The sequence below is a fragment of the Phaeovulum sp. W22_SRMD_FR3 genome, assembly GCF_052113705.1.
Classification (GTDB): Bacteria; Pseudomonadota; Alphaproteobacteria; order Rhodobacterales; family Rhodobacteraceae; genus JBGQOG01.
The window spans coordinates 331,630-372,120 of the sequence record NZ_JBGQOG010000004.1; the positions used below are offsets into that span (position 1 = coordinate 331,630).

The following is a 40,491-nucleotide window of genomic DNA, read 5'->3' on the forward strand; positions in this document are numbered from 1 at the left end:
TCAATGGCGGCAATCTCGTCATCCGACCAGCCGAAATGATGGGCGAGTTCATGCACATAGACATGCGCCACCAGCGCCTCGAGCGCGATATCGCCCCGGTCCGCCCATTCATCGAGGATCGGCCGGCGAAAGAGCCGGATCGTGTCGGGCGCCGTCGGCATGTCCATCACCGACTTTTCCGGCAGCGGGATGCCTTCATAGACGCCGGTCAGCTCGAACGGGTCCTCGATCTGCATCTCGGCGAGCAGGGCGGGCTCGGCGAAATCCTCGACGATCAGCGCCACGCTGGCCGCCGCCGGCGCAAAGGCCGCGGGCAGGGCCGCGCGGGCCGCCAGCGCCATCTCGGTCATATCGTCCAGTGTGGGGGCACAAACCCCGTTCCATTCCGGCATTGCATGGCCCTCCTGCAGCCCCAGATATGGACAAAAGCCCCGCCTTGTGAAAGAGCGAAGGCAACAGGAGAACCCCGATGACCACCATCACCCGTTTCGCCCCTTCGCCCACCGGTTACATCCATGTGGGCAACCTGCGCACCGCGCTGTTCAACTATCTGATCGCCCGCAAATCCGGCGGCCAGTTCATCCTGCGTCTGGACGACACCGACCGTGAGCGCTCCAAGCAGGAATATGTCGATGCGCTGATGCAGGATCTGGAATGGCTGGGCCTGACCTGGGACAAGGTCGAGCGGCAATCGCTGCGGCTGGAGCGCTATGCCGAACAGGCAGAAGTGCTGAAAGCCGCGGGCCGGTTCTATGAATGCTTTGAGACGCCGACCGAGCTCGACCTCAAGCGCAAGAAACAGCTGAACATGGGCAAGCCGCCGGTCTATGACCGCTCGAGCCTGCATCTGAGCGAAGAGGAGCGCGCCAAAATGCGCGCCGAGGGCCGCGATGGCTATTGGCGGTTCCAGCTGAACCAGACCCGCATCGAATGGCCCGACGGCATTCTGGGCGACATCTCGATTGATGCGGGCTCGGTCTCGGACCCGGTGCTGATCCGGGCCGATGGGCAGGTGCTTTATACCTTCGCCTCTTCGGTGGATGATGTGGATATGGGCGTGACCCATATCGTGCGCGGCGCGGACCATGTCACCAACACCGCGACGCAGATCCAGATCATGGAAGCCATGGGTGGCACGCCGCCGCGCTTTGCCCACCACAGCCTGCTGACCGGGCCGGGCGGCGAGGAGCTGTCGAAACGTCTGGGCACCCTGTCGCTGCGCGATTTGCGCGCCCGCGGGATTGCACCCGAGGCTTTGCTGAGCCTGATGGCGCGGCTGGGGTCGAGCCAGCCGGTGGAACTGCGGATGACGCTGGATGAGATCGCCGAGGGCTTTGACATCAGCCAGTTTGGCGCCGCGCCCACGAAATTCGACGCCGAGGATCTGGTGCCGCTGACGCGCGAGCGCAACCAGCAGCTGCCTTTCACGGCGGTGGAAAGCCGGATCCATGCTCTCGGCGTGCCCGCGGCCATGGCCGAGAAATTCTGGCATGTCGCCTCGAAGAACATCGACACGCTGGAGGATCTGAAGCATTGGGCCGAGCTGGTGCTCGACGGTGCCGAGCCGGTGATCGATGCGGAAGATGCGGAATTTGTGCAGACCGCCTTGTCGCTTCTGCCCGAGGCGCCGTTCACCGAGACGAGCTGGTCGGAATGGACGGCTGTGGTGAAGGCGGAAACTGGGCGCAAGGGCAAGGGGCTGTTCATGCCGCTGCGCAAGGCGCTGACGGGCCAGGCACATGGGCCGGACATGGGCGATCTGATGCCCTTGTTGCAAAAGGTCCGCGCCAAGGGCTGAGGCTTGGGCCGGGTTCCGCCCGGTCGCGGACGGAGGGGCGGGGCGCTGCCCCGTGCCCCGGGATATTTTGAACGAAGCAAGGGGTGGGGCGTGGGCTCTGCCCCTTTGCTGTTACAGGCCCCAGATATGGGCTTCGGCGATCTCGACCGAATTGCCCGCCGGGTCGCGCAGATAGAGCGAGCGGCCGCCGCCGGGCCAGTGGTGTTCATGTTCGAGGGGGATGTGGGCTTGGGTGAGGGCGTCGCGCCAGGCGTCAAGCTCGGCGGCGGTTTCGGCGCGAAAGCAGATATGGCCGGGGCCCCGCGCGCCATGCGCCGGGATGTCGCCCTGTTGCGCCGGGTCTGAGGCGGGGCCGGGGGCGAAGATCAGCAGCATCTGGCTGCCGCAGCGCAGGAAGTTGAAGCGGCCGGACAGGGCGCGGATCTCGGTCAGGCCGAAATGCCGGGTGTAAAAGGTGGCGCAGGCCTGTGGATCCTCGGCGTAGAGGACGGTTTCGAGAATGGCGGTGGGGTGCATGGGGCCTCTCCTTTTGCGCCAGCTTAGGCGGGCGGGCGCGCCTTGTCATCCGGGTGGGGCTTCGCGCTTTGCCCGCCGATGCGGCAGGCGCGGGTGGTTTTGACGCGGGCGTTTGTCGTATTTGTCACGAAAGCGTCGATTCTGATTTTGCTCTCTTGTCAGACCCCCGGCGGCCGGGCTATCGGTGAGGGGTCAGAATCGGGAGAAGCTGGGTTTTCGGATCCAGTGCCGAAGGAGCAACCGCCCCGGTAAACTCTCAGGCAAAAGGACCGTTCTGACAGAAGGACTCTGGAGAGTGATGCCGTGGCATCCGCCGAAGGGATAACGATCTCAGGCGCCCCATCGCGGGTAGGGACAGAGGGGGCATCGGGGAGGACGGGCGCAGCCTGTCCGGGAAACGATGCCGGACGTCCGGCAGATCAGAGGAGGGCGGCAATGGCCGACCTGTTGCGGACGGGTCTTTACGACCTGCATCTGTCCTTGGGTGCCAAGATGGTGCCCTTTGCCGGCTATGAAATGCCGGTGCAATATCCGATGGGCGTGCTGAAAGAGCATCTGCACACCCGCACGGCCGCCGGGCTGTTTGACGTGAGCCATATGGGGCAGGTGATCCTGCGCGCGCCCTCGGGGCTGGCCGCCGATGCCGCGCGGGCGCTGGAGGCGCTGGTGCCGGTCGATCTGATCGGGCTGGCGGCGGGGCGGCAGCGCTATGCGCTGTTCACCAATGCCACGGGCGGTATTCTCGACGATCTGATGGTGGCCAATCGCGGCGATCACCTCTTCCTCGTGGTCAACGCCGCCTGCAAGGGCACGGATGTGGCGCATCTGCGCGCGCATCTGGGCATCGAGGTGACCGAGATCACCGACCGCGCGCTCTTGGCGCTGCAAGGGCCGGGGGCCGAGGCGGCGCTGGCGGCGCTGGTGCCCGGTGTCGCAGCGATGCGCTTCATGGATCAGGCCATTTTCGACTGGCAGGGGGCGGAGCTCTGGATCTCGCGCTCGGGCTATACCGGCGAGGATGGCTTCGAGATTTCGGTGCCCGAGGCGCGGGCGACCGGGTTGGCAGAGGCGCTCTTGGCCCAGGACGGCGTGGCGCCGATTGGTCTGGGCGCGCGGGACAGTTTGCGGCTGGAGGCAGGGCTGTGCCTTTATGGCCATGACATCGACACCACCACCAGTCCGGTGGAGGCGGCGCTGGTCTGGGCGATGCAAAAGGCACGCCGCGCCGGGGGCGACCGCGAAGGCGGCTTTCCGGGCGCCGAAGTGATCTTGCGGCAATTGGCCGAGGGCGTTGCGCGCCGCCGCGTCGGGCTATTGCCCGAGGGGCGGGCGCCGATGCGCGAAGGCGTTGAGATTTATGCGGCGCCCGAAGGCGGCGCGCCGATTGGCGTGATCACCTCGGGCGGTTTTGGCCCCTCGGTCGGCGCGCCGGTTGCGATGGGCTATCTGCCCGCCGATCTGCCGGATGGCAGCCTTGTTTACGGCGATGTGCGCGGCAAACGTCTGCCCGTGCGCCTCGCCCCGATGCCGTTTCACCCCACAACCTACAAGCGCTGAGGAGCGTTCCGATGAAATATACCGAAGAGCATGAATGGCTGCGCGTTGAGGGTGACCTCGTGGTGGTTGGCATCACCGAACATGCCAGCGAAGCGCTGGGCGATGTGGTGTTTGTCGAACTGCCGGAAGTGGAGACGCAGGTCGCCAAGGGCGATGAGATCGTGGTGATCGAAAGCGTCAAGGCCGCCTCCGACATCCTGGCGCCGCTGGACGGTGAGATTGTCGAAGTGAATGACGCTTTGGCCGATAATCCGGCTTTGGTGAACGAAGATCCGTTGGGTGCGGGCTGGTTCTTCAAGATGAAGGTGACCGATATGTCCGAGCTGGACGGCCTTCTGGACGAAGACGCCTATCAAGACCTGATCGGGTGAGCGCCCGCCGGGTTGCCCCGCCCGCGCGGCGCGACCCGGCCCCTGTTCATTCAGCCTGCACGGATGCCCCGCCTTTGGCAGGGGCCTGAAAACTGATGTCTGACGGGCCTTTGACGGGCCCTGTGGAACCCCTCTTGGCACGCCAATCCGGAACCCTGACCATGAGCTATGCGCCCACCGCCTATGACACCTATGATTTCGCCAACCGCCGCCATATCGGCCCCAGCCCCTCGGAAATGGCCGAGATGCTCAAGGCCGTGGGCGTCGAGAGCCTCGATCAGCTGATCGCCGAGACGGTGCCCGCCGCGATCCGGCAGGCGACGCCGCTCAGCTGGGCGCCGCTGACCGAGCATGCGCTGATTGCGAAAATGCGCGAGGTGGCGGCGAAGAACCGGGTGATGACCAGCCTGATCGGTCAGGGCTATTACGGCACGGTCACCCCGCCCGCCATCCAGCGGAATATTCTGGAAAATCCGGCCTGGTACACCGCCTATACCCCCTATCAGCCCGAGATTGCGCAGGGGCGGCTGGAGGCTTTGCTGAACTTCCAGACCATGGTCAGCGATCTGACCGGCCTGCCGGTGGCCAATGCGAGCCTTCTGGATGAGGCGACGGCGGCGGCCGAAGCGATGGCCATGGCCGAGCGGGTGGCAAAATCCAAGGCGCGCGCCTTCTTTGTCGATGAGAACTGCCATCCGCAGACGATTGCGGTGATCCGCACCCGGGCTTTGCCCTTGGGGATTGAGGTCGTGGTGGGGGCGCCCGCAGCGCTGGTGGCCGAAGAGGTCTTTGGCGCGATCTTCCAATATCCCGGCACCTATGGCGATGTGGTCGATTTCACCGATCAGATTGCGGCTTTGCATGCGGCAAAGGCCGTCGCGGTGGTGGCGACCGATCTGCTGGCGCTCTGCCTTTTGAAAGAGCCGGGCGCGATGGGGGCGGATATCGCCGTGGGGTCGGCGCAGCGCTTTGGCGTGCCGATGGGCTATGGCGGCCCGCATGCGGCCTTCATGTCTTGCCGCGACGAGTTCAAACGCTCGATGCCGGGCCGGATTGTCGGCGTGTCGATCGATGCGCGGGGCGGCCGCGCCTACCGGTTGTCTCTGCAAACGCGCGAGCAGCATATCCGCCGCGAAAAGGCCACCTCCAACGTCTGCACAGCGCAGGCGCTTCTGGCGGTGATGGCCTCGTTCTATGCGGTGTTCCACGGGCCGGTGGGCCTGCGGGCCATTGCCGAGCGGGTGCATTTCAACGCGGTGCGTCTGGCCCGGGCGCTGGCTGAAGCGGGGGCGAAAGTGGCCCCGGCGGCCTTCTTTGACACGATCACCGTGGAGGTGGGCGTCGGCCAGCAGGGCATCATGGCCGCCGCGCGCCATCGTGGCATCAACTTCCGCAAGGTGGGCCGCGACCGGGTGGGCATCTCAGTCGATGAGCTGACGGATGATGCGGTGATCGCCCGCGTGCTCGACGCCTTCGGGATCGAGGCCCCGGAAGCGCCGGTCCCGGCGCTGGGGTTCCCCGACGCGCTTCTGCGGCAGTCGGCCTATCTGACGCATCCGGTCTTTCACATGAACCGGGCGGAATCCGAGATGATGCGCTATATGCGCCGCCTGTCGGACCGCGATCTGGCGCTGGACCGGGCGATGATCCCGCTTGGCTCCTGCACGATGAAGCTGAACGCCGCCGCCGAGATGATGCCGATCACCTGGCCGGAATTTGGCTCGCTGCATCCTTTCGCGCCGCATAATCAGGCCGAGGGCTATCATGAGGCGATCCGCGATCTGACCGAAAAGCTCTGTGAAATCACCGGCTATGACGCGTTTTCGCTGCAGCCCAACTCGGGCGCGCAGGGGGAATATGCGGGGCTCTTGACCATCTCGGCCTATCACCGTGCGCGTGGCGATCATCAGCGCAATGTCTGTCTGATCCCGGTCTCGGCGCATGGCACCAACCCGGCCTCGGCGCAGATGGCGGGGATGAAGGTTGTGGTGGTGAAATCCACCGCCAACGGTGATGTCGATCTGGAGGATTTCCGCGAAAAGGCGGCGGCGGCGGGCGATACGTTGGCGGCCTGCATGATCACCTATCCCTCGACCCATGGCGTGTTTGAAGAGACGGTGCGCGAAGTCTGCGACATCACCCATGAATTTGGCGGCCAGGTCTATATGGACGGCGCCAATATGAACGCGATGGTCGGGCTGGTGAAGCCGGGGCGGATCGGTTCGGATGTGTCGCACCTCAACCTGCACAAGACCTTTGCCATCCCGCATGGCGGCGGCGGCCCGGGCATGGGGCCGATCGGAGTGAAAGAGCATCTGGCGCCCTATCTGCCGGGGCATCCGGAAACGGGTGGCGCGGAAGGGCCGGTGAGTGCGGCACCCTATGGCTCGGCCTCGATCCTGCTGATTTCCTGGGCTTATTGCCTGATGATGGGCGGGGCCGGGCTGACGCAGGCGACGAAGGTGGCGATTTTGAACGCCAACTACATCGCCGCGCGGCTGAAGGGGGCCTATCCGGTCCTGTTCATGGGTAATCGCGGCCGGGTGGCGCATGAATGCATCCTCGACACCCGGCCCTTTGCCGAAGCCGGGATTTCGGTGGATGATATCGCCAAGCGTTTGATCGACAACGGTTTCCACGCGCCGACCATGTCCTGGCCGGTGGCGGGGACGCTGATGGTCGAGCCGACCGAAAGCGAAACCAAGGCCGAGATCGACCGCTTTATCACCGCACTGCTCGCGATCCGCGAGGAGATTGCAGCGGTGGAGCGTGGCGAGATTGCCGCCGATCAAAGCCCGCTGCATTTCGCGCCGCATACGGTTGAGGATCTGGTGGCCGACTGGGACCGCGCCTACAGCCGTGAGGCGGGCTGCTTCCCGCCGGGCGCTTTCCGCGTCGACAAATACTGGCCGCCGGTCGGCCGCGTCGACAACGTCTACGGCGACCGGACGCTGGTCTGCACCTGCCCGCCGATTGAGAGCTATATGTAAGCTCAGCCGGGATCGCCGGTGGCGGCCTGCGCCTCCGGCGGGGATATTTGCGATCAGGCAAAGCGGAATTGCTGAGAAAAGGGCCGGGGCGGGGTTGTGATCCCGCCTCGGCCTCTCAATATATTCCGCAGATGGAATGTGAGGTGGGCGATGGCCTATGATGTGAAACTGATCTGTCTGTCCTGCGGTCAGGCGAACCGGGTGCCCGAGGACAGGCTGACGGCGGGGCCGAAATGTGGCAGCTGCGGCGCGGGGCTGGTGACGGGCAAGGTGGCCGAGATTGATGGCGGTGTGCTGAGCAAGGCCGCCGCCGCGGATGAACTGCCGCTTTTGGTGGATTTCTGGGCCCCCTGGTGCGGGCCTTGTCGGCAGATGGCCCCGGAATTTGTCAAGGCGGCGGGGATGTTGGCGCCCAAGGTGCGGCTGGCCAAGATTGACACCCAGGCGCATGGTTCGGTTTCGGGCCGCTACCGGATTCAGGGGATCCCGGCGTTTATTCTGTTCCATAAGGGGCGCGAAGTGGCGCGGCTGGCGGGGATGCGCCCGGCGGCGGATCTGGTCCGTTTCGTGCAGTCCAAGACCGCGGGCGGGCGTTGAGGAGAGCCTGCGCGAAATCCGGAGGCGGTGGCGTGGTGCGCTTGACAAGGCTTGATTCTTGCGCCAGAAACTGCCTCGGTCTGGGGCAGTAGCTCAGTTGGGAGAGCGCGTCGTTCGCAATGACGAGGTCAGGGGTTCGATCCCCCTCTGCTCCACCAGATCTTCCAGTTGAGACTGTGAATGCAAGAGAAAGCTCAGCCTCAAACTGAAGCTGTTTCTCCAATACTTCCCCCCTTTTGATTTCGGAACCTGCCGGAACGGCCCGCTATGGGGCGCGCTGCCAGAGCTGCGGCATCGAAAAGAGATTGTGTGCGCGCCTTGGCAGTCAAGATCCGGCGGCCCACCCGCCGGGCCGGAACCCTGCTGGCACAAAAGCCGATTTACCCCCAGCTTTTCGCGAAAGCGGCCGAGTTGTCCCCGAGAAACTGCTTTACAGCCTCCGGCTTTGGTACCACCATATGTTGTATGCTAAGCTGTGGATAACCCCGGCTCATGTGGATAGATCAAGCCCTTGGGGATAACTTGGGGTGCGGCAGGAGAGACGGCATGGCCTTGTCCGAGGACTTCCTTCACGGCGACGACCTTCACCCGATCGATCTGGTCGAGGTTCTGGCCGAGCATCATGAATGGGATTTCGACCGTGTCACCGAAGACCAGATCGCCATGGCGGTCGAGGGGCAGTGGCGCAATTACTCGATCACGCTGGCCTGGTCGGCGCAGGATGAAACGCTGCGGCTGATCTCCACCTTCGAGATGGATCCGCCGGCGGACCGGATGCCTGCGCTGCATGATCTTTTGAACCGGGTGAACGATCAGGTCTGGACCGGCGCTTTCAGCTATTGGGCCGAACATCGGATGATGGTCTGGCGCTATGGCCTGTTGCTCTCGGGCGGCATGGTGGCGGGGCCGGAGCAGATCGACCAGATGATCAGCCAGGCGGTGGCCACGGCCGAACGCTTCTATCCGGCCTTCCAACTCGCCTGTTGGGGCAATGATTCTCCGGCAGATGCGTTGAAGGTCGCCATTGCAGAGGCCTACGGTCGCGCATAACCTCTGCCCCGACAAAGCGAGGGCAGAGCATGGATTTTCAAGATATTTCGGCGCGCGGACTGGTTCTTCTGGGCTGTGGCAAGATGGGATCGGCGATGCTGGCGGGCTGGCTGGCGCGCGGGCTGGCGCCCTCTTCGGTCTATGTCCTGGACCCGCGTCCCTCCGACTGGCTGCTGGCGCAGGGGGTTGCGGTGAACGCCGCTTTGCCGTCGGCGCCTGCCGTGGTGCTGATCGCGGTCAAGCCGCAGATGATGGGCGATGCGCTGCCGCAACTGGCCGCGATGGGCGGCGGCGGGACGCTGTTTGTGACCGTGGCGGCGGGCACGACGATTGCCAGTTATGAGGCGGTTCTGGGCGCGACGACGCCGCTGATCCGCGCCATGCCGAACACACCGGCGGCGATTGGCCGTGGCATCACGGCAATCACCGGCAACGCGGCGGCCTCGGCGGCCCATCTCGACATGGCCGAGGGGCTGTTGTCAGCGGTGGGGCAGGTGGTGCGGCTGGAGGGAGAGCATCAGATGGACGCGGTCACGGCCGTCTCCGGCTCGGGCCCGGCCTATGTTTTCCACCTGATCGAAGCGCTGGCGGCGGCGGGCGAGGCGGAGGGCTTGTCGCCCGAGCTCGCACTGCATCTGGCACGGGCGACCGTGGCGGGCGCGGGTGCGCTGGCCGAGGAAAGCGATGAGGCGCCGGGGCAACTCCGGGTCAATGTCACCTCGCCGGGCGGCACCACGGCGGCGGCGCTGGCGGTGCTGATGGAGCCGGAAACCGGCTTTCCCGGCCTCTTGCAGCGGGCGGTGAAGGCCGCGGCCGATCGCGGGCGGGAACTCGGGAAATGATTGATTTCGATGACTTTCTGAAGGTCGATATTCGTGTGGGCCGTATCCTGCGCGCTGAACCCTTTCCGGAGGCGAAAAAGCCCGCCTATAAGCTTTGGATCGATTTCGGGCCGGAGATTGGCGAAAAGAAATCCTCGGCGCAGATCACCTTGCATTACACGCCCGAGACTTTGGTGGGGAGGCAGGTGATGGCGGTGGTGAACTTCCCGCCGCGCCAGATCGGCCCGGTGAAATCCGAGGTGCTGGTGCTGGGTGTGCCGGATGAGAACGGCGCGATTGTGCTGTTGCAGCCGGGGCAGGATGTGCCGCTGGGCGGCCGGATGCACTGAAAGGGCGCGCGATGAGGGTTTTTGTCACCCGGCAGATGACGGCACGGGTCGAGGCCGCCTTGGCGTCGGCGTTCGACTGTACCTTTCGCCGCGATCCTGCGGGGCTGACCCCGGCCGAAGCCGCGGCAGCGCTGGCGGATTATGACGCGGTGCTGCCGACGCTGGGGGATGCCTTCACCGCCGAGGCCTTTGCCGGGCCGGTACGGGCGCGGCTATTGGCGAATTTCGGGGTTGGCTACAATCATATCGACGTGGCGGCGGCGCGGGCGGCGGGGGTGGCGGTCTCCAACACCCCGGCGCCCGAGCTGACCGATGCCACCGCCGATCTGGCGATGACGCTTCTCCTGATGACAGCGCGGCGTGCGGGCGCGGGCGAGCGGTTGCTGCGCGCCGGGCAATGGACCGGCTGGCAGCCGACGCAGCTTTTGGGCGCGCATGTCAGCGGCAAGACCGTCTCGATCATCGGCATGGGGCGGATTGGCCGCGCGGTTGCCCGGCGCTGCCATCATGGCTTTGGCATGCGGGTGCAGTTCTTCAACCGCTCGCCGCTGGCCGATCCCGGCCTGCCCGCCGTGCAGATCGCCGATCTGCGGGCGGCGATGCAGGCGGATTTCGTGGTGATCGCCGTGCCGGGGGGCGCCGGGACCCGCAATCTGATTGATGCGGCGGCGCTGGCCGCGATGCCCGCTCATGGCTGTCTGATCAACATTGCCCGGGGCGATGTGGTGGACGAGGCGGCGCTGATCGCCGCGCTGGAGGCGGGATCCATCGCCGGGGCGGGGCTCGACGTCTATGCCCGCGAACCGGAGGTGCCCGCCGCGCTGATCGCACAGGAGCGGGCGACGCTCTTGCCGCATCTGGGCACGGCGGCGGAAGAAGTGCGCGATGCGATGGGGATGATGGCCTTTGACAACCTCCTCGCGCTGGCCGCCGGGCGGGATCTGCCCAATCCGGTTTAGGCGGCCCGCCGCCAGACCGGGAACTTCTGCGGGAACCCCGCTGTGCCGGTTGGCGTTCTCCCTGCGAAGCAACAATGCAGGAGATAAGCCATGAACTGGGATATCATCGAAGGCAAATGGACGCAGCTCAAAGGCTCCGTGAAGGAGAATTGGGGCGACCTGACCGACAATGACCTGACCGAGGTCGCGGGCAAACGCGACAAACTCGCGGGCAAGCTGCAAGAGCGCTACGGCTGGGCCAAAGACAAGGCCGAGCAGGAAGTCGACAACTACTTCAAAGACAAAGTCTGAGATTTCAGACCCCGTCTGCCCGGACGGAAAGGCGCCCTTCGGGGCGCCTTTTTCCGCTGCTGCGGCACCCGGGGCGCCTTAGTCGTTCCGCTCGCCCATCGCCAGACGCCAATGGCGGCGGCAGAGCGAGACATAGGTTTCATTGCCACCGATCTGCACCTGATCGCCCTCGGCCATCACCCGGCCCGCCGCGTCCTTGCGGATCACCATCGTCGCCTTCTTCCCGCAGTGGCAGATGGTGCGCACCTCGCGCATTTCATCGGCCAGCGCCAGCAGCGCCGCCGAGCCGGGGAAGAGATGCCCCTGAAAATCCACCCGCAGCCCGTAGCACATCACCGGCACATGCAGGTCATCCACCGCCCGCGCCAGCTGCCAGACCTGTGCGCGGCTGAGGAATTGCGCCTCATCCACGAAAACGCAGGCCAGCGTGTCCATCTCCAGCCGCCGACGGATCATCTGGAACAGATCGGTCTCGGTGCCGAACGTGTCGGCATCGGCGCCAATGCCAATGCGACTGGCGATCCGGCCGGGGCCCGCACGCTCGTCAAAGCGCGCGGTCAGCAGGTAGGTCTGCATGCCGCCTTCGGCATAGTTATAGGCAGCCTGCAAGAGATTGGTGCTCTTGCCGGCGTTCATCGTGGAATAGTGGAAATAGAGCTTGGCCATGGCGGCGGGAATACAGGCGCGCGCCGCGCAGAGCAAGATGGGCACGGGTCCCTGACGCCGCGATCCGATGCGGGCCATGGAAAAAGGGCGGCCCCGCAGGACCGCCCCTTTATCATTCTGCAGCCTGCATTACGCGGCGCGTTCGCCCTTCGGGCGGCGCGAGGCGCGCTTCGGCGGACGCGCACCGCCATCGGCTTTGGCTGCGTGCGGTTTGCCCTGGCGCTGACCCTGCGGCTTGCCCTGCGGTTTGCCGCCGCCAAAGCTCTTGCCGCCGCCATTGCCGCCACCCGGACGACGCCCGGCCGGCTTGCTCATGCCGCTGCCGGCACCTTCCGCATGCGGCTGACCGCCCACGACCGGGATCGGCTTTTTCATCATCTTTTCGATCGAGCGCAGATCGGCCATTTCCAGCGGTGCACAGAAGGCCACGGCCTTGCCATCACGGCCCGCACGCGCGGTACGGCCGATGCGGTGGACGTAGTTTTCCGGCACGTTCGGCAGATCGTAGTTATAGACATGCGCCACCTGCGGAATGTCGAGGCCACGGGCCGCGACATCGGTCGCCACCAGCACCTGGATCTCACTGGCGCGGAAAGCCGCCAGCGTACGCTCGCGCTGACCCTGGCTCTTGTTGCCGTGGATCGCGCCGACCGAGAAGCCCCAGCCGTCGAGCAGTTTCGCCAGCTTTTCCGACCCGTGTTTGGTGCGGTTGAAGATAATCGCCAGCTCGCCCGGATGCTTGCCCAGATATTCGGCAAGCAGGGTGGCCTTTTCGCCTTGGGTGGTAAAGTGGACGGCCTGCTCGATTTTCTCGGCGGCCTGCCCCGGAGGGGCGACCTGCACGCGGACCGGCTCTTTCAGATAGCTGTCGGCGAGTTCCGACATCAGCTTCGGCATCGTGGCCGAGAACAAAAGCGTCTGACGGTTCTCCGGCAGCATCCGCGCGATTTTGCGCAAGGCGTGGATAAAGCCGATGTCCAGCATCTGGTCGGCCTCATCCAGCACCAGATAGGTGGTCTCGGACAGGGTCAGCGCGCGACGGTCAAGCAGGTCGAGCAGACGGCCGGGGGTGGCGATCAGCACGTCAACGCCGCGCGCCAGACGTTCGGATTGCACGTTGATCGAGGCACCGCCCACCACGCGGAACACGCGGATCGGCGAACCTTGGGCGAAAGCGGTGATGTTGTCGGCGATTTGCGTCGCCAGTTCGCGGGTCGGCGCCAGGATCAGCGCGCGCACGGTTTTCGGCGCCGGGCGTTTGCCAAAGGCGATGAGACGGGTCAGCATCGGCAGGCCGAAAGCGGCGGTTTTGCCGGTGCCGGTCTGGGCGAGGCCCAAGAGGTCGCGGCCTTCCACGATATGCGGAATGGCCTGGGCCTGAATCGGGGTGGGTTTGGTCAGACCCAGCGCGGCCAGATTGCCGAGCACGAGGGGCGAGAGGCCCAGATTGTCGAAATTTTCCAAAAGACGTCTTTCATGAAGCCCATCAACGGGCATATGGCCCAGCAAGGGGCCGAAAAGGATCATAGCCCCGGACCGCGCAGGGGCGGCCAGAGCAGTCGGGCGGGGCGCAGATCACTGATCTGCTGGACCCCCGCGTGACATGGGAACCTGATTGGCCGGGTCTGGCGGGAGGGTCAGACCCCTTCAGGGGCCCCACCTTCTGGCGCAGCTGCTCACGCGGCAGCGGACGTCGGCTGCAGTCGATATGAGGGAGGGGGCGCGAAATGTCAAGGCTGCTGCTTCTTTCGCGCCCCAAGGACCGGCCGACTGGGGGGAAGGCCAATCCCTGTCCATTTTGCGGCCCCGGCAGGCGGAGTCGCTGGTCGTTTGCATGGATGCCCAAAATTCAGGCACATTTTATGAGCCGCCCGGCATCTGCACGCCGGTCGGTGAGCCGCCAAGCGGCAAAACGCGTATGGCACATGCGACCTGCGATCCCGCCGGGGAGGGGAGGATCACAGAATCGTCAAAAGCGCCCAATTTTCTAAGTATCTGCGGGGAAAATCGTTATCACTTCTACTGCTTGTGACGGTAGTCGATTCTCAAAGTGACTGCAACCTTAACGTGTACTCTTGCGGCGGCATACATGAAGAGTTACGAAATACTTTTGGGAAAATGATAGTTTGCGTTGATTTTACTTACTTTTAACCAGCATACTTGGCGTACTGCTCTTGCGGGGCGGACCATTTGCGAGCGATGTCGGGGAAAAGTATGGATAAAAAGCTGGGGAGTGTTGCGAAGCTGCGTGAATTGTTGCTGGGCATGGAGAACGAGTTGGGCTTGGGTGAACTGACCCGCAACGAGTTGGACCTGCTCTATGCGATTGAACGTTTGGCGCAGGTGGCGGTTCCGGTGCGGTCTGAAGATATGCGCCAGCACCCGCTTGTCAGCCATATGACGCAGCCCACCTTTCACCGGACCCTGCGGGGTCTGTTGGAGCGTGGATTGTTGATGCGGGCAGCGGATGCCAAAACCGGGCGTTACATGCTCGCGCAAGCGGTCAGTCACGCCAGCTGAGGTCTCCCGCAGTCCGTCGTAATCCCCCGCAACGGGTGATACGCCCGGCCAGAGTGACCCGTTGGTGCCTTTGGCTGAGCAGCGGAATGGGAGTGTAGGATTTGGGTGTGAATCCCGACCTTATGCGGCATATGAAACGCGCGGCGTTTTGGTCTCTGTGCCATTTGGGCGTGACCTTCGCGGTGCGCGATCTGCTGGGTCTCTTGCACCTGAATTTGGCGTCGGAGATGACGCCGTATTTCTTGTTTGTGCAGCCGGCAACGGGCGTCCGGGTGCTGGTGGCCTGGCTCTATGGCTGGTCGTCAGTGCTCTATCTGCTGCCTGCAATGTGTGTCCTGTTGGGATTTGGCTATGTCACGGACATGGTGGCCCTGAAGGAGCCGCTGGTGTTGCTGGGCGTCATGGTCAGCGCGCCTTTGGCATTCTCTATTCTGAAATTCACCCTGGGAGGCGTCAGCCAGCCCTCAGCGATGCTGGCGCATTGGCGTCCGTTGCTGCTGGTGGGATTTCTGGCCGGGATGATCAAGGGCAGCGCCATCATGCTGGCGCTCCATGATGTGATCCCGCCATCGCGTCACCTGTTCAGCCTGTTGCAGATCACCGTCGGCTCGCTCTCAGGGACGATTGTGGTGCTGGTGCTGGTGATGTTTTTCTTCCGCTGGCAGCGGTTCTACCAGCAATGGCGCCGCGGATCGGTGGCGGGCGATCACCGCCGCTAGGGGTGGGTTGCCTGTGGCCGGACGGGGCGCGCAGGGGCGGCGGGGCGCGGTCTCAGCCGCGGTCGGCGCTGTCCATCCAGATGGTGACCGGCCCGTCATTCACCAGCGAGACGGCCATATCGGCCCCGAATTCGCCATTCTCAACCGCGATCCCTTCGCGGCGCAGTGCCGCGCTGAAATGCTGATAGAGCGCCTCACCCAGCGCCGGGGCGGCCGCGGTGGAAAAGCCCGGACGGTTCCCGCGCGAGGTGTCTGCCGCCAGCGTGAACTGGCTGACCACCAAGGCCGAGCCGCCGATGTCGCGGACCGAGAGGTTCATCTTGCCCGCGTCATCCTTGAAAATCCGCAACTTGGCGATGCGGGCAGCGAGCTTTTCCGCCTCGGCCTCGCTGTCGCCCGCCATGGCGCAGATCAGGATCAAAAGGCCCGGCCCGGTCTGGCCGATCAGCTGGCCCGCCACCTCGACGCGGGCCGACGTGACCCTTTGAAGCAGCGCCCGCATCAGAGTTCGTGTTCCCAGGGCGGGTTGGCGCCGGGGCGGCTGACGGTGACAGCCGCCGCCGCCGTGCCCAGCTCCAGTGCCGCGCGCATCATCTCGGCATCCGCATGGGCCACGCCGTCTTTCGTCAGCATCCCCGCGCGGTCAAAGGCGGCCAGGACACCGGCGTTGAACGTGTCGCCCGCACCGACCGTATCGGCGACGGTGACCTTTTTCGACGGCACGAAGACGGTGTGATTGGTCGAGAAGCCATGCGCACCGGTGGCGCCTTCGGTCACGAAAACCAGCTTCGGCCCCTGTGCCAGCAGGCTCTGGGCGCCATGCGCGATGTCGCCCGCGCCGGTCAGCCAGGCCAGATCCTCGTCCGAGACCTTCACGATATCGGCCACGGCCATCATCCGGGCCAGACGGGCGCGATAGGCGGCCTCGTCGCGGATAAAGCCGGGGCGGATGTTGGGGTCGATCATGGTGACGCGGGCCGGTGCCTCGCGCAGCATCAGGGCTTCATAGGCGCCGCCGCAGGGATCGACGGGCAGCGAAATGCCGCCAAAGAACATCGCGCGGACCGAGGCGGGAATTTCCGGCAGATCGGCGGGGGTCAGGAGACGACCGGCGGTGTTTTCGTCGTAAAAGGCGTAGCTCGCATGGCCATTGGTCAGTTTGACAAAGGCCAGCGTCGTCGGGCGGTCACTGCGATGGGCAAGGGCGCTGTCGACTTTGCTCTCGCTCAGCGCGGTTTCCAGCATCTGGCCAAAGAGGTCGGAGGAAAGGCCGGTGAAAAACCCGGCAGGCGCCCCGAGGCGGCCGAGTGCAATCGCGGTGTTGAACACCGCGCCCCCCGGATAGGGGGCAAAGGCAGGCTCCCCCGCGGCGCTTTCGCGCGGCAGCATGTCAATCAGGGCTTCCCCACAGCTCAGGATCATCGCACCACTCCCCGGAATCGGCGTCACTCTGCCGCCTGTTATCGCTAACGGCGCTATAGCGCAGCCGCATGACTTTCTCAATGCCAAGCCGGGGCTTTTGCGGCAAGGGCGGATGCCTCCGGCGGGGATATTTTCAATCAGGCAAAGGGGAGGGCGGCCTGCGCCTGCCCCGGGTCAGCGCAGGCGGGTGAAGAAGTCCCTGAGCAGGGTTTCGGCCTCGGCGGCATGGATGCCGTCATAGATCTCGGGGGCGTGGTGGCATTGCGGATGGGTGAAGATGCGGGGGCCTTGCGCCACGCCGCCGGATTTCGGATCGGCAGCGCCGTAATAGAGGCGGGCGATGCGGGCATTCGACAGGGCGGCCGCACACATCGGGCAGGGCTCCAGGGTGACGTAGAGGCTGTGGCCGGGCAGGCGTTCGGAGCCTGCGGCGGCGCAGGCGGCGCGCAGGGCGAGGATTTCGGCATGGGCTGTGGGGTCGTTCAGCTCGCGGGTGCGGTTGCCGGCGCGGGCGACGACATGGCCTTGCGCGTCGGTGATCACGGCACCCACCGGCACTTCGCCGCGGGCGGCGGCGGCGCGCGCCTCTTCCAAGGCTAGGTGCATCTGGCTGCGAAACGGGATCATCCTGCGGTTTTGCCGTGATCTGCGGCGCTTGTGCAAGATGCTTTCCCTTTGGCTCGTGTTAGCATAGAGAGGCGGCTTGCGCGAAAATGCGCCCCTTTGCCATCCGTGAGGAATCGCAACATGACGACCGAAAAATCCCCGAACAGCTCTACTGGTGGCGAACGCATCGCCAAGGTGATGGCCCGCGCAGGCATCGCCTCGCGCCGCGATGCCGAGAAGATGATCCTTCTGGGTCGCGTCTCGGTCAATGGCAAGACCATCGACAGCCCGGCGCTGGATGTGATGCCGCATGACAAGGTTGTGCTGGACGGCAAGCCGATCGACGCGCCGCAAGAGACGCGTTTGTGGCTCTATTACAAGCCGCTCGGTCTGGTGACCAGCGAGCGCGACGAAAAAGGCCGCCGCACCGTCTTTGACGAAATGCCCGAGGGCATGCCGCGGGTGATGACGGTGGGGCGTCTCGATCTCAATTCCGAGGGTCTGTTGCTCCTGACCAATGATGGCGGGCTGAAGCGGCGTCTGGAGCTGCCGGAGACCGGCTGGCTGCGCAAATACCGCGTGCGGGTGAACGGGCGGCCGGAGGATTCGACCTTCAACCCCCTGCGCAACGGCATCACCATCGAGGGCGAGGATTTCCAGCCGATGGAGATCGTGCTCGACCGGCAGCAGGGCGCCAATGCCTGGCTGACCGTGGGCATCCGTGAGGGCCGCAACCGCGAGATCCGCCGCGCGATGCAAGAGGTGGGGATGATCGTGAACCGGCTGATCCGCGTCAGCTATGGCCCGTTCCGTCTGAACGAGATGGAGCCGGGCGCGGTGGTCGAGGTCAAGCGCAAGGTGTTGCGCGATCAGCTGGGCGAGCGTCTGCTGACCGGCGATGAGACGGCGGAAGAGCGCCGCCCGCGTTCGGCGGAAGAGCGGGTTGCCGTGCGCGGTGCCTTTGGGGATCGGATGAAGCGGGATGCGGACCGTGGTGATCGCGGTGGCTATGGTGACAAGCCGCGCTCGTTCGGGGCGAAATCGCATGGTGACAAACCGGCTTACGGCGACCGCCCGCGCCGGGATGAGGGGGATCGCAAGCCCTATGGCGCGAAGCCCGCGTTTGGCGACAAACCGGCTTACGGCGACCGCCCGCGCCGGGATGAGGGGGATCGTAAGCCCTATGGCGCGAAGCCCGCGTTTGGCGACAAACCGGCTTACGGTGACCGTCCGCGTCGGGATGAGGGTGACCGCAAGCCCTATGGTGCGAAGCCCGCGTTTGGCGACAAACCGGCTTACGGCGACCGTCCGCGCCGGGATGAGGGGGATCGCAAGCCCTATGGCGCGAAGCCTGCCTTTGGCGACAAGCCGGCCTATGGCGACCGTCCGCGCCGGGATGACGGCGACCGCAAGCCCTATGGCGCGAAGCCTGCCTTTGGGGATAAGCCGCAGGGCGCCCGTCCGCCGCGTGATGCCGATGCGCCGCGCAAGCCGCGCTGGGGGGCTGACAAGGCCCGTGGTGAGCGTCCGGCTGAGGCCGCAGGCGCAGATCGCGGTCCGCGCAGCAGCTATGGCGACAAGCCGCAGGCCCGGTCCTACGGCGCGAAATCGCATGCGGACAAGCCGTCCTACGGCGCCCGCGACGGTGAAGCACGCGCCCCGCGCCAATTCCGCAAACCCTCGGAAGAGCGGGCAGAGCGCGCGGCAGGGGATAAGCCCTACGCACCGCGCGGGGATAAGCCTTATGCACCGCGTGGCGACAAGCCCTACGCTCCCCGCGGCGACAAACCCTATGCTCCCCGTGGCGACAAGCCCTATGCCCCGCGCGGTGACAAACCGTTTGCAGCGCGCGGCGATGAGCGTGGCGCCCCGCGCGGCGACAAATCCGCAGGCTTCAAATCCTCGGGGTTCAAATCGCATGGTGGCCGTGACGGGGGCAAATCCGCCGGCTTCAAATCGCATGGCGGCAAACCCGCGGGCGGCGGCACCGGCGGTGGCGCTGGCCGCAGCGGTGGCAAACCCGCAGGCCGCCCCGGCCCGCGCCGCGACTGACCCGCGCAACCCGGTGCAGGACAAGGCCCCCCATGCGGGGGCCTTTGTTTTCGGCGGGCGCTGATTGACGGGGGGCTGCTCCGTCCGCCGCCTTCCGGGTGGCGTCCGCCATTGCAGACGGATGGCGGGCCATCGGCGCGATGCGCCTGCGTCCTGGCGGGCCGCCCACGCGGCTTTTTGCGCCACACGCAGGATTTATGCCTCAGGGCTTGCGGCGGGCGGAAACTGCGGCCACTCTGCCGCAAGAACCAGACCGCCGGAACGCCCGGCCAATGCCGGGGGGCCCATGTCTGAAAGCGCCATGCGTCGGATCGCCTTTTACCTGCTTGTCATGCTGACCCTCTACACCGCCTTCACGGGAGGGGTGTGATGGCCACACGTTTCGGGGGAAAGTTCAGCCCGCAGGGCCCGTCTGGCTCTGGTCCTTCCGGTTCCGGCCCGTCTGGCCCGGAGAGGGTGTCGCGTGCGCGGCCCTCGGATCCTGCGCCTCTGCACCGGTTCCACAACCGGCCGCGCTGGCTGATGCTGGCCGGGGTGCCGTTTCTGTTCACCGCCTTTGGCGAGGCACCGCTGGGCCTCGCCATCGACCTTGCGGCTTTCGGCTGCCTCGGCCTCTCGGCCTATCTGACGCGCGAGGGGCTGAAGGCGGAAATGGCCTATCAGGCGCGCAAGATCGCCCGCCGCCCGGCGCTGCCGCGCAAGATGATCGGCGCGGCGATCACCGGGCTTGGCCTTGGCCTTGGGGCCTATGATCCGGTGCATGGGCTGGCGGGGCCGCTGATCCTCGGGCTGGTGGGGGCGGTGCTGCATCACCTGACCTTTGGCCCCGATCCCTTGACGGACAAGGGGATGGAGGGGATTGACGCCTTTCAACAGGACCGGGTGGCGCGGGTGGTGGACACCGCCGAGCAATATCTGACCGGGATGCGGCAGGCGATCTTGCGTGCGCGCGATGACCGGATGGCCGCGCGGGTGGATATGTTCATCGCCTCGGCGCGGGAGTTGATCCGCGCGGTGGAGAATGATCCGCGCGATCTGACGGCGGCGCGCAAGTACCTCGTCGTGTATCTGATGGGCGCGCGCGACGCGACCGTCGCCTTTGCCGATCTCTTTGCCGCCACCCGCGATGCGAAAGCGCAGAGCGATTATGTGGCGCTGCTGACCGATCTGGAAACCAATTTTACCGCCCGCACCCGGTCTTTGATCGAGGGCGGACGGGCGGATCTTGACCTGGAAATCGACGTTCTGCGCGACCGTTTGGCGCGCGAGGGCGTTGTATCCAAAACCCCCTTGGAGACATGACATGAGCGATACCACCCGCGATCAGGCTGCAGCCGCCCTTGCCGATGTTGAAAAAGTGACTTCGGTCGTGCTGGCCGAACCGGGCGGCGCCGTGGTGCCGCTGGAGGCCGCCGCCCCCGGGCAGGCCGATGAAATCCGCACCCGCATCGCCGAGATCGACATGTCGGACACCGGCTCGATCGTGGGCTTTGGGTCGCGCGCCCAGGGCGAGTTGCAAGAGATCAGCCAGCGCATGTTGCAGGATGTGAAGAACAAGGATGTGGGGCCTGCGGGCGACAGCCTGCGCCGCATCGTCTCGACCATCCGCGGCTTTTCCGTCTCGGAGCTGGACGTGCGCCGCGGCCGCAGCTGGTGGGAAAAGCTGACCGGCCGTGCCGCGCCTTTTGCACAATTTGTGGCGCGTTTTGAAGAGGTTCAGACCCAGATCGACAAGGTTACCGATGATCTTCTGGGCCATGAACACACGCTGCTGAAAGACATTAAATCCCTGGACGAGCTCTACGCCAAGACGCTGGATTTCTACGATGAGCTGGCGCTTTACATCGCGGCGGGCGAGGCGAAGCTGGTAGACGTGGACACCCGCGACATCCCGGCGAAAGAGGCCGAAGTGGCCGCCGCCGCCGAGCATGATCAGGTGATGCGGGCGCAGGAACTGCGCGATCTGCGCGCCGCCCGCGATGATCTGGAGCGCCGGGTGCATGACCTGAAGCTGACCCGTCAGGTGACGATGCAATCCTTGCCCTCGATCCGGCTGGTGCAGGAAAATGACAAGTCGCTGGTGACCAAGATCAACTCGACCCTCGTCAATACCGTGCCGCTTTGGGAAACCCAGCTGGCGCAGGCCGTCACCATCCAGCGCAGCGCCGAGGCCGCTGCCGCCGTGCGCGATGCCAATGATCTGACCAATGAGCTGCTGACCGCCAATGCCAAGAACCTGCGCGTGGCCAATGCCGCCGTGCGCACCGAGATGGAGCGCGGCGTGTTTGACATTGACGCGGTGAAAACCGCCAATGCCGAGCTGATCGCCACCATCGAAGACAGCCTGCGCATCGCCGATGAGGGCAAGGCCCGCCGCGCGGCGGCCGAAGAGGAACTGACCCGGATGGAGGGCGAATTGCGCGACACTTTGGCCTCGGCTTCTTCCCGGCCGGTCAACTCGGGGACGGCGGTTGCGCAAAACCACTGATTCCCGCGCAGGCAGGGGCCTGTGGGTCTGTGCGGCGCTGCTCTCGCTGACGGGGCTGGCGGGGTGCGAGCTGCCGCAAGACGGGGTGGCGCCTGCGTCCACGCCCGCGCCTGCGCTGCCGCCGCCGCCGCCACGGCCGTCGAAATCCGCGACACCGCAGACCGTGGAAAGTCTGGCCGTGGCCGATTATTACGCGCGGATTCAGGCGCGGCTTCTGGGGCAGGGCCTGATGCGGACCGATTACTCCCCCGTGGATGCGCCTTTCGGGCGCCGACAACTGGTCGAAGATTTCCTGCGCGTTGCGCTCTGGGATGAATATGACACCGGCGGCCCCACGATTGTCGCGCGTCAACGCGCCAGCCGGTTGCGGCGCTGGGCGGCACCGGTGCGGATGTCGGTGGAATTTGGCAGCTCGGTGCCCCTCGTCCGGCAAGCGACGGACCGTGCCGAAATCTCGACTTATGCGCGGCGGCTGGCGCAGGCCAGCGGGCATCCCGTCAGCATGGCCGATGCGCGCAGCGCCAATTTCAACATCCTTGTGCTGAATGAGAATGAGCGTCGGGCGATCGGCCCGCGCCTGCAGCAACTGGTGCCGGGGATCGAAGCTCAGGCAATCCGCGGCATCACCGATCTGCCGACCACCACCTTTTGCGTGGTCTTTGCCTTCTCGGAGGGCACCTCCAGCACCTATACCCATGCGGTCGCGGTGATCCGCGGCGAGCATCCCGAGGCGCTGAGCCGGTTATGCATTCACGAAGAGCTGTCGCAGGGCCTCGGTCTCGCGAATGACAGCCCGCAGGCGCGCCCCTCGATCTTCAACGATGACGAGGAATTCGCGCTGCTGACCCGGCATGACGAACTTTTGCTGAAAATGCTCTATGATCCGCGTCTGCGCCCCGGCATGACCGAGGCCGAGGCGCGGCCGATTGTCGAAACCATCGCGGCCGAATTGCTCGGGCCCGACAGCTGACCTGAAAAGGAGCCCCCATGGGTATTCTGGATTTCCTCAAAGGCGAATTCATCGATGTCATCCATTGGGTCGATGACACCCGCGACACGATGGTCTGGCGGTTCGAGCGCGAGGGCCATGCCATCAAATATGGCGCCAAGCTGACCGTGCGCGAAGGGCAGGCGGCGGTGTTCGTGCATGAGGGGCAGATTGCTGATGTGTTCAGCCCCGGGCTTTACATGCTCGAAACCAACAACATGCCGATCATGACCACGCTGCAGCACTGGGACCACGGCTTTCAAAGCCCGTTCAAGTCTGAGGTTTATTTCGTCAACACCACCCGGTTCAACGATCTGAAATGGGGCACGAAAAACCCGATCATCGCGCGGGATCCGGAATTTGGTCCGGTGCGGCTGCGGGCCTTTGGCACCTATTCGATGCGCGTCGGCGATCCGACGAAGTTCATGGCCGAGATTGTGGGCACCGATGGTGAGTTTACCGCCGATGAGATCAGCTTTCAGATCCGCAACATCATCGTGCAGGAATTCTCGCGCGTGGTGGCCGGTTCGGGGATTCCGGTGCTGGATATGGCGGCGAATACCGCCGATCTGGGCAAGCTCGTCTCGAAGGCGATTGAGCCTGCGGTCTCGGCCTATGGGCTGACGCTGCCGGAATTCTACATTGAAAACATCAGCCTGCCGGAAGAGGTCGAGAAGGTTCTGGACAAGCGCACCTCGATGGGGATCGCGGGCGATCTGAACCGCTATACCCAGTTCAACGCGGCGGAAGCTCTGGCGCAGGGCGGTGCGGGCGGCGCAATGGGGGCCGCGATGGGCGCCGGCATGGGCCTTGCGATGGGGCAACAGATGGCGCAGCCCGGCCCCTGGGGCGCGGCCCCGGCCGCCGCCCCCGCCGCGCAGCCGATGGGCATGGCCCCGCCGCCGCCCCCGCCGCCGCCGGTGGAAACCGTCTGGCATCTGGCGGTGAATGGCGCGACGCAGGGCCCGTTCGGGCGCGGCCATCTGGGACGCATGGTGACCGAGGGCAGCTTTACCCGGGCGACCTTGGTCTGGGCGCCGGGCTTTGCCGCCTGGACCCCGGCTGGTGAGGTCACCGAGCTGGCACAGCTCTTCACCATCGCGCCGCCCCCGCCGCCCCCCGCAGGTTGAGAGGCGCAGATCCCGAATGCCCGTCCCGAAGAGTGAGAGCCATTACCCCTGCGATGCCTGCGGGGCCGATCTGCGCTTTGCCCCCGGGCAGAGCGAACTCATCTGCGACCATTGCGGCCATGTGCAGACGATCCCTGCTGCCACGGGCCGGGGGCAGGCGGATCTGCGCGAACTGGATCTGGCCTCGGCGCTCCGCGCCGATCTGCCACTGGCCGATACCGCCGAGGTGCGGCTTTTGCGCTGCCCGAATTGCGCCGCCGAGATCGAGCTGCACGGCGCCGATCACGCCACCGAATGCCCCTATTGTGCGACGCCGGTGGTGGCGGGCACCAGTGCCGAGCGGCACATCAAACCGCAGGGGCTGGTGCCTTTCGTGGTGACAGAGGCGCAGGCCCGCGCCGCTCTGGGCACCTGGCTGAAGGGGCTGTGGTTCGCGCCGGGGGGCCTCACCGAATATGCCCGCAAGGGGCGGCGGATGACCGGAGTCTATTCGCCGTTCTGGACCTTTGATGCCGATACCCAAAGCCGCTATCAGGGCCTGCGGGGCGACGCCTATTACGAAACCGAATGGGTCACCGTCACCGTGGATGGCAAAAGCCGTCAGGAGCAGCGCGAAGTGCGCAAGATCCGCTGGTCCCGCGTTTCGGGCCGGGTCGCGCGGTTTTTTGACGATGTGCTGATCCTCGCCTCGCAGGCTTTGCCCAAGAACCATACCGATGCGCTGCAACCCTGGGATCTGTCGGCGCTGGTGCCCTACCGCCCCGATTACCTCGCGGGCTTCACCGCCGAGGGCTATACGGTGCAACTGGCCCCGGCCCATGAAGAGGCGCAGGCCCGCATGTCACAGGTAATCGCCAGCGACATTCGCCGTGACATCGGCGGCGATGAGCAGCGGATCGAGGCGGTGGATACCGATTGGCGGGATGAGACCTGCAAACACATCCTGCTGCCGATCTGGACGGCGGCCTATAAATACCGCGGCCGCAGCTTCCGCTTTGTGGTCAACGGCCAGACCGGCCGCGTGCAGGGCGAGCGCCCCTATTCGGCGATCAAGATTGCCCTGGCCGTCCTCGCCGCCGCCATTGCCGTGGGCATCGTGGTCTATCTGAACCAGAGCCGCTGAGAATGCACCGCCTCCGCTTTGCCTGATCGAAAATATCCTCGGGGGGAGCGTTTTAGCCCCCCATGGAGGGGGGCGAAAACGCCGGGGGGCAGACGGCCCCCCGCCGCTCCCTCCCAGATCTCACAGAAGGATGGGGGTCATCACCTCCGGCTCGATCACCTGCACCCCCGGCAGCCCCTCGGCCAGCGCGGCCGCCGATTGCTCGAGCAGCGGGAAGGTGCGGTAATGGCAGGGCACCACGGTCTTGAAATTGAAGTATTTCTTCGCCGCAAAGGCCGCGCGTTTCATGTCCATGGTGAAATGCCCGCCCGCACAGAGGATGCCGATGTCGGGCGCATGGTATTCCCCCATCCAGCCCATATCCGCCATGATGTCGGTATCGCCCGAGACATAGATCACATGCCCTTCACCGGCGATCATATATCCGGCTTCTGACCCCGCATAGACAGGCCCGTTCGGCCCGCCGAGCGAGGAGGAATGGCAGGCATTGACCATGGTCACTCTGGCGCCGCCCAGATCGACAGTGCCGCCCTTGTTGAAGCCGACGGTCTTGATCCCCTCGACATTCTCCCAATGCGACATCAGGTCATAGATCCCCGCCACCGGAATGCCCTGCTCCTTGGCAATCGCCAGCGTGTCGCCGGTGTGATCGCCGTGCCCGTGGGTCAGGAGCACATGGGTCGCCCCCGCCATCGCCTCGGCGCGGCGCTCGGCGGGGAAGACCGGATTGCCGGTCATCCAGGGGTCGATCAGGATCACCGCCTCTTCGATTTCAAGCCGAAAGCCGGAATGGCCAAGCCAGGTCAGTTTCATCGCGCATCTCCCTTAGGTTCTGCCCAAGATTAGGGCGCGGCGTGGCGAAGAAAAGCCCTTGCACCACACAGGCGCGTGCGTCATGCGCCCCTGCCGCTTGCGGGCGGGGCCTCGGGGCGCTAAACCCGGGGCCGACAAATGCCTGCCGCAGCCTGAGGCAGGCTGCAAAACCCAAGATCTGCAAAACCCGAGACCCAAAGGACTGAGCCAACCCATGTCCATCGACATTGATACCGCCCGCAAGGTCGCGCATCTGGCGCGGATTGCCGTGGCCGAAGACGATCTGCCGCAGTTGGCGGGCGAACTCTCGAACATGCTGACCTTCATGGAACAGCTGACGGAAGTGGATGTCGAGGGCATTGAACCGATGACCTCGGTCACGCCGATGCGGCTCAAGCGCCGGGTGGATGTGGTGACCGATGGTGGTTACCCGGAAAAAATCCTGAAAAACGCGCCGGATGCGCGCGAAGGCTTCTTTGCCGTGCCGAAGGTGATGGAATGAGCGCGCTGAATGAAATGACGATTGCCGGCGCCCGCGATGCGCTGCGCAAGGGCGAGGTGACCGCGGTCGAGCTGACCGATGCTTGTCTGACCGCGATCGAGGGTGCCTCGGCGCTGAACGCTTTCGTGCACAACACGCCCGAGATTGCCCGCGAACAGGCAGCCGCCGCCGATGCCCGGATCAAGGCCGGGGATGCGCCCGCGATGTGCGGCATTCCCCTGGGCGTGAAAGACCTCTTTTGCACCAAAGGCGTACCGAGCCAGGCTGGCAGCCGGATTCTGGAGGGCTTCCGCCCCGAATACGAATCCACCGTCACCCAGAACCTTTGGGATGCGGGCGCGGTCATGCTGGGCAAGGTCTCGATGGACGAATTCGCCATGGGCTCCTCGAATGAGAGCGCCTGCTATGGCCCGACCACCAGCCCCTGGCGCCGCGCGGGCGAGGCGACGGCGCTGACGCCGGGCGGCTCCTCGGGCGGCTCGGCGGCGGCAGTGGCGGCGGACCTTTGTCTGGCCGCGACCGGCACCGATACCGGCGGCTCGATCCGCCAGCCTGCGGCCTACACCGGCATTGTCGGCATCAAGCCGACCTATGGCCGTGTGTCGCGCTGGGGGGTGATCGCCTATGCTTCCAGCCTCGATCAGGCCGGGCCGATGACCAAAACCGTCACCGATGCGGCGATCATGCTGGGCGCGATGGCCTCGGTCGATGCGAAAGACAGCACCTCGGCCGAGATTGCGGTGCCGGATTTTGAAGCGGCGCTGACCGGCGATATCCGCGGCAAAAAGGTGGGGATTCCGCGCGAATACCGCATGGAGGGGATGCCGGAAGACATCGCCAAGCTCTGGGATGACGGCGCGGCGATGCTGAAGGCCGCCGGGGCCGAGATTGTCGATATCTCGCTGCCGCATACGAAATACGCGCTGCCCGCCTATTACGTGGTGGCGATGGCCGAGGTCTCTTCGAACCTCGCGCGCTATGACGGGGTGCGCTATGGCCACCGCGCCAAGCTCGGATCGGGCGACGGGATCAACGATCTTTATGAGAAAACCCGCGCCGAGGGCTTTGGTCCCGAGGCGCAGCGGCGGATCATGGTCGGCACCTATGTGCTCTCGGCCGGGTTCTATGACGCCTATTACAACCGCGCCCGCAAAGTGCGCGCGCTGATCAAGCGCGATTTTGAGCAGGCCTTTGCCGCCGGGGTGGATTGCATCCTGACGCCGACGACGCCGAGCCCGGCCTTTGGTCTGGGCGAAGTCTCGAGCGCCGATCCGGTCGAGATGTATCTCAATGACGTGTTCACGGTGACGGTGAACCTCGCCGGTCTGCCGGGGATCTCGGTGCCGGTGGGGGTGGATGCCAAGGGGCTGCCGCTGGGGTTGCAGCTGATTGGCCGCCCCTGGGAAGAGGGCGATCTGCTCAATCACGCGCTTGTGCTGGAAAAAGCCGCGGGCTTTGCGGCGAAACCCGCGCGCTGGTGGTAAAAGAAACCGCCCCCTGCGATCGGCGGGGGGCATTCGTTTGGGCCCTTCGGGGCATGTCCGGCCCCGCGGGGGCAGAATTTCGCCCGGTGGGGCAAGGGGATGCGATGCGTAAACTTCTCGGAACCCTGCCGCTGATGGCCTCGGCCCTGGTGCTGGCCGCCTGCGAGCCGAATGTGCCCGACCGTCCGGGTGGCGTCGGCTTTGGCGATTATCAAAGCTATATGGCCGAGCGCGCCTCGGGCCAGACGGGCAGCGCGGCGCCCGCCTCGGGCTATGGCACGGGCATGGGCACGGGCGCCGGGTCTCCGGTGGGGGCGCCGATGAACGCCACCGATCTGCAGCCCGCGCCCTTGAGCACCCCGGTTGCCGGGGCCGCCCCTTCGGTTTCGCCGGGGGCGCCCTTGCCGGCCTCGATCCTCGCGGCGGTCAATCAGGTGGACGGGGGCGGCGCCGACACCGCCGGCATGGTGCCAACCGAAGTGCCCTCGGCCGATCTGCGGCTGGACCCCACCGGGCAGAACGGCGGCTACACTGCCCCGGGCCAGTTTGCGGCGGCGTCGGATGTGATGTCTGCCCCGATGGCGACTCCTGTGGCGACCCCGATGTCTGCTCCCGTGGCGCAGGCCCGCCCGGCCCCCGTGGCCAGCGGTGCCAAAGGTGCGGAACTGGTGGATTACGCACTTGCGGCGACCAATGCAGTCGGGCAATCGGTTTGGGAGCGCGGCACGGTCAAAATGGCCAATCATGAGCGTGCTTGCGCGAAATATCCGGGCAGCGACCTGGCGCAGGCGGCCTTCCTGAAACGCGGCGGCCCCGCGCGCGATCCGTTGAACCTCGATCCCGATGGTGATGGTTTTGCCTGCGCCTGGGACCCGCGCCCCTTCCAGCAGGCCCGCAAATAAGGTGAGCGGGCCCGCTCTGGCCGCCACGCTGGCCCCTTCGCCGAATTTTGGCCCGCGCCGGGCGGGGGCTTTGCCCAGCCTGATCGTTCTGCACTACACCGCCATGGCCAGCGCCGGGGCCGCCCGGGCGCGGCTTTGCGATCCGCAGGCCGAGGTCTCGGCGCATTGGCTGGTGGATGAGGCGGGGCGGGCCGAGGCCCTCGTGCCAGAGGCGATGCGCGCCTGGCATGCCGGGGCAGGGGCCTGGGGCCCGGTGACGGATGTGAACAGCCATTCCATCGGCATTGAACTGGCCAATCCCGGCGACCGGCCCTTCCCCGAGCGGCAGATGGCGGCGCTCGAGGATCTATTGCGGGGCATCATGGCGCGCTGGGCGATCCCGCCCGAACGGGTGATCGGGCATTCCGACATGGCGCCCGGCCGCAAGATCGACCCCGGCCCGCGCTTTGACTGGCGGCGGCTGGCGCTGCAGGGGCTGGCGGTCTGGCCCGAGGCCGCACCGCCGGAGAGGCAGCAGGTGGAAATGCGGCAGGCGGCAGATGCCGCCGCGCCACTGGGGCAGAGCCTCGCGCTTTTGGGCTATCCGCCGGCGGAGCCCGAGATCCTGCTCTCGGCCTTTCGTTTGCGTTTTCGTCCCGGTGCGACGGGGCCGGAGACAGCCGAGGACCGCCGAATCGCGGCCTGCCTCGCCGCTGCGCATCCGGTCGCGTCGGGGCGTTTCGCGATTGACGGCACGGTGCCGTCCGCCTAAGGCTGCCCCCGCGCGGATGGCTGGATGATCGCGCAGGCAACAGGGTCCGCAAGGAAACCGGGGCCTGCGAGGAAAGTCCGGACTCCATGAAGAAACGGTGCCGGATAACGCCCGGCGGGGGCAACCCCAGGGAAAGCGCCACAGAGAACAGACCGCCCCCTCCCCCCGCAAGGGGATCAGGATCGGGTAAGGGTGAAACGGTGGGGTAAGAGCCCACCGCGGGACTGGTAACAGGACCGGCACGGCAAGCCCCACCGGGAGCAACGCCGAATAGGGACCTCGCGCGGGGCCGGTCGGGCAACCGATACCGCCGCAGGGTATCTTCGACCCGAGAGGTCCGGGTTGGCAGCTAGAGCGACGGAGCAATCCGGCGCCCAGAGGAATGATCATCCAGAGGGGGCAACCCCTTGGACAGAATCCGGCTTACAGGCCATCCGCGCATTTCATCTTGCCGCTAGCGGCAGGGTGGCTTTTCTCCCGGGCGGGCCCGGGGCAGGGCAAGGAACCGGTCGCATTAGACCCGCTTTGTCACTGGACGCGAGCGAACTGACGAGATTTCCGTGCCGCGCACGGCTTTCGCAGTTGACTCCGCCCCGTGGCTGGGTAAAAGGCGGCTTCAAGGATTTAACGGGATGCCCTGCCGGGGCTGTAGCCCGAATGCAGGAGACGAAAAATGGCGAAGCCGACGACGATCAAGATCCGTCTGAACTCGACGGCGGGCACCGGGCACTTCTATGTGACCAAGAAGAATGCCCGCACCATGACCGAAAAAATGACCGTGAACAAATATGATCCGGTCCTGCGCAAGCACGTCGAGTACAAAGAAGGCAAGATCAAGTAAGATCTGCGCTTTCTGAAGCATTGAAGGCCGTATCCCCCGGGATGCGGCCTTTTGCATTTCTGGCCCCGGGTGTTGTGGGGTGGCGCGGCGGGGCGCTCGGAACGGTGCCGTGGGCTATGGGCTGTCCCGCAGATGCACGCCATCGCCTGAGCTTCAGGCCATACGGGCTGTACTGCGGGGGGCGGCGATTCCACCACGCGCCGTCTGCTGTCGCCGCGAGAGGGCGGCAGGGGGGGGGGGGGGGGGCGGCCCGCGCAAACATCCTCAGGGCGATTCTCGGGGGCGCCGGGCCCTCTTCCGGTCCGCGTGGTGCGGGGCCCGGGGGCGCTTCCCGGCCAGAGTTTCATCAGTGGTCGGGCGCAGCGGACGGATCATGCCGGGGGCAGAAGTGGGGCCGGAGGGGCAGAAGGCGACTGCCCCGGCGAGAGCGTATCGGCGCCTTCGCGCGGACGCTTTGACCTCTGCCGCCTTCCGTGACTAATTTTATCGGGTTTACAAGTCCGACTGTTTCAGTCAGTTTCCCGAAAACTCTGTAGCCCCCGGCCTGAGGGGGAATCGTTTAAAGGATGCCCGGATGACCCGCTGCCTGACCGCCCTTGTTGCCACCACCGCGCTTTGCGCCAGCCCGGCCTTCGCGGATCTGCGCGAGGATGTGCTGGCCAATTATGCCGAGATCGGCGCGGCGACCTATGGCGATGCGGCGGTCACGGCGCATGCGCTGCAGGCGGCGGTGGACGCTTTCCTTGCCGCCCCCTCCGAGGCAGGGCTTGAGGCCGCCCGTGACGCCTGGAAGGCCGCCCGCGCGCCCTATATGCAGTCAGAGGTCTTCCGCTTTGGCAATCCGGTGGTGGATGCCTGGGAGGGGCAGGTGAACGCCTGGCCGCTCGACGAGGGGCTGATCGACTATGTCGATGCGGATTCGGCCGCAGTGAACGAAGAGAATGACTATGCGCTGCTGAACGTCGTCGCCAATCCGCAGATCACCATCGCGGGCACGGCGGTGGATGCCAGCCAGATCACCCCCGCACTGATCGCCGACGTGCTGCAAGAGGCTGACGGGATCGAGGCCAATGTCGCCTCGGGCTATCACGCGGTGGAATTCCTGCTCTGGGGGCAGGATCTGAACGGCACCGGCCCGGGCGCAGGCGCGCGCGCCTACACCGATTATGTGACGGGGGACGCCTGCACCAACGGCAATTGCGACCGTCGCGCCGCTTATCTCAAATCGGTCACCGATCTTCTCGTCACCGACCTCGACGAAATGGCCGCCGACTGGCAGCCGGGTGGGGCCGCGCGCGCGGCGATCACCGATGACACGGCCACCGGCATTGCCGCCATCCTCACCGGCCTTGGCAGCCTCTCCTATGGCGAGCTGGCGGGCGAGCGGATGAAACTGGGCCTGATGCTGCATGATCCCGAGGAAGAGCAGGATTGCTTCTCGGACAACACCTACAACAGCCATTACTATGACGGCATCGGCATGCAGAACGTGCTGACCGGCCGCTATAATCGCGTCGATGGCTCGGTGGTGCAGGGCGCCTCGCTGCAATCGCTGGTGGCCGAGAAAGACCCGGCGCTGGCCGAGGAGCTGACCGCCAAGATCGGCACCAGCGTTGCCGCGCTGACCGCGCTGAAGGAAAAGGCCGAGGGTGGCATGGCCTATGACCAGATGCTCGCCACCGGCAATGCCGAGGGCGGTGCGCTGATCCAGGCGTCGGTGGATGCGCTGATCGACCAGACCCGCAGCATTGAGCGCGCGGTGAAGGTGCTCGGCGCTGACGCCAGCATCGAAGGCTCGGACAGCCTCGACGCGCCGACCACGGTTTTCCAATAAGTCAGCGGGGGGCGGCAGGCGGCTGCCCCCGGCCAGCCCCGGTGCCGGAAACGGAGGATCTGCGATGATCGTTTGTCACTGCATGCAAATCAGCGACCATGACATCCGCGCGGCGGTGGACTGGATGCGCGCCGCCGACCCGGACACCATCATCACCCCCGGCAAGATTTACCGCGCGCTCGGCAAACGCGCCGATTGTGGCGGCTGCATGCCGCTTTTCGTTGACACCATGCGCCGTTCCGACAGGCTGGAGGTTCCCGCCACCCTGCGCGGCCTGAAGCGACGCGCGCAACAGACAGGATAAGACAATGAAGGGCGACCCGAAGGTCATCGAGTATCTCAACGCGGCTCTGCGCTCGGAGCTGACGGCTGTCAGCCAGTATTGGCTGCATTACCGCTTGCAGGAAGACTGGGGCTTTGGCCGCATTGCCGCCAAATCCCGCGCCGAAAGCATCGAAGAGATGAATCACGCCGACAAGCTGATCGCGCGGATCCTGTTCCTTGAGGGCCATCCGAATCTGCAAAAGCTCGACCCGCTGCGGATCGGTGAAACCCTGCGCGAGACGCTGGAATGCGATCTGGCCGGCGAGCATGACGCCCGCACCCTCTATATAGAAGCGCGGCGGCATTGCGATGCGGTGGGCGATTTCGTCAGCCGCGCGCTCTTTGACACGCTGATCAGCGATGAAGAGGGGCATATCGATTTCCTCGAAACCCAGCTGTCGCTGCATGATGCGCTCGGGGCAGAGAAATTCGGCATGTTGAACGCATTGCCCGCGAATGAGGCCGAGTGAGGCCCACCCTTCAGCGGCTCCCGTCCTCGCGGCCGCGTGAAGGCTGCGGGGATTTTTCCGATTGAAAACATCAGGAAATCGGCGCAAGTCGGCCTCTGACCTGTTACCCCCGTGGTCCAGATCGGGCGCCCTCCGCGCCGCTCTGTGCCGCCGAGCCTGAGGCGCTGCCGATTGTGATGCGACCCGCTGTCCCTTTCTCCTTGCCGCGCCCGGTGCGGCGCGCATGGGTGCTGGGGCTGCTCCTGCTCTCGCCACAGCTCTCAGGGGCTGAGGCGGTGGCGCCCCCCGTTGCCGCGTCAGCCTCCGCCGCGACCGTGCAGGAGGCGCTGCCGGATCTCTGGATTGACCCTGTGGATGCGCCCCGCATTGCGGCGGTGACGGCGCTCTCTGCGGCGCCACAGCCCTTTGAGGCGTTGCCGGGCGGGGCGGCCACGCATGAGCGCCGCGACGCCCGCGCCTTTGCCACGCCTGCGCCCGCGCTGGGTGCCGCCGCGCTGGATGCCGAGTTGGGGCGGGCGCTCTTTGACAAGATCTGGGTCGCCGCCCCCGCCACCACCCGCGCCTCGGACGGGTTGGGGCCTTTTTTCAACGCCCGCGCCTGTGCCGATTGCCACCCCGGCAATGGCCGGGGGCATCCGCCGGGCGAGGCGGGGCCGGGGCGCGCCGATATGGGCATGGCGCTGCATCTCTCGGTGCCCGCCGATCCGGCCCGGCTTGCCCCCGATCTCGCGGCGATTGCGGGTTGGATCGCCACTGCACCCGAGCCGGTCTATGGCCGCCAGTTGCAGGACCGGGCGCTGACCGGCATGGCCCCCGAGGGGCAGATTGCGCTGACATGGATGGAAGAACCGGTGACCCTCGCTGGCGGCGAGGTGGTCTCGCTCCGTCGTCCCCGGGTGGGGGTGACGGATCTCGCGCAGGGGCCGATGGCGGCGGAGGTGATGCTCTCGGCCCGCGTGGCGCCGCAGCTGGTGGGGCTCGGCCTCCTGGAGGCGGTGCCCGCCGCCGATATTCTGGCGCTGGCCGATCCCGAGGACCGCGACGGCGATGGGATTTCGGGCCGTGCGGCGCTCGCCCCTGTTCCCGGGCGGGGGCTGATGCTGGGGCGGTTCGGCGCGAAAGCGGCGGCACCCGACCTTATCCATCAGGCGGCCACGGCCTTTTCCAATGATCTGGGCCTCTCCACCCCGCTGCGCCCCGATCCGTACGGCGATTGCACCCCGGTCGAGACCGCCTGCCGCAGCGCCGCCACCGGTGAGACACCGGAGCTGCGCGACGGGCGCGAGGTGTCGGGCGAGAGCCTCGGCCTCGTTTCTCTCTATCTCGCCAGCCTCGGCGTGCCGCCGCGCCGGGGCGCCGAAGAGCCCGAGGTGACCGAAGGCAAGGCCGCCTTTTACGCTGCAGGCTGCCCCGCCTGCCACCATCCGGCCTTTGTCACCGGGCGGCTGGCGGCGGAACCTTGGCGCAGCTTTCAGCTGATCTGGCCCTACAGCGATCTCTTGCTGCATGACATGGGCGAGGGGCTGGCCGACAACCGCCCCGAAGGTGTGGCGACCGGGCGCGAATGGCGCACCGCCCCGCTCTGGGGGATAGGTCTGACCCGTGCGGTCACCGGTACGGAGACCTATCTGCACGATGGCCGCGCCCGCAGCCTGATGGAAGCCGTGCTCTGGCACGGTGGCGAAGCACAGGCCGCGCGTGATAGCGTCGTCTCCATGCCTGAGGCGACCCGAAACGCCCTGATCCGATACCTGGAGTCACTCTGATGCGATCTTTTTGCCTGTCCACTGTCCTTCTCGCGGCGCTGAGCCTGCCCGCCGCTGCCGATGTTGCCTCGGCGGTCACGGATCATATCGTGCCGGGCTATCAGGGCTTTGCCGAGGCGACGGCGGCGCTGGCGGCGGGGGCTGCGGCGGATTGCTCGGCCCCGGCAATGCAGCCCCTTTGGAACGCGGCCTTTGACCGCTGGATGGCGGTCTCGCATCTGGCGATGGGGCCGGTGGAAGAGGGGGGGCGCAATCTCGCCATTGCCTATTGGCCGGATTCGAAAAACGCAGGGGGACGAACGCTGAAGGGCATTCTGGAGGCTGCGGACCCGGCGTTGACGACGCCCGAAGGGGTGGCGCAGATCTCGGTGGCGGCGCGCGGGCTATTCGGGCTGGAGCGGCTTTTGTACCCAGAGGCCGAGGGCGCCTATGCCTGCGATCTGCGCCGCGCGCTGGCGGCGGATCTGGCAGAGACGGCGGCGGCGGTCAGTGCGGCCTGGGGCACCCCCGGCGCGGGCGGCTTTGCCGATGCGCTGATCACCGCGGGCCAACCCGGCAACAGCACCTATCTGACGCAAGATGAGGCGAAACAGGCGCTTTATACCGCGCTGGTCACCGGGCTGGAATTCACCTCGGACAGCCGCCTTGGCCGCCCCTTGGGCAGCTTTGACAAACCCTATCCGGACCGCGCCGAAGCTTTGGCCTCGGGTCGTCCCCTGCGCAACATCCAGCTGTCGCTGGCGGCGCTGCACCAGCTGGCGCTGGATCTGGTGCCCGCCGCAGAGATGCCGATGACTGAGGCCGCGTTTCAGCGCGCCGAGACGCTTGCGGCGGATCTGCCGGATCCGGTGCTCGCAGGGGTGGCCAGCCCCGGCAGCCGTCTGAAGGTGGAGATTGTGCAGCAGGCGATCGAGGCCGCGCGTGATGGGGTGAAGGCCGAGGTCAGCCCGGCACTCGGCGTCGGCCTGGGCCTGAACGCGGCGGATGGAGACTGAGCATGCGTCCCAATCGTCGTGCCTTTCTGGCCAGCCTCGCCGCCGCCACCACCCTGCCGCGCCTGAGCTGGGCCGATGTCGGCAGCCCCGCCTGGCTGGCGGCGGCGGCGGAACCCGGCGGGGGTTATGCGCTCTACGGTCTCTCGGCGGCGGGCGAGACGCGGTTTCGCGTGGCCCTGCCCGCGCGGGGCCATGCCGCCACCGCGCATCCGGAACGCCCGGAGGCGGTGGCCTTTGCCCGCCGCCCCGGCACCTTCGCGCTGGTGATTGATTGCACCAGCGGCGCGGTGCTGGCCCAGCTGACGCCGCCGGAGGGGCGGCAGTTCAACGGCCATGGTGCCTATTCGATGGACGGCAGCATCCTCTATACCTCCGAGGTGGTCGCCGAAGGCTCTGAGGGGCGCATTGGCCTTTGGGATGCAAACCACGGCTATGCGCGGCTGGCGGAATGGGCGACCGGCGGCCTTGGCCCGCATGAGATCCGCCGTCTGCCGGGGCGTGAGACGCTGGTGGTCGCCAATGGCGGCATTCAGACCGATCCCAGCGACCGCACGCCGCTGAACCTTGAGACGATGCGCGCCAATCTGGCCTATCTCTCACCCGAGGGCGAGATCACGGATCTGGTCGAGCTGGCGCCCGATCTGGCGCAGAACTCGATCCGGCATCTGGCACTGGGTCCGGCGGGGCTGGTGGCGTTTTGCATGCAATGGCAGGGCGATCCGGCGGAGGATGTGCCGCTGATGGGGCTGCACCGGCAGGGCGCGGCCCCGGTGCTGGCCTCGGTGCCCGAGGCGGAGACCTTCACGATGAAGGGCTATGCGGGCTCCATTGCCTTCGATGCGGGCGGCGCGCGGGTGGCGATCACCTCGCCCAAAGGCGGCCGGGTGCAGATTTATGCGGCCTCGGGGCAGTTCCTGTCCTCGGTCCTGCGGACGGATGTCTGTGGCCTCGGGGCGGATGCGGCGGGCGGCTTCATCCTGACCGACGGGCACGGGTTCATCGCCAGCACCGACGGGCAGGCGCTGACGCCGCTGCGGCAGGCGGCCTGCGCCTGGGACAATCACCTTGTGGCACTCAGCTGAGGCAGAACGATGATTTTATACGGTATTCCCACCTGCGACACCTGCCGCAAAGCGCAAAAGGCGCTGATCGCGGCGGGGCATGAGGTGACGTTTCGGGACATTCGGGCGACGCCGCTGACTGCCGAAGAACGCGGTGACTTTCTGGCGGCCTTTGGCGATCGTCTGATCAACCGCGCCTCGACCACCTGGCGGGGGCTGGACGAGGCGGCGCGGGCGCAAAGCCCCGAAGCGTTGCTCGCCGCGCATCCGACGCTGATGAAGCGCCCGGTGATCCGGGGGGCTGCGCTGACGCTGGGATGGGACAAGGCCGCGCAGGCCGCGCAGGGGCTGTAACGGCGCGGCCAGCGGTCAGTGGCCCTGTCCGGCAGTCCTTGGGGCGATCCGCCTGGCGTCAGTGCCCCTGATGTCCGGGCCGAACCGCTGAGACGCGGGCTTGCTCGCCAGCGGATCTGACGGGCTCCTCCCAGGCGCCCCCTCGGGCATCTGGCGGGACCATCCGCGCCTTGCCGCAGGTTTTCCTGTTCCCGCTGGCAGGCCTTTCGCCCCAATGCAAACGGCCCGCCAAAAGGCGGGCCGTTCGGAATTTCGCACAATCATTTTCAGCGCCCTGGCCCGAAGACCCGGTTGCCGCGATCAGAGCAGTTTCAGATCGGCAGCCGATTCACGACCGTCGCGGCCCGATTGCAGCTCATAGGCGATCTTCTGGTTGTCGTTCAGACCTTTCAGGCCAGCGCGCTCAACGGCCGAGATGTGAACGAAGATGTCTTTGCCGCCATCATCGGGAGCGATAAAGCCAAAACCCTTGGTCGTGTTGAACCATTTCACGGTGCCCGTAGCCATCCCGTTTCTCCTTCCTCAGTGATCCTCCGGCGATATTGCCAGAGGCCGTGCAGCCAGGTCTTTCAAGTCTTCCGGCTGCCCCGAAGTAGGGAGCGGTAGGAAAGTCGCAGGTCACGCAGGAGAAAGTTTGCCTTATCGGCATAGAAAATCAACAAAAAAAGAGAGGATAAATGCCGTGTTTTGGCGGGGATACCTGCTGAGAAGCGGGGGTTTGCACGCGTTTTGGGCGATTTTCGACAGGAGCACGGTCTGACCCGGGAATCAGTCCGCGGGCCAAGAAGGCGCCCGCCCGCCCGGCTTGCCCGTTCTGATCCCGCCGCACGGGGGGCCAGGCGCTCTTTGCGCCTCGGCAGGGAGACGGGCGCCGCACAAAGGGCTGTGCGGCGGGTCTCCCCCGGGGCCGCGGTTTGCGCCGCGGGAGGCCCGCTCAAGGGGCAAGGATGATCGCGCCGTCAGGCGAGGTGCTTTTCAAACCAGGCAATGCTGCGGCTCCAGGCCAGTTCTGCGGCGGCCTCGTCGTAGCGGGGGGTGGAATCATTGTGAAAGCCGTGGTTCACCCCGGGATAGACATAGCCCTCATAGGTCTTGCCCGCAGCCTTCAACGCCGCTTCATAGGCGGGCCAGCCCTCGTTGATGCGGGTGTCCAGCTCGGCGTAATGCAGCAGGAGCGGGGCTTGAATCGCCGCAACATCCTGCGTTTGCGGCTGGCGGCCGTAGAACGGCACTGCGGCGCCCAGTTCCGGATAGGCGACCGCCGCGGCATTGCAGACACCGCCCCCATAGCAAAAACCGATGATGCCGACCTTGCCGGTGGAGGTCTCATGCGCGGTCATGAATTCGATGGCGGCGAAGAAATCGTTCATCAGCTTTTCGGGATCGACGCTGCTTTGCAACTCGCGCCCCTTCTCGTCATTGCCGGGATAGCCCCCGACCGAAGAGAGCCCATCGGGGGCCAGCGCCACAAAGCCCGCCTTGGCCAGCCGCCGCGCGACATCCTCGATATAGGGATTCAGCCCGCGGTTCTCGTGCACCACCACAACCGCGGGCAGTTTTCCACTGGCTGCCGCTGGTTTCACGAGATAGCCGCGCACCTCCCCATGGCCGTTGGGCGAGGGATAGGTGATGTATTCCGCCACAATATCGGGATCGGTGAAGGGCACCTGCTCGGCCAGGGCATAATTCGGGCTCATCGCGGCCAGAATGGCTCCGGCGGTCAGGCTGCCGACGGCAAAACTCGCGGCACGGTCCAGAAACTCGCGTTTGGTGATCTTGCCATGGGCGTAATAGTCGTAAAGTTCCAGGATTTCGGGGTGGAAGTCTTTGGCCGTCAGTCGGGTCATTGCACATTCTCCTCTGGCTGGAAGCGAGAAGAGTGCCAGATCACCCCGATCCGAGAAACGATTCCGTGATCACGTTCGCGTAGGGGGGCATCCGATCCGCCCCCCTTGCGGCTGCGGTGCTGTCGGCATCGGATGTGCTCTGTATGAAAAGGGCCCCCGGAGGGGCCCTTTGGGTCAGCGCAGGTCGGGGGGGGTGGCCTCGGCGGCCATGGCCGCGATCACCGCGTCGAGGGGCAGGGTCTCGTTGCGGTTCTCGCCCAGACGCCGCATCGAGACGGTCCGCTCCTCGACCTCCTTCTGGCCGATGGCGAGGATCACCGGCACCTTGCCCACCGAATGCTCGCGCACCTTGTAGTTGATCTTCTCATTGCGGATATCGGCCTCGGCCCGCACCCCGCGCGCGCGCAAAGCCTCCACGATTTCCGCCACATAGCCATCGGCATCCGAGACGATCGAGGCCACCACCACCTGACGCGGCGCGATCCAGAATGGCAATTTGCCCGCATGTTCCTCGATCAGAATGCCGATGAAGCGTTCAAACGAGCCCAGAACCGCGCGGTGCAGCATGATGGGGCGGGTTTTCGACCCGTCCGGGGCGATGTAATTGGCGTCCAGCCGCTCGGGCAGGTTGGGGTCCACCTGCAGGGTGCCGCATTGCCAGTCGCGCCCGATCGCATCGGTCAGCACGAACTCCAGCTTCGGCCCGTAAAACGCGCCCTCGCCGGGGTTCAGCGTGAAGGAATGCCCCGCCGCCAGACAGGCATTGCCGAGGGCGGCTTCGGCCTTGTCCCAGCTTTCCTCGGTGCCGATCCGCTTTTCCGGCCGCGTCGAGAGCTTGATCCGCCATTTATGAAAGCCCAGCTCGGCATAGATGCCCGAGAGGAATTCGATGAATTTCTTCGTCTCGGATTCAATCTGCGCCTCGGTGCAGAAGATATGCGCGTCATCCTGGGTGAAGCCGCGCACCCGCATGATGCCGTGCAGCGCGCCCGAGGGTTCATAGCGGTTGCACGAGCCAAACTCGGCCATCCGCAGCGGCAGATCGCGGTAGCTCTTCAGCCCATGGTTGAACACCTGCACATGGCAGGGGCAGTTCATTGGCTTGAGCGCATTCACCGTTTTCTCGCGGGCATGATCCTCGTCGACCTCCACGATGAACATGTTTTCCTGATACGAGTCCCAATGCCCCGAGGCTTCCCAGAGCTTGCGGTTCACCACCTGCGGCGTGTTCACCTCGACATAGCCGTCGCGGCGCTGCTGGCGGCGCATGTAATCTTGCAAGGTGGTGTAGATCGTCCAGCCGTTCGGATGCCAGAAGATCTGCCCCGGCGCCTCTTCCTGCATGTGGAACAGGTCCATCTCGCGGCCAAGCTTGCGGTGGTCGCGTTTGGCGGCCTCCTCCAGCATGGTCAGATGCGCTTTCAGATCCTCGCGGTTCTTGAAAGCGACGCCGTAGATGCGCTGCAGCATCGGCCGCGTGCTGTCGCCCAGCCAATAGGCGCCCGCCACGCTCATCAGTTTGAACGCATCGCC

General features: G+C 65.8%; 41 protein-coding genes, 1 tRNA gene, 1 other RNA gene and 1 riboswitch (1 of these 44 only partly in view). Of the genes, 32 read left to right on the forward strand and 11 right to left on the reverse strand.

Going from position 1 to position 40,491, the window contains the following annotated elements; all coding sequences use genetic code 11:
* Nucleotides 1–392, reverse strand: the 5' portion of a protein-coding gene (locus ACEN2S_RS07875) for a metallopeptidase family protein (protein WP_441864621.1). It extends 16 nt beyond the left edge of the window; only the first 392 of its 408 coding nucleotides appear in the window; it begins with the start codon at nt 390–392; its stop codon lies off the left edge, out of view.
* Nucleotides 393–469: 77 nt separating this feature from the next.
* Between ACEN2S_RS07875 and gltX the strand changes: the two genes are divergently transcribed.
* Nucleotides 470–1,798 (forward strand): glutamate--tRNA ligase, encoded by a 1,329-nt coding sequence (gene gltX, locus ACEN2S_RS07880; protein WP_441864624.1) that lies wholly within the window; start codon nt 470–472, stop codon nt 1,796–1,798.
* Between the two features lie 111 nt (nt 1,799–1,909).
* On the opposite strand, the gene ACEN2S_RS07885 is transcribed toward gltX, so the two are convergent.
* Nucleotides 1,910–2,314: a VOC family protein gene (locus ACEN2S_RS07885; protein WP_441864626.1), complete on the reverse strand. Its 405-nt coding sequence runs from the start codon at nt 2,312–2,314 to the stop codon at nt 1,910–1,912.
* Nucleotides 2,315–2,503: 189 nt separating this feature from the next.
* Nucleotides 2,504–2,595: riboswitch (glycine riboswitch) on the forward strand.
* 154 nt (nt 2,596–2,749) lie between these two features.
* Between ACEN2S_RS07885 and gcvT the strand changes: the two genes are divergently transcribed.
* The 10 genes from gcvT (at nt 2,750) to ACEN2S_RS07935 (ending at nt 11,300) form a co-directional block, all read left to right on the forward strand.
* Entirely contained in the window at nt 2,750–3,871 is a 1,122-nt protein-coding gene (gene gcvT, locus ACEN2S_RS07890) for a glycine cleavage system aminomethyltransferase GcvT (protein ID WP_441864628.1), read from the forward strand.
* 11 nt (nt 3,872–3,882) lie between these two features.
* Nucleotides 3,883–4,242, forward strand: coding sequence for a glycine cleavage system protein GcvH (gene gcvH, locus ACEN2S_RS07895; protein ID WP_441864630.1), 360 nt, complete (start codon nt 3,883–3,885; stop codon nt 4,240–4,242).
* Between the two features lie 161 nt (nt 4,243–4,403).
* Nucleotides 4,404–7,232 carry an aminomethyl-transferring glycine dehydrogenase gene (gene gcvP / locus ACEN2S_RS07900; protein ID WP_441864632.1) on the forward strand — a complete coding sequence of 943 codons (2,829 nt, stop codon included), beginning with the start codon at nt 4,404–4,406 and terminating at the stop codon, nt 7,230–7,232.
* Nucleotides 7,233–7,382: 150 nt separating this feature from the next.
* Nucleotides 7,383–7,829, forward strand: a complete 447-nt coding sequence (locus ACEN2S_RS07905; RefSeq protein WP_441864635.1) for a thioredoxin domain-containing protein — start codon at nt 7,383–7,385, stop codon at nt 7,827–7,829.
* Between the two features lie 82 nt (nt 7,830–7,911).
* Nucleotides 7,912–7,987, forward strand: a tRNA-Ala gene (locus tag ACEN2S_RS07910).
* Nucleotides 7,988–8,375: 388 nt separating this feature from the next.
* Nucleotides 8,376–8,879 carry a YbjN domain-containing protein gene (locus ACEN2S_RS07915; protein ID WP_441864638.1) on the forward strand — a complete coding sequence of 168 codons (504 nt, stop codon included), beginning with the start codon at nt 8,376–8,378 and terminating at the stop codon, nt 8,877–8,879.
* Between the two features lie 29 nt (nt 8,880–8,908).
* Complete coding sequence (gene proC, locus ACEN2S_RS07920) at nt 8,909–9,721, forward strand: pyrroline-5-carboxylate reductase (protein ID WP_441864641.1); 813 nt, start codon at nt 8,909–8,911, stop codon at nt 9,719–9,721.
* A complete protein-coding gene (locus tag ACEN2S_RS07925) occupies nt 9,718–10,050 on the forward strand; it encodes a tRNA-binding protein (protein WP_441864644.1) in 333 nt (110 codons plus the stop codon). The genes proC and ACEN2S_RS07925 overlap by 4 nt, the downstream gene beginning before the upstream one ends.
* 11 nt (nt 10,051–10,061) lie before the next feature.
* Nucleotides 10,062–11,009, forward strand: coding sequence for an NAD(P)-dependent oxidoreductase (locus ACEN2S_RS07930; RefSeq protein WP_441864647.1), 948 nt, complete (start codon nt 10,062–10,064; stop codon nt 11,007–11,009).
* A gap of 90 nt (nt 11,010–11,099) precedes the next feature.
* A complete protein-coding gene (locus ACEN2S_RS07935; protein WP_441864649.1) occupies nt 11,100–11,300 on the forward strand; it encodes a CsbD family protein in 201 nt (66 codons plus the stop codon).
* Between the two features lie 78 nt (nt 11,301–11,378).
* Here ACEN2S_RS07935 and ACEN2S_RS07940 read toward each other — a convergent pair whose 3' ends face one another.
* On the reverse strand, nt 11,379–11,966 hold the full coding sequence (locus tag ACEN2S_RS07940; protein WP_441864764.1) for a thymidine kinase: 588 nt from the start codon (nt 11,964–11,966) through the stop codon (nt 11,379–11,381).
* A 129-nt stretch (nt 11,967–12,095) separates the two neighbouring features.
* A complete protein-coding gene (locus ACEN2S_RS07945; RefSeq protein WP_441864765.1) occupies nt 12,096–13,463 on the reverse strand; it encodes a DEAD/DEAH box helicase in 1,368 nt (455 codons plus the stop codon).
* 717 nt (nt 13,464–14,180) lie between these two features.
* Between ACEN2S_RS07945 and ACEN2S_RS07950 the strand changes: the two genes are divergently transcribed.
* Together ACEN2S_RS07950 and ACEN2S_RS07955 are read left to right on the forward strand one after the other, a co-directional pair.
* Nucleotides 14,181–14,486, forward strand: a complete 306-nt coding sequence (locus tag ACEN2S_RS07950) for a hypothetical protein (RefSeq protein ID WP_441864652.1) — start codon at nt 14,181–14,183, stop codon at nt 14,484–14,486.
* Between the two features lie 107 nt (nt 14,487–14,593).
* Nucleotides 14,594–15,205 (forward strand): hypothetical protein, encoded by a 612-nt coding sequence (locus ACEN2S_RS07955; RefSeq protein ID WP_441864655.1) that lies wholly within the window; start codon nt 14,594–14,596, stop codon nt 15,203–15,205.
* Between the two features lie 52 nt (nt 15,206–15,257).
* On the opposite strand, the gene dtd is transcribed toward ACEN2S_RS07955, so the two are convergent.
* From dtd to ACEN2S_RS07970, 3 genes are all read right to left on the reverse strand, one after another.
* Entirely contained in the window at nt 15,258–15,707 is a 450-nt protein-coding gene (gene dtd / locus ACEN2S_RS07960; RefSeq protein ID WP_441864658.1) for a D-aminoacyl-tRNA deacylase, read from the reverse strand.
* Nucleotides 15,707–16,627, reverse strand: a complete 921-nt coding sequence (locus ACEN2S_RS07965) for a carbohydrate kinase family protein (RefSeq protein WP_441864661.1) — start codon at nt 16,625–16,627, stop codon at nt 15,707–15,709. Before ACEN2S_RS07965 ends, dtd begins: the two co-directional genes overlap by 1 nt.
* Nucleotides 16,628–16,801: 174 nt before the next feature.
* Nucleotides 16,802–17,251, reverse strand: coding sequence for a nucleoside deaminase (locus ACEN2S_RS07970; protein WP_441864768.1), 450 nt, complete (start codon nt 17,249–17,251; stop codon nt 16,802–16,804).
* 123 nt (nt 17,252–17,374) lie between these two features.
* Here ACEN2S_RS07970 and ACEN2S_RS07975 point away from each other — a divergent pair, with 123 nt between their 5' ends.
* The 6 genes from ACEN2S_RS07975 to ACEN2S_RS08000 all read left to right on the forward strand — a co-directional run bounded on the left by ACEN2S_RS07975 (nt 17,375) and on the right by ACEN2S_RS08000 (nt 25,014).
* Nucleotides 17,375–19,285, forward strand: coding sequence for a pseudouridine synthase (locus ACEN2S_RS07975; RefSeq protein ID WP_441864663.1), 1,911 nt, complete (start codon nt 17,375–17,377; stop codon nt 19,283–19,285).
* Nucleotides 19,286–19,741: 456 nt separating this feature from the next.
* A complete protein-coding gene (locus tag ACEN2S_RS07980; protein ID WP_441864666.1) occupies nt 19,742–20,587 on the forward strand; it encodes a 5-bromo-4-chloroindolyl phosphate hydrolysis family protein in 846 nt (281 codons plus the stop codon).
* A 1-nt stretch (nt 20,588) separates the two neighbouring features.
* A complete protein-coding gene (locus ACEN2S_RS07985; RefSeq protein WP_441864668.1) occupies nt 20,589–21,773 on the forward strand; it encodes a toxic anion resistance protein in 1,185 nt (394 codons plus the stop codon).
* The gene (locus ACEN2S_RS07990; RefSeq protein ID WP_441864671.1) at nt 21,757–22,743 is read left to right on the forward strand and encodes a DUF2927 domain-containing protein; all 987 of its coding nucleotides are present in this window, start codon (nt 21,757–21,759) and stop codon (nt 22,741–22,743) included. Before ACEN2S_RS07985 ends, ACEN2S_RS07990 begins: the two co-directional genes overlap by 17 nt.
* A gap of 17 nt (nt 22,744–22,760) precedes the next feature.
* A complete protein-coding gene (locus ACEN2S_RS07995; RefSeq protein ID WP_441864673.1) occupies nt 22,761–23,891 on the forward strand; it encodes an SPFH domain-containing protein in 1,131 nt (376 codons plus the stop codon).
* A gap of 16 nt (nt 23,892–23,907) precedes the next feature.
* A complete protein-coding gene (locus ACEN2S_RS08000) occupies nt 23,908–25,014 on the forward strand; it encodes a primosomal protein N' (replication factor Y) - superfamily II helicase (RefSeq protein ID WP_441864676.1) in 1,107 nt (368 codons plus the stop codon).
* Nucleotides 25,015–25,134: 120 nt separating this feature from the next.
* Here the strand turns inward: ACEN2S_RS08000 and ACEN2S_RS08005 are convergent, their stop codons facing one another.
* Entirely contained in the window at nt 25,135–25,827 is a 693-nt protein-coding gene (locus ACEN2S_RS08005) for a metal-dependent hydrolase (RefSeq protein WP_441864679.1), read from the reverse strand.
* Nucleotides 25,828–26,041: 214 nt separating this feature from the next.
* Between ACEN2S_RS08005 and gatC the strand changes: the two genes are divergently transcribed.
* The 13 genes from gatC to ACEN2S_RS08070 all read left to right on the forward strand — a co-directional run bounded on the left by gatC (nt 26,042) and on the right by ACEN2S_RS08070 (nt 37,111).
* Nucleotides 26,042–26,329 carry an Asp-tRNA(Asn)/Glu-tRNA(Gln) amidotransferase subunit GatC gene (gene gatC, locus ACEN2S_RS08010; RefSeq protein ID WP_441864682.1) on the forward strand — a complete coding sequence of 96 codons (288 nt, stop codon included), beginning with the start codon at nt 26,042–26,044 and terminating at the stop codon, nt 26,327–26,329.
* On the forward strand, nt 26,326–27,813 hold the full coding sequence (gene gatA / locus ACEN2S_RS08015) for an Asp-tRNA(Asn)/Glu-tRNA(Gln) amidotransferase subunit GatA (RefSeq protein WP_441864685.1): 1,488 nt from the start codon (nt 26,326–26,328) through the stop codon (nt 27,811–27,813). Before gatC ends, gatA begins: the two co-directional genes overlap by 4 nt.
* Nucleotides 27,814–27,917: 104 nt before the next feature.
* A complete protein-coding gene (locus ACEN2S_RS08020; protein ID WP_441864688.1) occupies nt 27,918–28,715 on the forward strand; it encodes a hypothetical protein in 798 nt (265 codons plus the stop codon).
* Between the two features lie 28 nt (nt 28,716–28,743).
* A complete protein-coding gene (locus ACEN2S_RS08025; RefSeq protein WP_441864771.1) occupies nt 28,744–29,466 on the forward strand; it encodes an N-acetylmuramoyl-L-alanine amidase in 723 nt (240 codons plus the stop codon).
* Nucleotides 29,467–29,478: 12 nt separating this feature from the next.
* Nucleotides 29,479–29,908: RNase P RNA component class A (gene rnpB, locus ACEN2S_RS08030), an RNA gene on the forward strand.
* 231 nt (nt 29,909–30,139) lie between these two features.
* Nucleotides 30,140–30,307 (forward strand): 50S ribosomal protein L33, encoded by a 168-nt coding sequence (gene rpmG, locus ACEN2S_RS08035; RefSeq protein ID WP_036700690.1) that lies wholly within the window; start codon nt 30,140–30,142, stop codon nt 30,305–30,307.
* 574 nt (nt 30,308–30,881) lie between these two features.
* On the forward strand, nt 30,882–32,141 hold the full coding sequence (locus ACEN2S_RS08040; protein WP_441864691.1) for an imelysin family protein: 1,260 nt from the start codon (nt 30,882–30,884) through the stop codon (nt 32,139–32,141).
* Between the two features lie 64 nt (nt 32,142–32,205).
* A complete protein-coding gene (locus ACEN2S_RS08045) occupies nt 32,206–32,445 on the forward strand; it encodes a (2Fe-2S)-binding protein (RefSeq protein ID WP_441864694.1) in 240 nt (79 codons plus the stop codon).
* 4 nt (nt 32,446–32,449) lie between these two features.
* Nucleotides 32,450–32,935, forward strand: coding sequence for a bacterioferritin (gene bfr, locus ACEN2S_RS08050; protein WP_441864697.1), 486 nt, complete (start codon nt 32,450–32,452; stop codon nt 32,933–32,935).
* Between the two features lie 176 nt (nt 32,936–33,111).
* Entirely contained in the window at nt 33,112–34,701 is a 1,590-nt protein-coding gene (locus ACEN2S_RS08055; protein WP_441864700.1) for a di-heme oxidoreductase family protein, read from the forward strand.
* The gene (locus ACEN2S_RS08060) at nt 34,701–35,696 is read left to right on the forward strand and encodes an imelysin family protein (protein ID WP_441864702.1); all 996 of its coding nucleotides are present in this window, start codon (nt 34,701–34,703) and stop codon (nt 35,694–35,696) included. Before ACEN2S_RS08055 ends, ACEN2S_RS08060 begins: the two co-directional genes overlap by 1 nt.
* 2 nt (nt 35,697–35,698) lie before the next feature.
* Nucleotides 35,699–36,778, forward strand: a complete 1,080-nt coding sequence (locus ACEN2S_RS08065) for a DUF1513 domain-containing protein (protein ID WP_441864705.1) — start codon at nt 35,699–35,701, stop codon at nt 36,776–36,778.
* A 9-nt stretch (nt 36,779–36,787) separates the two neighbouring features.
* On the forward strand, nt 36,788–37,111 hold the full coding sequence (locus ACEN2S_RS08070; RefSeq protein ID WP_441864708.1) for an arsenate reductase family protein: 324 nt from the start codon (nt 36,788–36,790) through the stop codon (nt 37,109–37,111).
* Nucleotides 37,112–37,411: 300 nt separating this feature from the next.
* Here the strand turns inward: ACEN2S_RS08070 and ACEN2S_RS08075 are convergent, their stop codons facing one another.
* From ACEN2S_RS08075 to thrS, 3 genes are all read right to left on the reverse strand, one after another.
* Nucleotides 37,412–37,618, reverse strand: a complete 207-nt coding sequence (locus ACEN2S_RS08075) for a cold-shock protein (protein ID WP_441864711.1) — start codon at nt 37,616–37,618, stop codon at nt 37,412–37,414.
* Between the two features lie 452 nt (nt 37,619–38,070).
* Nucleotides 38,071–38,958 carry a YghX family hydrolase gene (gene yghX / locus ACEN2S_RS08080; RefSeq protein ID WP_441864714.1) on the reverse strand — a complete coding sequence of 296 codons (888 nt, stop codon included), beginning with the start codon at nt 38,956–38,958 and terminating at the stop codon, nt 38,071–38,073.
* 174 nt (nt 38,959–39,132) lie between these two features.
* On the reverse strand, nt 39,133–40,491 hold a 1,359-nt coding region (thrS, locus tag ACEN2S_RS08085; RefSeq protein ID WP_441864717.1), incomplete at its 5' end, for a threonine--tRNA ligase.

What these genes read in the sequence shown, in the direction of transcription:
- ACEN2S_RS08005 (WP_441864679.1), bottom strand. Translation starts at nt 25,827, where the DNA reads ATGAAACTGACCTGGCTTGGCCATTCCGGCTTTCGGCTTGAAATCGAA.
- ACEN2S_RS07905 (WP_441864635.1), top strand. Translation starts at nt 7,383, where the DNA reads ATGGCCTATGATGTGAAACTGATCTGTCTGTCCTGCGGTCAGGCGAAC.
- ACEN2S_RS08000 (WP_441864676.1), top strand. Translation starts at nt 23,908, where the DNA reads ATGCCCGTCCCGAAGAGTGAGAGCCATTACCCCTGCGATGCCTGCGGG.
- ACEN2S_RS08055 (WP_441864700.1), top strand. Translation starts at nt 33,112, where the DNA reads ATGCGACCCGCTGTCCCTTTCTCCTTGCCGCGCCCGGTGCGGCGCGCA.
- ACEN2S_RS08020 (WP_441864688.1), top strand. Translation starts at nt 27,918, where the DNA reads ATGCGTAAACTTCTCGGAACCCTGCCGCTGATGGCCTCGGCCCTGGTG.
- ACEN2S_RS08075 (WP_441864711.1), bottom strand. Translation starts at nt 37,618, where the DNA reads ATGGCTACGGGCACCGTGAAATGGTTCAACACGACCAAGGGTTTTGGC.
- gcvH (WP_441864630.1), top strand. Translation starts at nt 3,883, where the DNA reads ATGAAATATACCGAAGAGCATGAATGGCTGCGCGTTGAGGGTGACCTC.
- gatA (WP_441864685.1), top strand. Translation starts at nt 26,326, where the DNA reads ATGAGCGCGCTGAATGAAATGACGATTGCCGGCGCCCGCGATGCGCTG.
- ACEN2S_RS07985 (WP_441864668.1), top strand. Translation starts at nt 20,589, where the DNA reads ATGAGCGATACCACCCGCGATCAGGCTGCAGCCGCCCTTGCCGATGTT.
- ACEN2S_RS07950 (WP_441864652.1), top strand. Translation starts at nt 14,181, where the DNA reads ATGGATAAAAAGCTGGGGAGTGTTGCGAAGCTGCGTGAATTGTTGCTG.
- proC (WP_441864641.1), top strand. Translation starts at nt 8,909, where the DNA reads ATGGATTTTCAAGATATTTCGGCGCGCGGACTGGTTCTTCTGGGCTGT.
- ACEN2S_RS08065 (WP_441864705.1), top strand. Translation starts at nt 35,699, where the DNA reads ATGCGTCCCAATCGTCGTGCCTTTCTGGCCAGCCTCGCCGCCGCCACC.
- gcvT (WP_441864628.1), top strand. Translation starts at nt 2,750, where the DNA reads ATGGCCGACCTGTTGCGGACGGGTCTTTACGACCTGCATCTGTCCTTG.
- ACEN2S_RS07925 (WP_441864644.1), top strand. Translation starts at nt 9,718, where the DNA reads ATGATTGATTTCGATGACTTTCTGAAGGTCGATATTCGTGTGGGCCGT.
- dtd (WP_441864658.1), bottom strand. Translation starts at nt 15,707, where the DNA reads ATGCGGGCGCTGCTTCAAAGGGTCACGTCGGCCCGCGTCGAGGTGGCG.
- ACEN2S_RS07915 (WP_441864638.1), top strand. Translation starts at nt 8,376, where the DNA reads ATGGCCTTGTCCGAGGACTTCCTTCACGGCGACGACCTTCACCCGATC.
- ACEN2S_RS08045 (WP_441864694.1), top strand. Translation starts at nt 32,206, where the DNA reads ATGATCGTTTGTCACTGCATGCAAATCAGCGACCATGACATCCGCGCG.
- ACEN2S_RS07945 (WP_441864765.1), bottom strand. Translation starts at nt 13,463, where the DNA reads ATGCCCGTTGATGGGCTTCATGAAAGACGTCTTTTGGAAAATTTCGAC.
- ACEN2S_RS07940 (WP_441864764.1), bottom strand. Translation starts at nt 11,966, where the DNA reads ATGGCCAAGCTCTATTTCCACTATTCCACGATGAACGCCGGCAAGAGC.
- ACEN2S_RS07995 (WP_441864673.1), top strand. Translation starts at nt 22,761, where the DNA reads ATGGGTATTCTGGATTTCCTCAAAGGCGAATTCATCGATGTCATCCAT.
- bfr (WP_441864697.1), top strand. Translation starts at nt 32,450, where the DNA reads ATGAAGGGCGACCCGAAGGTCATCGAGTATCTCAACGCGGCTCTGCGC.
- ACEN2S_RS07965 (WP_441864661.1), bottom strand. Translation starts at nt 16,627, where the DNA reads ATGATCCTGAGCTGTGGGGAAGCCCTGATTGACATGCTGCCGCGCGAA.
- gatC (WP_441864682.1), top strand. Translation starts at nt 26,042, where the DNA reads ATGTCCATCGACATTGATACCGCCCGCAAGGTCGCGCATCTGGCGCGG.
- ACEN2S_RS07930 (WP_441864647.1), top strand. Translation starts at nt 10,062, where the DNA reads ATGAGGGTTTTTGTCACCCGGCAGATGACGGCACGGGTCGAGGCCGCC.
- ACEN2S_RS08060 (WP_441864702.1), top strand. Translation starts at nt 34,701, where the DNA reads ATGCGATCTTTTTGCCTGTCCACTGTCCTTCTCGCGGCGCTGAGCCTG.
- gltX (WP_441864624.1), top strand. Translation starts at nt 470, where the DNA reads ATGACCACCATCACCCGTTTCGCCCCTTCGCCCACCGGTTACATCCAT.
- ACEN2S_RS07885 (WP_441864626.1), bottom strand. Translation starts at nt 2,314, where the DNA reads ATGCACCCCACCGCCATTCTCGAAACCGTCCTCTACGCCGAGGATCCA.
- ACEN2S_RS07935 (WP_441864649.1), top strand. Translation starts at nt 11,100, where the DNA reads ATGAACTGGGATATCATCGAAGGCAAATGGACGCAGCTCAAAGGCTCC.
- ACEN2S_RS08070 (WP_441864708.1), top strand. Translation starts at nt 36,788, where the DNA reads ATGATTTTATACGGTATTCCCACCTGCGACACCTGCCGCAAAGCGCAA.
- rpmG (WP_036700690.1), top strand. Translation starts at nt 30,140, where the DNA reads ATGGCGAAGCCGACGACGATCAAGATCCGTCTGAACTCGACGGCGGGC.
- gcvP (WP_441864632.1), top strand. Translation starts at nt 4,404, where the DNA reads ATGAGCTATGCGCCCACCGCCTATGACACCTATGATTTCGCCAACCGC.
- ACEN2S_RS08040 (WP_441864691.1), top strand. Translation starts at nt 30,882, where the DNA reads ATGACCCGCTGCCTGACCGCCCTTGTTGCCACCACCGCGCTTTGCGCC.
- yghX (WP_441864714.1), bottom strand. Translation starts at nt 38,958, where the DNA reads ATGACCCGACTGACGGCCAAAGACTTCCACCCCGAAATCCTGGAACTT.
- ACEN2S_RS07975 (WP_441864663.1), top strand. Translation starts at nt 17,375, where the DNA reads ATGACGACCGAAAAATCCCCGAACAGCTCTACTGGTGGCGAACGCATC.